We start from the raw sequence: 57,671 nt of genomic DNA on the forward strand, positions 1-57,671 counted from the left end.
ATGACCGTATTGATGCATCAAGGTACAGGAGTCGATAGCATCGGTGATGCCATCTTGCTGTGCTTGCAGATGTACCTTAGTAATATCCTGCAAACAAAAACTTTGTGGTGCCTTTGCTAAACGGGAATGTTTGCGCAAAGGCACATCCTGCACCACCATCTCATCATTCACAACAACAAAGGTTTCAATAGTTGGCGATGTCGTTATCGCATTGCCACTCACAGCAACTTGTTGAATGTTCGCGGTAATAATTTGGTGGTTTATCAGAGGACGAACACCATCATGTATAAGTACCGTAGACTCCTTTGGAAAGTTCTGCTCCACGCATTGCAAACCATGAAAGATAGAAAGTTGCCCAGTGGCTCCGCCTGGAACAACATCCACCACCTTGGTCAGCTGGTAGCGCTCAATCAACTGCTTGGTATAGGCTATCCAGTCCGCGACCATCGCGATCACAATGCCATCAATCTCAGGGTGGCTTTGAAAAATTTCAAGGGTGTAAACAATGATGGGCTTGCCATGTAGTTCAAGAAACTGTTTCGGCTTGGCTTTTGAGCTCATACGAGTACCAACCCCACCCGAAAAAATGACGGCGATATTTTTCTTAGCTCCGTTCATAAATCCCCCGCAATAAACTGGCTGGTGATCTTTCCAATATGTTGTTTAACAGAACCTTTGTACTCAGACCATGAACTTTGAACATAACCTTTATCGCGAGCATCCATTGCCATAGCCACAACCTGTTTTGCCGTGATCTGCTCGGGTTGCACAAACCTGTCAGGATACCCAATATCTTGACCAAACATTTTTAGTTTGTCGTTCCATACCAGCCCAACCGAAGGAACATTGAGTGCATAAGCGATGATATTTGCATGCAATCTGGCAGCAATCACCACAGAAAATTTAGCAATCATCTCGACCAGCTGCCTATCGGTTTGAGGCACCACAACATCCAATTGCTTGCGGCCTAGCCTGGCCTCAATGCCAGCAATAAGCTCAATGTCAGCGGCCAGTCCATTGGTGAAAAGCTGGTACGGCAAGGCTAATTGCTCTATCTCAATAATCAACTGGCAATAAAACTCAGTCAGCTCATCCGCTGAAATATCTTTATTGTTATCACGGAATATACCTCCGCGGATCAAGCCAATCCCAATGGTTTTTGAAGTGTGCTTAGCCACCCGATAAACTTCATCGGCATACACTGCCGGATCAGAGGTTTTCGCAGTTCGAGCTCGGTTCTCTGAAAGCATGTAAGCATTCTGCAATAACTCGATATCATCACGTGTGGTGATACTTTTTACGATTGGTTTATTCAAAGCCTTTTTTAACATTTGGCAACGAAAATCATGACTGTCATAGCCTTCCACACCCACCGAGTTAAATACAATGGGGATACTTAGAGCTTCCGCCACCTCAATCAATGCCACTAAATAGATAAAAAACCGCTGATACTTATATTTGATTAAGCCACCACCAACCACAACGATTAAATCAATATCATTGAGATGTTTGCGATACTCCAGCTTTGAGTCATTGATCAACTTGTTTATTTTTGTACTCCGGGTGTTCAGCCGGAAAAAGTCCATGATAGCAATCTTGAGGTTATAAAAAGCTCCAGCTCTCCTGCTCTGAGCTTTAATATCCAATCTTGAAAAATCAACATCGGCCCCCTCTGACAAAGCTTTTTTGTAAAGGGATTCTGCTGTTTTTAAAATGACCACATCACCAAGATTGGTTTCCGACACCAGTCCGGCAAAGCATATTTTTCTTGTCATCTTCGGCTACCCATAACGAAAGCGTCGTATTGAACAGCTGGACCAATGGGCCTTTGTAGGTTTCCATTGATATTGATAGTGGGAAACTTCACTCCACCACTTAATTTGTACTGCAGCACTTCAGGGTTCATGAGCAACCTCAAACCGGAGTACTCTGGTGTTTATTCATTAAATAACTCACTGAGACACCGTCCATTTGCAGTGGCTCACTCTGATATGAATCGGCAGCCTCTTGCAAGTAAGCCTTCCAGATAGCGAGTACTTCAGCAAAAGCTTTACCATATTCTGCCGGATCCGCGTCAATACTGACCGCCAGCTTGGTGAGCACTGCCGAAATGTAGTTGGTGCTGCCAAGCATCATTAGGTACAGCAGATTGTTGGGCTCTTTTCCGCATTCACGTAAAAATAGCCACTGAGCATCAATCATGCCCAAAGCCTCTGTGGTACTGGTAATCTCAGGCTCCAACAACTCCAGCCAAGCGTTAACTTTCGTGACAAAAGCAGCTGCATCAAAGCTCTGTTGGACGGTATCGGCTAACCCGGTTAAGGTTGGGTAGCAGGCCTCGGCAAAGAAGCTCTCGATACTGGTGGTTTTATCAGCCAAATTTGCAGGCAATAAAATATTTTCTGGCTGAAGTGGCACTGCACCATCAATACGGGCACCGTCACTGCAATTGTAAACCTCAACCCGGCCTTTTTGTGCCTTGATGGCCTGCTCCAGCAATTTGCGCGATACATCGAACTCGGTTTTGGTGAACACCTGAGCTCGGAAATTCCCTCGGGTAGCAAGACCTCCGCCATGAACTCGCTGATAGTCATAGATTTGAGCGCCGTCATGCTTATAGTAAGCCGAAGACTTGGAATGGTGGTAATTCACATCCACATAGCCCAAGTCCACACCAAATAAATACAGCAGACGAGCACCTAGTTTCAGCAACGTATTCACCACCAAATTAGTCACTGTTGGGTACGCATAGCTTAAAGATTCAATCCGGATCCCTTCGTTCGTAAGCGCCCGTTCAAATACGATGGTGGAGGTTTCCCCTTCTTTTAAGCAGAGATAAGTATCGGCAAACAGTGCTGCCGTATCCGGGTGAATGCCATTAATGCTGAGTAAGCGAATGCCTTTGAGGTATTCCGGGTCCTTGACTTGACTGACCCAGTCAAAGGTTGCGCGATTTTGTTCAATCTCAGCATGAAAATCCGGCTGTATGCCATGGCTGTGCAGCGCTTTTAACGCCGTGCCACAACTGATAATAATGGCCTGGTCCTGATAGGCTTTCAGGTGCTCAAAGGTGCTGTCAAGGCTAGGGCCATTGCCCACCACAAACACGGGCAACGTCAAAAAATCGTGTTGTGTCAGCTGCTTTCTGTCTTTCTTAAAAAAACGGTGACCATTTTTCAGGCTAAAGTAGGTATGCGCCAAGCCATAGCGAGCATGATCAAAGTACTCCCCTATTGCCAGCACCACTTTGAGCTCGGCACGCAAATCATAAATCGCTTTTTGCATGCCCTCATTGTAATACGAACTCAGCATGTAGGTGTTGGCGATGGAATAGGCTCCCACCTGATAAAATTGCATCATCAAGTCGTAGAAATAGCGACTGCCATCGCCGCCTAAATTCAGATAAATCCGTCGCTTTTCTTCATCTGCCCGCTCAAAAATGCCGGCCCAGTCGGTGACATGCAAGCTGGCGGCAAAGAAATCCAGGTTAGGCTCGCAAATGTACAAGTGTTTGATACGATGCTGCTCGGTCAGTTGTTCCAGATGCTTACCAAGAGCCACACCAAATACAATCAAAGAGTCGATATGCTCTGCCAGTTGACTGTTTTTTTGCAAGGTTTTCGATAAGATCGGTTGCACCTGCTGCATGTATCGAAAATGCAGGTAATGCTTAAGTTTTCGGGTAATGCGCTGGCCCAGAATCACATCATCCTTGTAGGGATGATGAACAAAATAATCAACCAGTGACTCAGAATCTTGCTCGAGATCACGATAAAACAACGCTTTACGCTTTGTGTGATATAGGTTTGGTTGCCCGTGCTCGGCCACTAGTTGCCAATGCTCAGCCTGATGTTTTTGAATGGCCTGATGCACCTTTGGGTAGAACTTTTTGAGTGCTCCCATATTCCGTTGGTAACGCTCGTCATTGGAAAACGACTGAGGCTGACATGTACCTAACACGCCCGGATTGCGTTCACTGACAAAATCATACAAATGTTCATAACGCCCTATATGAGCACTCTCCGCCAGCAATTTACTGGACTCGCCCTGATGTGTCATGGCGTAATCAATGACTTTATCCATCACTGGATGAAAGTAATGACGATACAGGTACACTCTATCTTGCTCCGTTGCCTGACAAAGTTCTGCTAAATCCGTGGTAAGCGAGCTGCCATCATTTCCTAGCTGAAGAAAAATTTGGGTATTTAATGCAGCAGCTGTTTCGAATAAAGCCAGCCAGTCATTCGCTTGCAGTGAACAAAACAGCATATCGACTGAAGGCTCATAAACAATAAGGTAACGTAGCCGAACCTGCTGCAGTAGCTCATTGAGTTGGTAACCAAACCCCATACCAAACACAACCAGGGTATTAATTTGTGCTGGCAACGGCTCTGCTGGCCAGTCAGCTGCTCCAGCATCAGAATGGTATAAATCGACATAAGGCGCATTCGTTACAAAGTTAGCGACCTCTTCTGCCACCTCTTGGATTGGATCAGAGCCATAAACAACTCGTCCTGTAGCAAAGTCGACAATATTGAGCATGGCATCTTTGGTGCTGAATACCGAGTATTGCTGAATGCTGTGTTGCTGCACGATGTCGACAACTGACGGGATAAATTGTTGGAAAGCAGCCATATTTGCAGTAAAGATTGAGTTAATCTTTGCAGCGGCTTGCTGCTCGACCTGAGCCTGGCGCTCAGCATCCTCGTGCAACTGGTAATTAATGTATTTGAGCATAGATGTTCCGGCAGTTCAGAACGGACAGCCGGTGTGGATCTGTCAGTTCAGGTATTCTGATCGTAGCCTGACTTCGCTTTTTTTCGGCGTTCGAGTTGCAACAACTCCGCTGCTGCCGTCACTTTTTCAGCTTCAAACAGGACAATTTGTTGTTGCAACCAGTCTAGCTGCTCGCGAAGGAAAAGACCATAAGACTCAGAGTCTTCAGCAAATTTCACGCCAGAATGAAGCAACTGCTGATACTGCTGAAATTGCAGCTGGGCTTTGGAGAGATCGGTTGTATCCTGCATCAACTGGCTCAGCTGTTGCTGAGCCGAGGTCACCTGATTTTTCCAGTCGTTAAAAGATGGCATTAAAAACCTGAGGCGCTTTGGCTTTGACGGGCAACTTGCATTTGGTAACCTTTTTCCCGCTCACTGACAGGAATTTGATCCCAAGCACCTTTAATGGATAGCATTAATTCCATCACTTCATCTACTTTGCTTGGGCTGTTGCTGCGGCTGGCCAGCATCAAATGATTGACCATAAAATCGTACAAAGCCCAGAGATTATCAGAAATCTCACCACCGGCTTCCATATCCAATGAGCCTTGCAAAGCGGAAATAATTGTCATGGCTTTGGAAACCGCCGCCGATTTACCGGCATAATCTTTCCGCTCCATACTACCTTTTGCTTTGGCCATATTCTCCAGGGCACCTTGCATCAATAACTGAATCACACGGTGTGGATCAGCCACGGCCAAATCATCTTTTACCCCAACGGATTTGTACGCTTTAATGCCATAACTCATAGGAACCTCGATTATTAGGATTTATTCACACCAAACCCTGGCAGGTTGGCTAATTGGGCTGTTACAAAGTTGGCGGTATTTTGCATCGAGCCAAGCAGGCTATCGAGCGCACCATAACGTTTGCGCAAGGTATCTTCAAAACTTGCCAGGTACCGTTCAGCCGCTTCACTTGCCTTGGTATTCTGAGAGAGTTGATCACGTAATACCGATTCTTTGGTCGCAATAATGCCACCAGCTTGACTGAATTCAGTAATGTACTTGTCTAATTTATCAACCAAGCCATCGTCTGCACCAAAAAAACGGGCCATATCATCGTAATTTTGGTCAAGCGTGCGCTCAAAGCGCTGACGGCCAGACTCACCACCAAATTCACGATTGCTGCTGATAGATAACTTTCCATCATTGGTAAAGCCTATCCCCATCTGATACAGAGTGGAAACGTTGCTGTCTTCAACATCAAGCTTTAAGCTAACTAAGTTTCTAAGTTGCGACATCAGCGTACGCGGTAAGGGATCACCAGACAAGGATCCGCCCTCAGCCTCTACTGTTTTGCCATCGGTCGATAGTTTTCGGGCTTTGGTTAACTCACCAATCAAAGTCACCACCGCATTGTAGCGTTCAATAAAGGTATTGATTTTTTCTTCCGCCGCCTCTTTGTCGGTGGCAATTTCCAAACGAATAGGATTGCCCGGCTCAGTCAGCTCCTCGGCAAAAATAGTGGTGTCCTGAATAACGTTTTTAAAGGTGTTGGTTTTGCTGGTTGCGGTAATACCATCGACTTCAATAATGGCGTTGCGGGCATTGCGACTGTATTCAAGACCCGCAGGATCAGGGCCAGTGGCTACGGTCGATAATTTATCAAGCTCTGCGTTATTATTGCTAATAACCAGGTCATTCCCATCCCCGGTAACCTTTGAAGTAAATACCATTTTGGTACCGAGGCCATCACCAGCATTGATTAAATTGACATCGACACCAAAGTTGTTTTTGTTCTGGTTGATACGTAAGCGTAACTGGTCGAGTGTCATGCCAGCGGTCACGTTGATGGTAAAATTTTTACCATCAGCACTAAAAGTTAGCTGACCAGCAGTGGTGGATACAACATCGTTTGCAGAATTAAAGTCACCATCAGCAGACTCGAGCCGACTGCCACCAGCCAACTGATTGACGTTCACCTCAAACCGACCTGGCGCTGCACTGAAATTGGTTTCAGCACGAAAATAAGTTTTGTCTTCAGGCTGATTAATCAAAGCCTGGCGTTGATTCAGCTTAGTCCCGCCAATGTCACGACTGGCTTGACGTAGGCCGGATAAGGCCGACTTAAGCCGACCAAATCCGGATAAAGAAGCATCCAGTTGTTTTCTGGTGTCCTCGATGCGGCCCATTTTTGTCTGACGCTCAACGTTGACAAAGGACATCACCAAGTCATTAAGTGGTAAGCCAGAGGCTGACCCTAAAAAGTTTACACCAGACATTGTTGAATACTCCTACACTCTTTTATCGATTAACAGGCCAATCGATTGCCCCATCTCCTCCTGGAGTCGTTTAATATCCTGCGCTACTTTCAGAATTTCTTCTGACGGTATTTGCCGTATTAACTCATCCGTTGCCAGATCCCTGACTTTGATGATGGAGCGACCAGAAAGATCATCAATGGTAAAGCTCAATCCACGTTGATCCAGTTCGACCGCCTGGTTGATAACATCCACTGCATTTTGCAGCTGTTGCTTATCAACCGGCTCGGCAGCCGCAGCCTGCATGGGCTCTGACGCCGCCTTGCTGTTATTGGGCAAGGTAGCGGAAGAGCTGCTTGGTGCGGCTTCCGAACCTTGCGGTAACGGAGTGACCATAACAGCCGCACTTGTTGCATTCACACTACTCATTGCTTAACTCCTTATCGACCCGAACGGCGAAAACTTTAAAGCGAGTTTTCGCCGACCGTATCAATTAAGTTTAGCCCAACAATGACAGAGCCGCCTGCGGCCGCTGATTTGCCTGTGCCAACACAGTAGTACTGGTTTGCTGCAAAATCTGTGCCCGAGTCAACTCAGCAGTTTCTCTCGCAAAATCTGTGTCACGGATCCGGCTACGAGCACCAGAAACGTTCTCAGAAATGTTGGTCAAGTTACGAATCGTAGCTTGGAAACGGTTTTGCAAGGCACCCAAGTCAGCACGTACACCATCAATCCGTGTCAATGCACTGTCAATCGATGCCAATGCTGCTGAAGCACCACCGACTGAAGAGATGCTAAGTTTTGCCAGACCAAGGCCTGAAGTACCAAAGCTTTTGCCATCATTACTGACACCTGACAGGTTAATACTGATGGTTTGGCCTGCATTAGCGCCCACCAGGAACACTGCAGAGTACTTACCATTCAGAATATTTTGCTTACCGAACTGAGTATTGGCCGCAATACGACTCATTTCCAGCTTCAACTGCGTGACTTCTTTTTGCAGTGCTGCCCGGTCAGATGAGTTGTTGATGCCGTTCTGAGCCTGAATCGCCAGCACCCGGATCCGCTGCAATGAGTTGGTAATTTCTTCCAGGGCACCTTCAGCAACCTGAGCAACAGAAATACCGTCATTGGCATTACGTACCGCCTGATCCAAACCATTAATTTGGCTGGTTAAACGGTTAGATATTTGCAAACCGGCTGCATCGTCGGCTGCACTGTTGATCCGGAAGCCCGAAGACAAACGCTTAAAAGCGACGTCCAGAGCATTACCAGAATTAAATAATTGACGCTGAGCATTCAGCGACGAGGTATTGGTATTGACAAATAAAGACATGAGTCACTCCTTAGTATCCAGCACGGGTTCTGCAAAACCGTTATGCCTTCTACTTTGTTTTTGCACTACGGGTATCGGTATTTACCGACGGACCGTCAACGGAGCCAAGCTGCAACTCGGCTTAACCAGTGTTTCGGCTTGGCTCATGAGAACTTTAGGGAAAATTTCTCTTTTTTTTATGAATTCGACGAAAAAAAATTAAGTTACTGTTTTTGCGAAAAAATTTAAAATAAAAAAAGCCACCTAAACGGTGGCTGATGAGCAGAGTAAGGCAATTTAAGAGTCACTCCGGAGTATATTTCCTGCCTTTCGGCCTTTGTTCTATCCGGCAAAACTGCAATTTAACCGGGGCTAAAAGTGGCCTCTCTTGTCTTGCTCGTTAAAACGGGTTTATCCTGAGTCAAGCACCAGCAACGCAGCTTGAGGTCGTTGATTCGCCTGTGCCAGCACACTGATACTACTCTGCTGGATAATTTGAGTCCGAGTCAGCTCTGTGGTTTCTTTCGCATAATCGGTATCTTTGATACGACCGCGTGATGCAGAGACATTCTCACTAACATTACTCAGGTTTTTTATGGTCGATTGCAGAGCATTCTGGATGGCACCATAGTCGGTCCGAGCACTATCGATTTGTAACAAAGCATCATCTATAGAAGTCAAAATGCTTTCAGTATCATCCTCTCGCAAGTCCACTTCACCTAAATCCAGGCCAGCCGGGCTCACCCGATAATCCTGATCAAGGACGATTACCTTTTTTTGCCCGGCTTCAGCGCCTATCAAAAATGTCAGCTCCCCTGCCGTCCCATCCAGCAAAGGGATCCCAGCAAACTCGGAGTTGGTTGCAATTGAATCGATACTCTGACGCATTTGATCAAACTCTTGCTGCAATGCATTCAAATCGACCTCAGTGTTCAAACCATTCTCAGCTTGAATAGCTAAAACCCGCATACGCTGGAGATTGGTTGCGATTTCATCCATCGCACTATCAGTCACCTGCACCAACGAAATAGCATCATTTGCATTGCGCACAGCTTGATTCAAAGCAAGAACCTGGTTAGTCAAGGTACCACTGATCACCAGGCCAGCCGCATCATCTGCTGCCCTGTTAATCCGATACCCCGAACTCAGTTTCTCAAAGGTTGAACTCAAACCTGCTGTCGCATTGCTCAGCAAACGTTGAGATGCCAATGACGACTGGTTGGTATTTACCATTAAAGCCATACTGACTTCCTTCTGACAAGCTACCAAACAGGCCACGGCATGGCGTCAAACAGACGCCGCCGCTTCAATGCCTGCACGGTCAATAGGTTGTATGCTCACATGGCGCTCTGCATGAACCAGATAGAATTATCTGATCATGCAGAGACCAAGGCGAACAACCCTATTGTCTGGCAAAGTCCTCACCAAAGCGTGAGTACTCCGCTGTCACTGAGGCTGAATTACTGCAGCAAACTCAGGGCAGCCTGTGGCCGCTGGTTGGCCTGCGCCAACACAGTGGTACTGGTCTGTTGCAAGATCTGCGTGCGTGTCAGCTCTGCAGTTTCCTTAGCAAAATCGGTATCACGGATCCGGCTACGCGCACCGGAAACATTTTCAGAGATATTGCTCAGGTTCCGAATGGTTGCCTGGAAACGGTTTTGCAACGCACCCAAATCGGCCCGGGTGCCATCAATAATGGCAATCGCACTGTCGATTGAAGCTAAAGCTGCGGATGCTAACCCAACCGTAGATACACTCAGATTTGATAAGCCAAGGCCTGAAGTTCCAAAACCACCACCAGCACGCGATAAATTGACACTGATGTTTTGGCCTGCATTGGCACCTACCAGAAAGACTGCCGAATAGGTTCCTTGCAACAGGTTTTGTTTACCAAACTGAGTGGTCTCAGCAATCCGGCTCATTTCCAACTTCAGTTGGGTTACTTCTTTTTGTAGCGCAGCACGATCAGCCGAGTTGTTGATACCATTCTGTGCCTGGATAGCAAGCACGCGAATGCGCTGCAGCGAGTTGGTGATTTCATCCATAGCCCCTTCAGCGACCTGAGCCAGTGAAATACCGTCGTTGGCATTACGGACCGCCTGATCCAGACCATTAACCTGACTGGTTAACCGGTTGGAAATCTGCAGGCCAGCCGCATCATCGGCGGCGCTGTTAATCCGGAAGCCGGATGACAAACGCTTAAAGGCAACATCCAGCGAGTTGCCCGAGTTAAACAATTGTCGCTGAGCATTCAGCGACGAGGTATTGGTATTGACATATAATGACATGGTTGTTCTCCTGTCTGGGTTTATCGCATGGAAAAATTAAATCCATACAGTCTATATATCGGATAAATATAGATAAACTTTAGAAAGCAACCAAAAATAAAGGCTTGATACCTACAATTAACTAGAAACGCAAAAAGCCGCGATTGCGGCTTTTTTGGTTTGAAGCAGGAGTATTCGTTTACTGCAGCAGACTTAAAGCTGCCTGTGGTCGCTGATTTGCCTGAGCCAATACAGTAGTGCTGGTCTGCTGCAGAATCTGAGTGCGTGTTAGTTCAGCAGTTTCTTTGGCAAAGTCGGTGTCACGGATCCGACTACGAGCACCAGCTACGTTCTCTGAGATATTAGTCAGGTTACGAATCGTCGCTTGGAAACGGTTTTGGATGGCACCAAGGTCAGCGCGAGTCCCATCAATAACGGCAATGGCACTATCCAGGGCCGCCAGTGCAGCGGAAGCGCCACCAACTGATGAAACGCTCAGGTTTGATAAACCAAGCCCTGAAGTTCCATAACCACCACCAGCACGAGACAAGTTGATATTGATGTTCTGGCCAGCATTAGCACCCACCAGGAAGACTGCAGAATAGGTTCCGGTCAGCAAGTTCTGCTTACCAAACTGCGTAGTCTGGGCGATCCGGCTAATTTCCAGCTTTAATTGCGTAACCTCTTTTTGCAAAGCTGCACGGTCTGCTGAGTTGTTGATACCATTCTGAGCCTGAATAGCCAACACCCGGATACGTTGCAACGAATTGGTAATTTCATCCATCGCACCTTCCGCCACCTGAGCCAGAGAAATACCGTCGTTGGCATTCCGGGCGGCCTGGTCAAGGCCATTCACCTGACTGGTTAGACGGTTAGAGATTTGCAAGCCTGCCGCATCATCAGCTGCACTGTTGATGCGAAAACCAGAAGAAAGACGCTTGAAAGCTACATCCAGTGCATTACCAGAGTTAAACAGCTGACGTTGCGCGTTCAGTGATGAGGTATTGGTATTGACGTAAAGTGACATAATAAGTCTCCTGCCTGCTTCGCTGTATCGTTGTGTTGTGAGGCTGTCACAACATCATCTCAGATACTTATTTATCGGAAGCTAAGGCAGGAAGTTTAGAGAAATTTCGAATTTTTTTGATTTCAGCTAAAAAAAAATAGCTAGCCTACATTTATGCAGTTTATCTCGAAAAAATCATTTAGCGAAGAAAATCGAATAGTGACACACCAGATACCTTGGTAAAGGTTGCCGAGATCGCCTGCAAAGCAATTTCTTGCTTGGTGATTTCTGTTAATGCAGCAGCATAATCCACTTCAGATAAATCAGCCCGGTACGACTTGTTGTTGATTTTAAGATCTTCATTGGTTTCAAACACACTATCAATCACATTGATACGACCACCAACATTGGCCATGAAGTTATCTACTTTATCGGCAGAGTTGGAAATTTGGGATATAGCATCCAAGATACCTTCATTGAGCTGAAAAGCCGATAAGTCAGGATTCTCAAGCCGAGCAATGAATTCTTCCAATGTGTCCAGAATGTTCTTTTTCTCTGGCGGCTGCAAACTAAAGTCGACCTGACCTGGCACCGCAGGACCATCAATCGTGATGCGGGTACCTCGAAAATTAATGGGTTCGCCTGCAGAGTAAGTTCCGGTGACCGGCGGCACCAAAGAGGTCCCATTTTGCTGAATTTCATACTGGTCCGGTGCGGTAAATACTACATTGAACGTATTGTTCGCCGGAGTCAGGTTGTCGTAGTTTAAGCGGTAAAATCTATCAAATTGATCCTGATTGGTAACAGTGATCGATGCAGTGGTTGCTCCACCAGCAACGATACTGGCAGCACTGGTTTTGAACCTCGCTGGTACATCATCAAATACAAATTTGCCGCTATCGTTACCCGGTAAAGCTATAGTCGGAGAAATCTGCAGTGATTTCTGGCCATCATCCCCTTCAAATTCATAGCGTCCGGAGACAGGATTAAAAACATAGGGTACATTCTTATCCTGGTAGCCAGCGAAGATATAGCCACCCTCAGAATTCTTGGTATTCATCAAGTCTTGCAGCTCAATCTGAATATTACGAAGCTCCGCGGCTACAGCTCTTAAATCTTCCTCTGCATAGGCACCATTACCAGACGCGATCGCCAATACCCGGGCGCGATCCATGGAAGTGCGCATATTGGATAAAACTGTTTCCTGCAATGCAAGATTGTTCTTAAGTAAAATAGAATTGTTTTGATACTGCTCTGTCTGCGCCAGGCTTTGATCCAGGCCGAGTACCTTTGCTGAAGATGCCGGATCATCGGCAGGGGTCAAGATACGGGTCTGCTTGGTCAGTTGTTCCTGCGCACGGGACATCTTGGCGTTGGTGTTCAGCACTCCATTCAGACCCAGATTGAACTTCATATTAAAGGACATACGCATAAGAATTACCTCACAGCCGCCAGCAGCGTGTCAAAAATGGTTTGTGATGTAGAAATAATGCGGGTCGCCGCCTGGTAGGTTTGTTGGAACCGAACCAAATTGGCAGCCTCTTCATCCAGACTAACACCCGATAAGGACTCAAACCACAGCTTGCTTTGTTGCAACAAAGCATCATTGGCTGCTTCGCTATTACGCGCCTGGTTGGTACGCTCACCGATTAAACTCACCATCGATGCATACGTCTGGTTAAAGCTGGCACTGTTGACACCACCAGGGGTGGATAACGCATTGAGCCGAGTAGTAGTGGTATCGGTTTGTAAACCGGCCAGCTTCAACCCATTCCGGTTATCGTTAAAACCGCCACTATTGAACTCAATGGTAAAAGTATCACCGGCACTTGGAATACCGCTAATCGAAAAGTCAAAGCCTACATCTAGCCCAGCCTCTGCAAACAGATTTTGATAGTTGGCCGAAGCAAAATTGGGGTTTGCGATTACGTTACCCGCATTATCTTCAATCTGAAAACTGTTGCTGCCAAGGTAAGTCACGGTCCATGGACCATCCACAAGACCAGCTGGCGCCGTAAAACCATAATCGGGCGCAGTTGCAGGAGTGGTATCCGTAACCTCCAAATTAGCGACTTTACCATTACCCAGATTACCAAGCGTTTGATCTATTCGAATGGGTGAGGCCAGAGCTATATCTTCTGGCCTTGTCGTCGCAAGGCCTACCTGACGAGCCGCGGTAGCTAATGGTTTAAATTCAAACTGATCACCAACGGCACCATTAATTTCAAAACTAAAACCATAGAGATCACCGCCTGCATCATCAGCTGTAATAGTGGCAGGAAAACCGGCAACGTTGACCACGATCTCAGAGCCAGCAATCACATTGCCTTTTAAATCGACCGCCTGTACCTGCACTTCAGTGGCAGATAATATCGTTACACGCAAATCATTTGGCGGAATTTTACTGCCCTGCCCGGCTTCAACCGTGCCAGTTAAACTAGAGGTTGCACTGTTGCCCTGATAAGGAAAACCATTGAAGGTTGGTAAGGTGAACAGCGGACCGCCCAACTCACCATTCAAGTTCATACCCAGCTTGTTTTGCTCGTTCAGCGCATCGGCCAAGGATAACGCCACCTGACCAAGCTTATTTTGGGTTGGGTCTAAAATTTCTTCCCGAAACGCAATCAGTGCTCCCAGCTTGCCACCCAGCTGTTTTACATTGATATCGCGAATGACGTTGGTATTGCCTGAGAGTTGTAAACGTAACTCTTTGCGGGAAGGATCTGGATTGCCACGCGCAGCTAGCAAAGAAAAATCACCGTTTTCTACCACCAAGGATTGGCCTGTTGCCATAAACACCAGCTTCTCACCGTTTCTGGCATCCAAAGTACGAATTTCGACCATTTCGGACAATTTCCGTATGGCTTCGTCACGCTTATCCAGCAAGTTAAGAGGAATTGGACGACTGGAGCCAGTCCCATAGCTGGCAATTTCTTTGTTCAGTTGAGCAATCTGCTTGATGTAGCCATTGGACTCATCCACATAAATATCCAGCTGCTGATTGATAAATAAATCTTGATCCAGCACCAGGGTGGACATGGTGTTGAAACGATCCAGCAACGCCTCTGAGCTGCCTATAATCAGCTGGCGGTTCGCAAGCGTTGTTGGGTCGTTATTGGCAATTTGGAATTGATCAAACAACTGGTTCATGCCAGTCGCAATACTGTTGGCCGGATTGGAGAACAGTGCATCTACCCGGTTAGCTTCATCCAGGTACTGTCTGGAAAATGCATAGGAAGATGTATCACGACGCAGCTGCTTTAAGGTAAATTCATTGACCAGCCGCTCAGTGGTGCCTTTGCCAACGCCTAGCCCCAGGATTTGCGCTTCGAATTCAGTACGTTGGCGTACATACCCTTCGGTATTGATATTGGCAATGTTGTTACTGGTGGTATTCAGCAAGGTGCTGCTTGCCATGACGGCTGAAGACCCTATTCTGAGTAAGTTATCCGACATCTTGCGACTCCACCAAAGTGTTTGTTACCACCAACCATAGCTGTTATCGGCCAGTATCCGTTAATCTTGAGCTGCACTGCGAAAGGCCCGAATCGTCGGACTGCTTAATACCGACTTAATTTTCTCTGCATAATTTGGATCCGTGGCATAACCTGCTGCCTGTAACTGGTGAAAATATGCCACGCTGTCCGAGGCAACTTTCACCGCATCTTGATAGCGGGCACTGCCACGAATGAACTGAACATAGTCTTGCAAGCTTTGTTCCGGCGAGGCATAGGCTCGAAACTTCGCTTTTTCTTTTTGCGCTACACCCTGGCGGTATTCCAAGGTATCCACGACCGCCGTATCACCCTGCCAACCGCGGCTGGCTTTGATCCCAAAGAGGTTGTAACTGTTTTCACCATTCGCAGTGCGGATCATATGCTGGCCCCAACCGGTTTCCAGCGCAGCTTGAGCAACCAAGGCCAAAGGATCCAGCCCAAGCGCAGAAGCAGCTTCCCTTGCAGCTGGCAACAAACGTTCTACAAACTCTGCCGGTGAAGCAACCTGCCAACTGCTTGGTTTTTTCACTGCTTTCGCAGACAGAGCTTCTTGCTCTTGCGCAGCAGTGACCTCAATACGAGGCCTCTGCTGTTGGCTTTGGCGCTGTATCGGCTGCGGCATCAGTAAGTCACCTGGTATAGGCGGACGTGCACTGCTTACGGCAGCTGTGGGATCAAGCTGCTGCACAATCAAATCCGCCAATCCCAAACTACCACTTTGCGACAGATCTGAGGCCAACTGGTTGTCGTGCATATCGCGGTAAAAACGCGTGGTTTCGCTGTGCATCATGCCTTCAGCTTCAAAGTGTGCATTGGCTTCACGCATACTTTTAAGCAACATATTCATAAATATGGCTTCAAACTGCTCTGCTGCCTGACGCAGGCCTTGCTTTTCATCCTGCCCCGCCGACTGGCGTATTTGCTGCAGGCTGTTGATATCATGGTACGACAGCGGTTGGCGAATTGAGTCCATGCTTCTACTCCTAGATCACCACCAGTTCGCCATGAATGGCACCGGCTTCTTTGAGCGCTTCTAAAATCGCCATCAGATCGCCTGGCGCTGCCCCCACCGCATTGACGGTACGAACCAGATCATCCAGGGTCACGCCGGGGTCGAACTTAAACATCCGCGAACGCTCAGGATTCACATCGATGATGGTGCTTTCTTCTATCATGGTTTCACCAGCAGCAAAGGGGTTAGGCTGAATCACCCTCGGATTTTCAGCAATGGTCACGGTTAAGCCGCCATGAGTCACTGCAGCCGGGAAAAGCCGTACTTCTTTTCCAATTACGATGGTGCCGGTTCTGGAGTTGATAATAATGCGTGCGGAGTTGCTAGCTGGCTCGAAAGTCAGGTTCTCTAAAGTCGACAAATACGCTACCCGCTGACTCATATCTCGTGGCGCTCGCACTCGAATAGAGGAGCCATCCAGAGAGTAAGCAGTATCCGGACCGATAAAGGCATTGATGGTCTCGGTCAATCGGCGTGAAGTGGTAAAATCCGGCCGGTGCAGATTAAAAGTAATGTAATCGCCATCAGCAAAAGGTGACGGTACTTCCTGCTCAACAGTCGCACCATTGGGGATACGCCCTACCGTTGGCGTATTTACCAGAATACGTGATCCATCCATGCCTTCCGCACCCAGGCCACTGACAATCAGGCTACCTTGAGCCACCGCATAGACTTCGCCATCCAGCCCCACCAAAAAGGTTTGCAGCAAGGTTCCGCCACGCAAACTGCTGGCACTGCCAACCGAAGAAACCGTGACATCAATGCTCTGACCTGGCTTGGCAAAAGGAGGTAGTTCGGCATGCACCGCCACAGCGGCCACGTTTTTTATCTGTGTTCGACTGCCAGGCGGCAAATTAATGCCGAAGTTGGACAACATGGCCCGAAAGCTTTGCTCGGTAAAGGGGCTCTGCTCACCGGTCCCCGGCAAACCCACCACCAGGCCATAGCCTACCAGTTGGTTACTGCGAACGCCTTCTACGTCCGCGACATCTTTCACCCGGGCAGCCTGTACTGTGCTGGTCACCAGTAAAAAGCCAAGCAGTATTAGTCGTTGCCAGAAGTTCATACACTACCCTCAAAATGGCCAGGCTGGCCCTGAGAAGAACCGGGTAAGCCAACCTGGAGATTGACCACCATGAAATGCACCGGTACCACTGTATTCAATACGGGCATTGGCAATTTTATTGGATTCTATGGTGTTATCGCGCTCTACATCTTCTTGCCGGATGATGCCCGTTAACCGGATAAACTCTCTGCCAGTATTGAGCTGTAGCCATTTCTCACCGCGAATTAGCAAGTTGCCATTAGGTTGCACTTCAATCACATTGACCGTGATATCCCCGGTCAGGCTATTGCTCTGATTCGATTTGGCATCGCCTTTAAAATCATTGCTGCTGTTGGTACCTAGCTGAATAGTATTCAACTGGCGCCCCCCTAAGCCAACGATGGGATCAATTTGGTTGCTACTGTCACGTTGGGTTTCAGTGCGGGCATTTTTTGACGCCTGAGTTCGCTCTCTGAGCACAACCGTAATAATATCGCCCTCGCGACGGGCGCGACTATCCGAGTACATGCTGTTGGCATAGCGTGCCTGGAACAAGGAACCATTACGCTCAATGGCTCTGGGCGCAGGTGCCGGCGGCATCGGCGCATAAAAAGGATCGTCCTGCTTGGGCGGCTGCATACTGGAGCAACCAGCCAGCAAGAGTCCACAGGTAACCGAAGTTAAAACTCGCATCACCGCCTCCTTCAATTAAAGTTGTTGAATGGCAAAGCCAAGCATCTGATCCACCGATGAAATGACTTTGGAGTTCATCTCATACACCCGTTGGCTTTCAATCAAGCTAACCAGCTCTTCAGTGACATTGACATTGGAGGTTTCCAACGCTCCTTGCACAATCAAGCCTAACCCCTCTAAACCTGGAATGCCCTGCACCGGATCGCCACTGGCCGCCGTTTCGCGAAACAGGTTTTGCCCAATAGGCTCCAGACCAGCCGGATTGATAAAGTTGGTCACCGTGATCTGCCCTAGCACCGCATTATCGGCCTGGCCGGGGATCCGTGCTGAAACCTCACCATCTTGCGATACGGTAATACCTGTGGCTTCAGGTGGTACCACAATGTTTGGCTCAAGCTGAAAACCTGCGCCAGAGGTCACCATATTGCCATCCTGATCGACGGTAAACTGGCCATTACGGGTATAGGAAATGGTGCCATCAGGCATCAGGATCTCAAAAAAACCATGCCCCTGAATCATCAGGTCAAGGCTATTTTCGGTGGTAATCATGTTGCCCTGAGTAAAATTTTTCTGAGTTGCCACCACCTTAGTACCAGCGCCTATCATCAGGCCATTGGGCAGCTCGGAGTTTTGCGATGAGCGACCACCAGGCTGGTTGACATTCTGATACAGCAAATCTTCAAACACCGCCCGGCTCTTTTTAAAACCAATGGTGCTGGCATTCGCCAGGTTATTTGAGATAACAGAGATATCCCGTTGCTTGGCATCTAAGCCCGTTTTACTTATCCACAATGCTGGATGCATGATTGCCTCCTTCGCTTAACCCATGATGTACAGAAGCGAATCTTGCTTCTGATCGATTTGTTGCGCGTTCTTCATCATTTTCACCTGCATTTCAAACTGTCGTTGCAGGCTAATCATATGTGTCATTTCTGCCACCGCATTGACATTGCTGCGCTCCAGCGCGCGGTTAATCAAAACCACCTCCGGACTTTCCAGTTCAACCACACCATCTTTGCGCCGGAACAAGCCATCCAGGCCTTTTTCAATGTCTGCAAGCTCTGGGTTCACCAACTTTATGCGGCCGACCTCAAACAACGCTTCAGCCGGTGCGCCTTGGGGCAACACACTAATAGTCCCATCCTGGCCAATTTCGACTTTGGCCAAAGGCAAAGGAAGTTGGATCGGTCCATCTTCCCCAATCACCGGCAGGCCACTGGCGGTTTCCAGCATGCCAAAGGCATTAATTTGCAAACTGCCTGCCCGACTGTAGGCTTCAGTGCCATCAACCGATTGCACGGCAAACCAACCATCACCTTTAATGGCAATGTCCAGGTCACGTTCGGTCATCACCAGGGGCCCAGCGTCAAAATTATGACCAGGACGCTCTGTCATCGAAAACACCCGAGTCGGTAAACCGGCACCAAATGCCTGCATAGCTCTGGCTTGTTCAAAATCCGCTTTAAAGCCCGTAGTACCGACATTGGCCAGGTTATTGGCCCGCACACTGATGGCATGCTGATTTTCTTTGGCTCCGCTCATGGCGATATAAAGCAAATTATCCATCACGGCCTCCTGCTAATTGGCGTGGTTGTGGCTGCTAGCTTTAATCAATGCAAAACAAGTGCCATAACATGCTATGTGGTGTAAAAACAACAAAGCCACCCGCAGGTGGCTTTGAAAAGCGAAATTGAATGGATTAACGGATCTGCAGGATGGTCTGCTGCAAGGTACTGTTTACCTCTAGCGCCCGCGAGTTGGCCTGGAAGTTCCGCTGAGCACTAATCAAATCCACCAGTTCGGTTGTCAGGTTCACGTTGGATTGTTCGAGTGCCGAAGAGTTGATCGCACCAAAGGTACCCACATTGGCCTGTCCGGCAATCGGCTCACCCGAAGTAATGGTCTGCTGCCAGGAAGTATTACCTACCTGCTTTAACCCCTGCACATTGGCAAACTGTACCAGAGTCACCTGAGCCAGATACTCTTCATCACCATTGCTGTAGGTGGCCAGCACCCGGCCAAAAGCATCGATATCCACCCCGGTAAGATTACCAACAGTAGTACCATCCTGGCTCAGGTTGGTGACATCAAAAGGTGCAGCATACTGTGTTGGTGTACGGATACCTGCTGGATCGCGGAAGTTAATTACCACGTCCGTCAAAAACTCAGCACCATTGGTTAAGTAGCCATTTACCGGATCATTCAGAGTAGCTGCATCCAGCGCCAATACTGGGGGTGTTGGTGGCGGCCCTGGAGGAATGATCAATTCACCACTGGAGTCAAATTGAAGGTTAGTCGGTCCAAAAGGGGCAGCCGTCACATCATCCCACACGGCAAATACTTCCCACTCACCAACAGCTGCCTTACGGAAGTACATAGACAGAATGTGCGGCTCGCCTAAACTATCGTACACCGTTACCGAGGTTGAGTGGCTGTACGTCGCTGGATCCGTAGGTTCAAAAGTGGTGGTATTAATCAGCTCGGATGAATTCAGGTTTGCCGTAATAAACACATTATTGGTCGCACGCGGTGCACCAGCCGTAGTTGGAATTGAAATCGGTTGTGTCGTACTCAAACTCACCGATTGATTCTGACCAGTGGACGGATCTACGCTAAAACCCTGCAAATAATTGCCGCGGTTATCGACAATAAAGTTGTCTTTATCCAGTTTAAAGTTACCGGCCCGGGTGTAGGTAAAGTCGCGTGACAAACGGTCCGGCGTAGTGGCAAAGAAACCTTCACCAGTAATCGCCAGATCGAGCGAGTTATTGGTAAACTGCAACGAGCCTTGGTTAAACTGCTGTGCCACCACCGAGGTTGTCACACCATCCCCTACTTTGGTTCGGCCGGAGGCAAAAATCGAGGTTGCATACACATCAGCAAACTCAGCCCGAGACTCTTTAAAACCGGTGGTATTGACGTTGGCTATGTTATTTGCGGTAACGTCCAGATCTTTTTGTGCTGCGGCCAGGCCGCTTAACGCGATATTAAAACTCATAACTCACCTCTCATCCAAGGCTATGGCAGCGGCCATTAACCGTAAGAAATCTCACGTACATCTGCTAATTTAAAGGCACCCAAGCCAACCAGGTTCAGGGTTATCCCTTTGCCAGATTGACCTAAACTGACACTGGAGACCGGTGCATACACCATCACCGGTACCGACTGATTCTCACCACCCATATTGGCATCTACTTTGATCTTGTAGACCCCAGGTGGCATGTCCTGATCCTTTGAGTTGGTACCGTCCCAAACAAAGTCAAACTTACCAGCCGCTACTTCAGGAATAGTGATGGTTTGCACCAATTCCCCATTGGGCTTTTCGATACGTACCCGCACATTGGTCGCACGCTGTTCAAAATCAATGATGCCACGCGATAAATCCTGGCCGGTAAAGACCATCTCGGAAGATGGCACCAATACACTACGGCCAACCAATGATGAAGCTTGCAACGCCTGATTCGAGCTCATGCTCTCAGCAAAGCTTTTGAAGTTGGTATTCAGTGAGCTGATGCCATCCGCCATGGTAAAATTGGTCATCTGTGCAATCATCTGATCATTCTCGACCGGCTTCGTCGGATCCTGAAACGCCAGTTGTTGCGTCAGCAAGGCAAAAAAGTCAGCCTGGGTCAAAGCACCATTATTACGCTCTGGTACTTTATTGTCGTCCTGCCAGTAGAGGTCCCGGCTCAAGCCATTGGTTGCATTGATGGTCATCACTCAGCCCTCATTACTGTTGCTGACCAAGACGCAGCGTCCGGATCAACATTTTCTTGGCCGCATCCGCGGTATTCACATTGGTCTCATACGAGCGGGTAGCTGATATCATATTGGCCATTTCTTCCATCACATTGATGTTTGGCTTGTAGATAAAACCATTCTCATCAGCCAATGGATGATTTGGGTTGTATTCCATATTCAGCGGTGCATCCGACTCCACAATGCCCAGTACCTGCACCCCGGAAACCTCACCTTGCATCCGCTTAGCCTCGGCCAGCTCTGCGGCAAACACCGGATGCCGACCGCGGTAGGTTTGCTCGATGCTGCTACTAACACTGTTGGCATTGGCAATATTACTGGCGGTAGTATTGAGCCGGACTGACTGGGCAGTCATGCCACTGCCGGCGATATCAAATACTTTGAAAGAGCTCATGGTTATTGTCCTTTCACTGCTTTTTTCAAACTGGTGATCCGGCCATCCAGAAACTGCAAGCTGGTGCGATAAGCCAAATCATTTTGCATAAACAAATTACGCTCACGATGAATATCGACGCTGTTGCCATCACCAGTATCCGGTTGGTCCGGGTTGCGGTATTGCATCTCTTTACGCACCGAACTATCGATCGCAAAATGCTTTTCATGGGTACGGGCAGCTGCCCGGCTCTGCCTGTGCTGTGTATTGGCAAGCACCTGCTGAAAATCAATGTCGCGCGCTTTAAAACCCGGCGTATCAGCATTGGCAATATTCTCGGCCAGCACCTGGGTGCGCTTTTCACGAATCACCATCGCGTCAGGGTGCATGCCAAAGGCATTTTTAAAACTGATTGACATGATATTTGCCTCACCTCCATCCTTCTGATGAAAACAAAGCAAAAGGCGGGCCAAATATTTTTTCAGATGCTATTTAGGTGGGTATAAAAGGTGTTAAGCCTTTTTACGATAGATGATGCCAGGGTTACAACGAATCATCTCGAAGTCGGAGTTGACGCTGGATAGCGACTCGGAAGCGCCTAAAATCAGGTAGCCGCGCGGTGCTAAAGCACCGGCAAACTGCCGAATAATCTTGGCTTTCACCTCTGGAGAAAAGTAAATCAATACATTACGGCAAAAGATAATATCGAACTTACCCAGCAGTGCGTAACTATCCAGTAAGTTCAGATGGCGGAAACTGACATTCTTCCGCACGGCAGCTTTTAGCCGCATCATGCCGTTGCCACTGTCTTCAAAAAACTTAGCCCGCCGCTCAGGCGATAATCCACGCGATAATGCCAGGCCATCGTATTCAGCACGCTGGCAATGTTCCAGCATGGTATTGGAGATATCGGTTCCAAGCACATGCAGCCCCAAGCTAAAAGCACCCGGTCGGCTTTGCTGGTATTCAAGACCGGTCATGGCAATGGAGTATGGCTCCTGACCTGAAGAACTGGCTGCCGACCAGATTTTTAAAGTACGGCTGGTTTTTTCCAACTCAGGCAGAATTTGTTTCTTTAACAATTCGAATGGATAGGTATCACGAAACCACAAAGTCTCATTGGTCGTCATCGCATCTATTACAGCAGAACGCAACTGGCGCTCAAAGGGACTAAGGGTTTTTGCTACCAGCTCAGACAAAGATGATACATTGAAACGAGCCATCAAAGGACCAAGCCGGCTTTTCACCAGATACTGCTTGTTCTCGCCCAAAACAATACCGCATTGCTGCTCCAGGAAGTCACGGAACACCTTGTACTCGCTGTCTTGCAGCTCACGATTTGGCATCGATTGGTTCCTTAACTGCCATTAATCCACATGCAGCCACTTCTGAACAGATTCGGCCAGCTCATCGGGGTTAAACTTGGCGATGAAATCATCTGCCCCTACCTTTTTTACCATCTGCTGATTAAAGACACCACTTAAAGAGGTATGAAGTATCACATGCAGCTTTTGTAGTTTTGGTTCAGCTTTCAGGGCAGCGGTCAGGGTATAACCATCCATTTCCGGCATTTCAATATCCGAAATTAACAAGCCCACTTTTTCAGTAATCGATGACTCACAATCGGCTGCTGTTTGCTGCAAAAACTCAAAGGCTTCACGACCATTTTTCACCAGGTGCATTTTTACACCCAGATTTTCCAGAGCTTTTTTCACCTGATTTCGAGCGACTGCCGAATCATCAGCAATCAGAATGAAGCGCTCCCCCAAATCATGCTGGACACTATCAATTGAAATATCTTTGCTTAAACTGGTTGGTGAAGGGCTAATTTCTTCCAGAATTTTTTCCACATCCAGGATTTCAATCAACTCGCCATCCACCTCAGTCACTGCGGTCAGATAGCTCTGCTTACCGGCTGTTCCTTCCGGTGGGGCCATAATGGAATCCCAGTTGATATTAATAATGCGCTCAACACCTTGCACTAAAAAGCCCTGGACGGAGCGGTTGTACTCAGCAATCACAACGAAACTCGTTGCTAAATCGGTAACCGGCTTACCGCCAATCGCCAAGCTTAAATCAATCACTGAAATGGTTTGACCGCGAACATGAGCAATGCCACGCACCCATTTATTACGTTTTGGTAGCGCCGTTAAATTAGGGCACAGCAATACTTCGCGTACTTTAAAGACATTGATCCCATAGCGCTGCTTGCCAGGAAGGCGAAACAGCAGCAACTCCAACCGGTTTTGTCCCACCAGCTGCGTGCGTTGATTTACGGAATCTAAAATACTTGCCATCTGCGGCTCCTGTCATCGGGCAAAGAGGATCGATTCTTGCTATTCCACTACCACGAGGCGCTTTCGATTCAAACCGCCTGAATTTTGACACTGGTTTTATTACAGAAACTCGTCACTAAGCATAGCCGAAACCTTATGAAAATGTACGATAAAATCTGCTGCATTGCCAAAATTATCCTGCCAATCGTGGTTATTTTCACCACTATAGCAGTAAAAGCCGATGCACCGCTCCATCAGTATTCGACAGAGGAACTGACTGAACTGGCATTGCAATGGTTAAATGAAACGCAACAGCAAGATGAACAAGCAGAGCGTGAGTGGCAACTGCAAGGCTTAGATCCCCGTATCGGGGTAAAAAGCTGTGCTGCACCATTAGAGCTAAGCCTGCCTGGTGCCCTGCGCAATCGCCAGGCCACGGTACAAATTCGTTGCGAAGCCCCTCAACCCTGGCAACTCTTTATACCGGCCCGCTTCACTGACCTGGTCACAGCGGTGGTTGCCCGGCAAAACTTATCGCCTGGTACTCGGTTAACTGCCGACATGCTGCAACTGGAACAACGCGAACGGCGCTTGCAGCGCGGTACACCCGTTGATAACCCTGATTTTATTTTAGGTGCCCGTAATCGCAGAGCTATTAGCCTGGGCCAAATTGTCAGTCTGCAGGATCTTTGTCTTGTATGTCGTGGCGATGTTGTTACAATTCATGTAGATCATGCAAGCTTAAGTGTCAGCGCCACAGGCATTGCCGAGCAGGATGGTAGCCTGGGTGATTTGATTCGGATACGAAACCGTCAATCAAATCAGCTGATTGAAGCCAGAGTCACGGCAGTGAATGAAGTAAAGGTACACTTTTAATCATTCAGAGAAAAAAATTCTAAAGTTTTCTGTATCCCTGCCGTTAGTATGAGCATAGGGAGTTTGATCAGTAGGTAGAGGTTTCAGATGGTCAGTCAAATTAACAACACCCCGCCAGCCAACGCTGGCAATCAGGTAAAAAAAGAAACGGTTGAACAAACCAACCAAAGGCAGCAGGTTACGCAGCAAAAACAAGCTGGCGCTACCCCACAGCCGACGGCTCCGCAAGCCAAGCAGGACTCTGTGTCAATCACGCCACAGGCCAAGCAAATGGCGCGCTTGCAGGAAAAAGCCAACAACAGTACTGGCATAGACCAGGAAAAAGTTGAAAAAATTAAACGGGCTATTGCTGATGGCAAGTACCAGATTAATGTCGAGCAGTTGGCCAAACGCATTATGCAATTTGAGAGCGAAATTTTTCGTAAAAACTGATGACAGCCACTGATCTGAACACCCTACTGTTACAGCAAAAGGAGCACCTGAATGTGCTCCTTTCGTTATTGCGGCAAGAAATTGCCGCTATCGCTAGTCGTCAGCCAGATGAATTGGAAAGCCTGGGACAGCAGAAAGTCGCTTGTCTGGAGGCCTTGCAGCAACTTGATCAGCGCATTGCTGAGCATTCACAGCTGCAAGACGCAAGACAAACAGAAGATTTCCAGCAAGCCGTGTCGGAAATGGATCAGCTGCTGGCCAGCTGCAAACAGCAAAATGAAGTGAACCGCCTTGCACTGGAACAAAGCCAGCTCAACTTGCAGCACTTTAAAAATGAACTGCTGCAGCTGCATGGTAAATCAGGACTAACTTACGATCGTAAAGGCAAACCTGCGGTCGATCACAAAGGCAAAGGCTTTAAAGCCTAAGCATCTTTTTGCAATACCTACTTAGTAATAGCGTACATGCCGAATACGACGTTGTGGCTGCTGCGCCTGATACAGCTCATAGACATCCCTAAAGTCCAGCTCCAGCTCTGTTGCATAGGCATCCCCGACCGGATAACTTTTCACCACCCGGGCTCCCCGAATCACCCCCTGAACTGAGGCTCTTAACTGCTCATTACGAACCAGCAGTTGCTGCATGCTGGTATTGGCATCAATGCGCTGACCATAGACTTGCTCTGCCAACTCACGGTAAGCATCCAGCTTGGATGCCTGTAATGCCATCAGCATTTTATGCTGCTCGTTTTCTCCTGGTTGCAATGATAAAGGTGCATAGCCTACAGCCCGAAGCACCGGGAACTGCTCTGGTGGGACAGTTTCCCACTCCACATGGCGATCTGCTACCAGACTGCAAGCCGACAACAGCAGTGAGCTGCAAATAATCAGGATTTTGTTCATCATCAATCTCCACAGGTGATACATTTTTAAAAGCAAAACACGCGCCAACTTGCCTTAACGAGCCTGGTTTTGAGAACAGTGGTACACAACTTGCTTTTTCAATCGTCAGAGACCAAATAACGTCAAAAGTCTGGCATAGTTCAGTGCTGAGGAAAATCATCATGCGAATGCTGTTTATTGGGCTAGGGTTGCTGCTTATCAGCTTGAGTGCTGCAGCCGACTGGGTTGAAGCCAGTGGTCAGGCGGTGATCCGCGGTGGTGACGAAGCCGAAGCCCGCGCCAGAGCAACCGAGGATGCCGTCCGGCGAGCCTTGCTTTATGCAGGTGCCTCCATCAGCAGTGTGCAGCAGGTTACTAATGGCTTGCTGACTGAAAGCTCTATGCAATGGCAAAGCCATGCGGAAGTTAGGCAAATTGAAGTGGTACGTGAGCAACGTATTGGCCGTACACTGGAAGTAACCATTCGGGCCGATATCTTTCCGCAGCATGCTCAGTGCCAAGGTGCAGGTTACAAAAAACCGCTGCTGGTTAGTCCCTTTGCCCTGCGCCACCCCCAGCAAAGTGTCATTGGCGATCTACAAAGCATTGGTGAAGTCAGTGCCAGAAAGGTGCACCAACAGCTGCAGGGATTATCCCATAGCACTTTGCCAGCCTGGCTGGACTATCCGGATCTGAACCGCCACTTGTCCACGCGCGAACGCAGCAGTTTATTGCAGCAAACTAACGCGGATTATCTGGTCACTGCCAGTATCGAAGATGTCTCTTTGGGTGAGCGGACAGATATGAACCTGCGGTTCTGGTCAGATGCCAGGCGCGAACGCTTTTTTCATATGCAGCTCCAACTTCGGCAGTTAAGCACTGGCAAGGTGCTGTTTCAACAGGAATACCGTACTCAGGCGCGCTGGGATTACCGTAAACGCACCAGCATCTCCCCGCTTGATCATCGTTTTTGGCTAACCAGCTATGGCGAAGCCATCACTCGGGTGCTGGATGCAGCTGTGATTGATATTGAAGATGCTATGCGCTGCGAGCCCTTCATCGCTGCCATCACCGAAGTGGGCAACAATCGGATCCAGTTACAAAGTGGGCAAAATGTCGGACTTAGCCGTGGTGATGAACTGACCATCTTGTATCGTCAGCACGGTATTCAAGGAGACAACACCCGCTTTCGCGTCAGCCCACTGACTGTCCGCATTACCGATCTTGGCTACGACTGGGCCATTGCCGAAAGCGTGGGTGAGCGCTTACTCAGCAATGTACAAGTGGGTGATGCCGTGACCAAACTAACTCCCTAGCTAATCAAAAATATGGGCGAGCCCTGCACCTTTCATTCAAATTTATGGAAACATCCTTTACAGGCCTGACCATTATCTGTACAATTCGCGCCTCCACTTGGCAAGTCAGCTGAAAAGCTGCACACGCAAAGTCATGGGCCTAACGGAACTCTGTTTCTATGGTAGCCAGACCGCACATTATCAAGCGTCTACTTGCCTCGATGGAATAACACTGTGTTGCTGGCCTTGGGGCCAACACATCGATTTCCCACCAATGATCGGGGTACAGATCCACATGGTATCAAAAATCAAACAACTTAGTCTGGGTGTATTGCTGGCAATGAGCGTCACTGCAGCGCAGGCGGAAATTCGCTTCAACGGTTTTGCATCCATTCAGGCAGGTAACACCCTTTCCAGCTCTGATCGCCTCTATGGCTACGATAACGAAGTCGACTTTAAAAACGAATCTCTGTTTGCCTTACAGGCCCAGGCTGACCTTGGCGATCGTTTGTCCGTGACCGCTCAGCTGATGGGCCGTGGTGCCAATGATTTTAATGCCGAATTTGAATGGGCTTACCTGACTTATGAGCTGAATAGCCAGACCCGCATCAATGCAGGTCGCCTGCGCACGCCTTTCTACCGTTATTCCGACTTTATGGATGTGGGCTACGCCTACGACTGGGCCCGGGTGCCAAGCTCAGTCTACAACCTTGATTTTAATAATCTGGAAGGGATTTCTCTGGTCCGCTTTGGTCAGTTAGGTGAGGTAGATTCTACACTGCAATTGATTCTGGGAAGCTACAGCGGCACCACCGCCATTACCCCGGCCCCAGCTGATGCAAATATTGAACGGATTGCCGGTGCTACCTGGGAGCTGGTACAGGGTAATTTTAGTGCTCGCGTAGCTTATTTAACTGGCAAGCTGACGCTGGTTGATCAAGATGGCGAACTGTCCGGCTTGCTGAGTTTGCTGGAACAATCCGGTTTCGCTGCTACGGCTAACCAAATCCGTATCGATGATGCCAGCAGTGCTTTTATGGGCCTGGCATTAGGTTATGATAACGGCAGCCTGGTGCTTAGTGGTGAAGTGGTCCGTGCCCGGGTGAAAAATACCGTGATCCCAAGTCAGAATGGCTATTACCTGTCGGCTGGTTACCGCATCGACAGTTTCACGCCTTTTGTCAGCTTCGAACAGCGTGATAACGATGGCAAGGCAGAAATTTATCAAGCCTTGGCCGCCGAAAATCCATTCCGCCCAGCTGTCACAACAGTAGTAGAATCCTTCACCACCAAACGTGACACCTGGAATATTGGCAGCCGCTATGATTTCCATCCGTCCGCCGCACTGAAAGTGCAGTTTAGTTCACAAAAAGACAAAGTAGCCGATCGTCGTGATCAGCTGCTGACTGTCGGCATCGATTTGGTCTTTTAAGGAGCTATCTATGAAAAAGTTTTTGCTTGCCAGCCTGGCGCTTGCTTCATCCGTCTGTGCTGCTGATATTGCGATTATCGCTCACCCGGCAACGGCTGAAGTCAGTATGGAAGAAGTATCCCGTATTTATATGGGCCGTGCCGGCAGCCTGATGCCGGTTAATTTGCCGGAGAACAACCCACTGCGCGATCAATTCGAGCAAGAAGCTTTAGGCCGAAGCCCGGCCCAAATGAAAGCCTACTGGTCCCGGCTGGTTTTTACCGGTAAAGGCCGGCCACCGGTTGAAGTCGACTCAGTCGCGGCTAAAATCGAATTTGTTGCCGCCAACCCGAACAGCCTGGGCTATATCCCAGCCAGTGAAGTGACCGATCAGGTACGGGTCATTGCCACCCTTGCCAACTAAGATCCGAGACACAGAAAAACGAATGCCGGCTTGATGCCGGCATTTCTTATGGAGCAAACAGAACAATCACAGCAAAGCAAAACCACTGGCGCGCTGCACCCGCTGCGTTATGGTGCTGGCCAGCACAGCCTCGTTATCGTAAATCAGGCTAAAGGTCGTTTTGGCCCGGGTGATGCCGGTATAAAGCAACTCGCGGGTAAGCACCGGGCTGCTGCTTGCAGGCAGCAGCAAGGCCGTATGCAGGAACTCCGAGCCCTGTGATTTATGCACCGTCATGGCAAAGACAGTTTCGGCGCTGTGCAAACGGCTGGGCAGCACCCAGCGAATGCCGCCTTCCCCATCCAAAAAAGCCACCCGCAGTACTGTCTCACCTTGTTCCTGCACGGGTAAACAGACGCCAATATCGCCGTTCATCAGTTGCACCTGATAATCGTTGCGGGTCATCAGCACCGGCCGCCCCGGATACCAGGCCTGCCCCTCTGGCCTGATCAGGCTATGCCGGGCCAGTAAGCGCTCGATGCGGGCATTCAGGCCCTGTACGCCCCAGTCGCCTTCGCGCACAGCGCCCAGCAGCTGAAAATTACGCTGCAGTGCCAAAATCTGCAGCGCCGCCTGATTCCGCTGCACGGTTTCAGCCTCCGGTGCAAAGGCTGCTACGGCGGTTAAATACGGCCGGTAGCCCGTTAGCAACAACGTCTTAAATGCCTCACTAAAAGGCATGGCAGTTGAAGCAGATGCGCCAGTCGGCACGGCGGACATGCCTTGCTGCAGCAATTGCACCGGGCTATTCGGTTCCGCCGCGATGGCTTTGATGGTCGTTACTGCAGAGCTGCCATCCCCCTCAACGTTATTGCCGTCAACCCCAGCGCCGTCAACAACAGTTCCGCCATGATTCACTAAAGTTGCCAACCGATGAATAGCGCCACCTTCGGTAAAGCGATAGCTGTGACGTAGCATGGCAGTGACCTGCGCCAGCGCCGGTGCGTCTTCTGCTGCAACATAGCGCTCTGGCACCTTAGCCGCGCACAGTTGCTGCAAATAAGCCACCGTGCCTGGCCGGTAGCTGCCTGTCTCGGCAAAGCGGCACAGGTCCCCCAATACCGAACCGGCTTCCACCGATGCCAGCTGATCTTTATCGCCCAGTAAATACAAACGGCAATCGGCCGGCAGGGCCTGCACCAGCGCCGCCATCAACTCCACATCCACCATCGAAGCTTCATCCACCACCACCACATCGGCCGCCAAGGGGTTCTGGCGCTGATGTTTAAAGTGCCGGCTGTCCGGCCGGGCGCCGAGCAAACGATGCACCGTCTGCACCTGGGTCGGTAACCAGGCTTTTAATTGCGCGGGATCTGGTAATGGCAAGGCACTGACATCCAGCTGCTGCAAACTCTGAGCAATGGATTCATTCAGGCGGGCTGCGGCTTTGCCGGTGGGCGCGGCCAGCAGGATCTGCAATGGTTTTTGCTGTCCGGTCAGCTGAAGTCCCTGCAGCAGTGCCAATAGCTTGAGCACAGTCGTGGTTTTACCGGTTCCTGGCCCACCGGTTATAATGGCAAAGCGGCTTCGCACCGCTAAAGCGCAGGCCGCCATCTGCCAGTCAAACGGCGCTGCGCGTTTATCTGCCGGAAAAAACCCCTGCAGCAACAGCGCCACACGATCAACGGCAAGCGGCGCTTCCGGTTGCAAACGCCTGGTAATTTCAGCAGCAATCAACTGCTCGTACTGCCAGTAGCGACGCATATAAAGCAGCGGCTTTTGCGCACTCCCGGCCAGCACAAAGGGGGCATTCGCCCTCGTATGCGCCTGTTGGTCTGGCAGTTGACTGGCCACCAGAGCCGAGCCTTGCAATGCCTGCACCCAATCCTGCACACGGTAAGCACTCAGATACTGCTTTAACTCAGCATCGGCCTGCTGCCAAAGCTCACTGCGCCCGGCCGAAGCTTTGATCTTACTCTGCAAAAGCACAGCACCAATATCCAGGCAAACATGCCCGCGACCATTGGCTTCACTGCACAGCAGCACCGCTAATAGCTCGAGCTCAGTCAACTCTGGCACTTGCCTGCTGAAAAACTGCGCCAGCATCCAATCCAGGCTGCGGATCAGCCCGGCCTGGCACCAGGCTTCGGCCTGCTGCAATAAAGTGGGCAGGGTCGGCGTTCGGCTCTGAGCATTCATGATGTCACCTCACCAGCTGCATGAGCATTTTGCGGCGGTTCACCATGCGTTGGCTCACCCGGCACGAGTTCTCCCCGGAACAAAGCATCCAGCTGCTCTATCAATGCCCGCTCTGGCCGGTACTGCCAAAGCCCGTGCTGGCCTGGCTCGGCAAAGCCACGCACAAACCAGTACCAGGCACCGCCAATATGGCGATCGTAGTCGTAATCGGCTAAACGGCTTTGCAATAAGCGATGCAGCGCCAGCAGATAAAGCACACACTGCATGTCGTAGCGATGGCTCAGCATCGCCTGCTGCATCGCTTGCTGACTGTAGCTGGCGTCTTCATCACCCAGGCTGTTGGTTTTCCAGTCCAGTACATAGTAACGCCCCTGATGCTCAACTACCCCATCAATAAAGCCTTTGATCATGCCGTTTAGCTGCTCGGGTTCGGCGTTAGGACGCACTTCGCCTGGCAACACAAAGCGCTGGATCAGCCGATCGAGCTGAACACTGCTGACCTGCTCACTCGGTAATAAAAACTCCAGCTCCACCGCAATCTGCTCAGGTGCGACGGCCATCAGCTGCAATGGCTGCGCTTCACCATTAAGCGGCACCGATTGCTGTAAAAACTGACACAGCCAGTCACTGAGTGCGCCGGCAGACTCCTCCAGCCCCACGGCCTGACAACGGCTTTGCAGCTGTACCGCCCGGCCCTGCTCATCCTGCACCGCAGCCGCAAAGCCAGACCAATGCTGGCCGGCAGCATCCTGATAGCGATGGGCTGCAGCCCATTCCAGCAAGGCGTGGATAAAGGTACCAAAGGCCGCTCCTTTGGGCAGTTGATGCATCCATTGGCTTGCTGAAGCAGGAAGAGTTAGCCGGGCAGCGTTCTTAGCTGCAAAGGGAGCTCCGGCAGTGGCTGCGGCATACAACTCGGCCTGTAGTGCGGCTTTGGCATCTTCGGGCTCGCTCAAAGGCTCAGCACTGCTCGCGGGGCTACTGGCAAAGTGTTCGGCGGTCTGAGCCTGAAAACGGATGGCTGAGTAACTGGCAATCCACCAGCGCCGATAAGGCGGCAGCTGCGGGCAAGCGGCTGGTTCCAGCTCTGGCAGCGCCTCTGCCGGCTGATAAGGCTCGGCTTCATCAGTTGATTGCAGCTGCAGCACAGCACCTTGACCGGTTAAGGCCTGCAACTGCTGTTGCAACTCGACAGGCTGCTGATACGCTGCCTCCCCGTTGAACAAATAACCAAAAGCGCCCTGATGGTTTTGCATTTTTTTGCCCTGCACACAGACGGCGGCCGTCCCCAGCCAAAGACCATGCCGGGCTCTGGTCAGGGCGACATACAACAGCCGCATGTCCTCGCTAAGCCGCTCATCATCAGCCTGCTGCCAGGCAGCTGGAAAAGCGTCCTTACCGGCTACTTCGGTGCCAGTATGGCTGGCATCCCGGTAAGGCACCTGCCGTACCTTGCCATCGATGGTGCGCCACCCCACCACAAAGGGCAAAAACACCAGCGGGTATTCCAGGCCTTTGGATTTATGAATGGTGATGATTTTGACCAGGGCAGCATCGCTTTCCAACCGGATCACCTGCTCTTCGCCGGGCTCGTCCAGATGCTCGGCCAGTTGGCGGATCAGTGCCTGCTCGCCTTCCAACTGCACCGCCTGTTGCTGCAACCAGTCGGCCAGATGCAACAGGTTGGTCAGTTGACGTTCACCATCTTGCTGGCGCAATAAACGGGCCGGCAGCTGGTAGTGATCAAGCAACTGCCGCAACATGGCCAGCACACCCTGGCTGCGCCAGCAGGCCTGCAAGCGCAAAAAACACTGTACCTGAGCTTCCAGTGCCAGTTCATCCTGCTGCCAGGCCATCAGTTGCTGCAAGGAGAGGCCGAGGCTCGGCGTGGCCAGCGCAGCTTTCACCAGACTTAAGTCCATCGGGCTGGCGCAGGCCCTTAGCCAGAGCAGCACATCCGCCGCTTCGGCCGTGGCGAACACCGAGCCCCGATCGGATAAGTACACCGCCGGTACCTGCAGTTTGGAAAGCTCCGCCTTGATCAACTGCGCTTCCTGCTGGCTGCGTACCAGCACAGCGATGTCTTGCGCTGCCAGCGGCCGGCTCTGTTCGCCCTCAAAGCGGCAACGCCCGGCACTGGCGGCATTGAGCAAAAAAGCAATACGGCTGGCACACTGATAAGCACTGTGTTCACGGTAAGCACTGATGCGCCAGGGCTCCTCGCCGGGGAGATGCTGAATATGCAGTGCCGGCACGGCTTTGCCATCCAGCAACAATCGCTCGTTGCGACCGCTGGCACTGACAGCAGTAAAGGGCAGCGGATTGTCGGTACTGCCTTCGGATTTAAAGCGAAAGGCAGCGCGTGGATGCGCTTCGGCCTGCAAAAACAGTTGATTGCAGGCATCAACCACCGCTTGGGTAGAACGAAAGTTACGGCTTAAACTGTAATGGCGACCCGCTGTATCCTGCCGCGCCTGCAAATAAGTATGAATATCGGCACCACGAAAGCTGTAAATGGCCTGCTTAGGATCGCCAATCAGCACCACAGCTGTGTTGGTGTCGTTGTCGGCAATACGGTAAATGCGGTTGAAAATGCCGTACTGCACCGGATCGGTATCCTGGAACTCATCAATCAACGCCACCGGGAAAGCCGCCCGAATACCAGCGGCCAGCTGACTGGCATGCTCGCCAGCTTGGGTAGGATCCAGGGCACTGTTCAGCTCAGTCAGTAAATCGTTAAAGCCAAGCTGTGCCTGGCGGTTGAGCCGTCGCTTCAGCTCCTGCCGACACCAGTAGAGCGCATGGCTCAATATGCCTTCTTTTAAGCGGATGCCATCACCACCATCAGCACCATCGTCAGCGTCGGCCTGCTGTTGCCACAGCTCAGCCAGCTGGGCCATGCCAACAAAGGCCGGATGATCCGGCTCCGCTTCTGGTGCCTGGCCTTTTTTCCAGACAAAACGCCCGCTGGCAAAATGCGTCATTTTTTTGTCGAAGGCGCCCTGCCCCCGGCTCCACTGTGCCAGCTCGGCCAGCATCTGACGGAATTTTTCATCGGTATTGGAGTAATGCTTCGTGGCATTAAAGCGACTTTGCAATGCCAGCAACTGCTGCTCAAGCTCTGGCCAGTGTTTGGCCCACAGCTGCCGTACCGATGGCTCCACACTGGCAAAGGCAGCCTGCCTGGCTTGCTGTTGTTGCCTGGCTGCGATGGCCTCCGCCAGCAATGACTGCAAGTCGGAGTCCTGTTCCAGTTGAAGCGGCGAGCCGGCGAACAGCAGCACAGGATCGGCCTGGCGCAACAAGGGCAACAGAGCTTTGCGCAACCGATCCGGGTTCAGATAACACTGCTGCACCACAGCGGCCCCTTCGGCCGACAGGGGGTAAAAATGCTGGCGCCAGTAATCTTTGACGATGCCATCCAGCAGCTCGGTTTGATCGGTCAGCAGCTCACGCTGAAACAACCCTCGGCTGTCAAAGGCATGCTCTGCCAGCATCTTATGGCACCAGCCATGAATGGTGGCGATCATGGCTTCATCCATGGCTTCGGCCGCGCGTTTTAACCGCAAGGCACAGCCAGGCCAGGCCTCATCCGGATAACTCAGCACCAGTTGCCACAGCGGATCCGCCTTGGTCGTTTTTTGGCGCAGCTCAGCCGGGGACTGGCGAAACAGGCGGGCCGCTTCAACCAGGCGCTGCCTGATCCGGCTGCGCAATTCCTCCGTTGCCGCCTCGGTAAAGGTCAGTACCAGAATATCCCGTGGCGTTAAAGCCCGGCTAAAGGCAGTGTGCTCATGACCTGAAGTCGTGCCATGGCCCAGCACCAGCCGCACATACAGCAAAGCCAGCGAGAACGTTTTACCGGTGCCGGCACTGGCTTCAATCAGGCGGCTGCCATTGAGGGGAAAATGCAGTAAATCCAAATCCTGTGCTTTCATCGGCGATCTCCTGCAACCGCATACTGCACCACATGCTGCAACAGGGGCACATACAAGGCCTCGCAAAGGGCATCAAAGTCGGCATCGGTGCTGAGTTGATTAAAATCAGGCCAGTAACGCTGCAACATTGGATAGTCCTGCACTTCAGCGGTGATGCTGTAATCGCCCTGAAAGTCGCTGCCTTCGTAGCTTTGGATCGCTGCTTTTTCATCACCACCCAGCAAGGCCAATACAGTTTTACAAGCCAGCGGCAAAGGGCGTTGCAACGCCTGCAGATAAACATCCAGTAATTGATTAAAAAGCTGCGTCGCCAGCGCTTTATCCAGCGGTGCTAAGCGAAAGATCGTATCCGGCCCTATCAGCAGGGTTTCGACAGCACCGGCCTGCTGCGCCAGCAGATGCGCTGGCCAAAAGCGACAGAGGTGATAACTTTTCAGTTGTTTTTTTGCATCAAACAACCGGCTGGGCTGCACCATCAGACGCAGCAAATGGCCATCCTGATGCTTACGAATATCGCTCAGGCTGTCTTCAAACACCACCGGCAGGGTTTCATCCAGCAGTTGCTGCCAGTACAGGGTTTCAGCAACCGGCTCAGATTGCAGCCGCAGCTGTTGCCACTGTGCCAGCAAAGCGGCCAGTTCCTGATTTTTTTGCTGCATCAGTAAATCGCCAAAGCCGCCCATCGGCAAAGCGCCGGCGCGCTGCAGCCGGGCCGTTTCCTGCTGCAGCAGCTGCTCGACGCTCAGTGGCTGACCATCGGTCATCGCATCCGTACTCAGGCCCTGCTCCAACCGGGCGATCAGCGCCTGATCCAGCACCCAACCATCCAGGCCACCGGCAGCAAAAAGCTCGTCGTCGCGCTCACTGTCCGACTCTGTGCCACTGTAGATCCCTAACCGCTTTTGATAGAGCACACGGCCCGGATGCCGTAACAAGCTGGCCAAATCGCTCAGGCGTATATGGGCGGCTTCTAAAGAGAAGCGTGGAGGCAGGGTTTCATCATTTGCCAAAGAAGAGGTCGCATCCAAAGCCGCGCGCCAATCCGCAGCATAGCTGAATAAACGTGGGTCGCGCTTTGGTTCGAAGTAACGCCGGCTAAAAGGCTGCAACGGATGATCCAGGGTCAGTTGCGCCAGCAAGGGCTGAGCCGGATAAGCGGTTTCCAGATAGTCGCGCAACTGGCCAACCAGCACCGAAGGCGGTTTTTCGCTGTTATCCCGGATGCTAAAGCCGACCCAGCTCAGCACCAGTTTGTGACGGGCGGCCAGCAACGCTTCCAGAAACAGGTAATGATCATCGTCCCGGCGCGAGCGATCACCGGGCCGGTAGCCCGCTTGCATCAGATCAAAGTCATTGCGCCTGACCGGACGCGGATAGTCGCCATCGTTCATGCCCAATAACCAAATTTGAGCAAAGGGAATGGCCCGCATCGGCATCAGGGTGGCAAAATTCACCGCCCCGGCTAAAAAGCGCTGCTGCAAACCAGGCTGATCCAGCTCGCTGAGCAGCGCATCGCGCACCACGTCCAGCGCTAATGGCTGCTCGCCCAGATCGCTGTCGGCCAGGTGCTGCTGCCAGCGGCTCAGTTGCTGACGAATACGCTCCTCAGCCTGCTGATCGGCCGGGCTTTGTGGTAAAAAGAATTGCTCCAGCAAGCGCAGCAGCAGCTGTTGCCAGTCACTGGCATGATGAGGATGCTGCAGCTGCTGCCAGCTGTGTTCCAGCGCACTTACCAGCTCGGCCAAAGGCCCAACCAGAGCAGCATCCAACCCGGCCACTTCATCATAAGGCTCAATGTCCTGCCAGGCTTCGCCCTCTCCTGCCACATACCCCAACAGCATCCGCTTTAAACCAAACCACCAGCTGTTTTGCTCCAGTTGCTCGGGCAGACCAAAGGCAGCACGTTGCCGGCCACTGAGTCCCCAGCGAATATTGGCCCCTTCAATCCAGGGTTTTAAACGGGCAACCCCGGCTTCATCGAGGCCAAAGCGCTGTTGCAGCGCTGGCGTATCCAGCAAATCCAGCATGGTACTGACGGTAAAGCGGTTATCCGGCAAACTGAGCAAGGCTTCAAAAGCCAGCAGCAAGGTGTTGCGATGGCGCAGCCCCTGGTCGGCGACAAAAAAGGGCAAATAACGCGGGTCTTCCGGCCGAAAACGCCCAAAGGTAGCAGCGATGTAGGGCGCGTACTGGTTAATATCCGGCACCATCACCAGAATATCGCGCGGCTGCAGCGGCTGGCCCTGCTGCCTGGCCTGACTGAGCTCATGCAACAGCTGATCGTGCAAAACCTCCAGCTCCCGCAACGGACTGTGGCAACGCATAAATTGCAGGCTGTGATCGCTGGCTGGCACTTGCGTCTTCATAGCAGCACGCTCTTCGGCCGAGTGCAGTTCAAGAATATCCTGCTGCAGCTGCTGCAACAACGTCGCTTCACCGGGCGATTCAAACAAATCAATGCGACCGGCAAAATACTGCTGATAACTGCCGCTGTCATCCAGCTCATCCAGCAGGTGCAGATAATCCCGCCCTTGTTTGCCAAGAGCCGCCAGCAAGGGGTTGCCGGCCAGGTGCAGCTGCTCTGCAGATAACTGCGCCAGTGGGTGCTGCGCGGGCCTCCTTGCCCGGCGGTACTCCTGACGCAAGAGATCACGGCCATCAATCAGATCACCCCAATACTGCCGGCAAGGATTACTGACAAAAAGCAGCACCTGACAAAATGGCGACAGTGCATGCAGTGCATCCAGCGTTTGACGGGGCAATGACGAAATGCCAAAGACCACCACCCGTCGGGGCAAGCCGGCCGGTCGTGCTTGCAATTGCTGACAGGCGGATAAAAATTGCTGGTGCACATCGGCGCGGTTTAAGGCTCCGGGCTGCTGGCTTTGGATCTCCTGCTGCAGGTGACGCCACAACCAGGGCTGCCAGAGCTGGTGAGCCGGCAGCGGATGGCCATCGATGCTGTTGTTGCCTTGCTGCCAATGCTGCAACCAGTCGGCCCGGTAGACCTGGTACTGATCGAATAAATCTGCCAGCTGAAACGCCAGCTGATAACAGCGCCTTGGATCGGTTGGGTCTTTGGCCAAAAACCCATACAAGGGTGCCAGCTCGGCCTGCTCCGGCAACTGCTGCAGCAGCCGGTACAAACGCCAGCCAAGCGCATCCTTGTTGTAGGGCGATTCGGCCGGCAAAGCCGGCAGCACAGCACGGTAGGCCTGCCATAAAAACCGACCAGGCAGTTCAGTACAAATCCCGGCAGCAATGCCAAGGCCGCCCTGGGTTTTCGGCGCTGCCAGTGCCAGTTTCAACCACTGGGCAATGCCGTTGCTTTGCACCAAAAAGGTTTCAGTTTCCAGCGGCGACAACGGATAGCGCTGACACCACTGCAACATGATGTCACGCAATTGCTCCAGCCGGTTGCCCTGTAACACCATAAAACCTGTTGGCCAGTCCTGTGCTGTCATCGGATCCCTGTTTTTTCATTGTCATTTTGCGTTTGCCACAGTATGCCATAGCTTCTTGCATTCAATGAATCCCTCCGTGGCAGATTGCAACAAGTGCAAACCGCTAAAAAATTGATTTATGACAGGAAATAACTAAAAGCTGATTGATCCATACACCGAATACTGACCTACTAGGCTCTAAGCTTTGGGAATAAGGGTGGTTCGGATGGCAAACAAGCCTTGGAGCAACACATACTGGCTGCTGGCAGCGTTGTTTATTGTGATCATTGGCTGGTTTGCCAGCGGTGACTTTCGCAGCGCGCAGCAAAGTATGGATCCCTTTCAGCAACAGGAAACGCTGGCCCTGCCCAGGGTTGAAACCCGAATCAGCCGGGCTGAGCTGATGCAGCCTGAACTGGTGTTGCAGGGGCACGTTCAGCCTTTTCAACGCGTACTTATTCAGGCGCAATTGGAAGGCACCGTGCAGCAACTGCTGGTTGAGCAAGGGCAGACGGTAACCGCCGCCGCGCCATTGCTGCAACTGTCCGACGAGGGCCGGAGCCAACGACTGCTTCAGGCAGAAGCTTTGGTACGGCTGCGTGAAGCCGAATACCTAAGTGCTCAAAAACTGGGAGCCGAGCAATTTTTATCCCAAACCGAGCTTATCCGCCTGGCCAGTGAGCTGGAAAGCGCCAGAACAGAGCGCAGTCATGCTGAGCGACAACTGGGGTATACCAAGCCGACAGCTCCATTTTCCGGCCACATCAACCGCCGCATGGTGGAGGTCGGTGATTTTGTACAAACCGGCAATCAGCTGCTGGAGCTGGTCCAGATTGAACGGCTAAAAGTCAGTGCCCAGATCCCGCAACAGCAAGTGCAGCGGGTGCAGGCTGGCCAGCAAGTGCGGCTTACACTGCTGGACGGCAGCGCTTTGGATGCCACAGTGCATTTTGTCAGCCTGCAGGCCGATGAAGCTACCCGAAGCTTTTATCTGGAGGTTTGGGCCGATAACCCTGATTTATTAAGGATTGCCGGTGCCAGTGCCACCTTGCATATTCAATTAGCGCCAGAGACAGCACACCGACTGTCACCAGCTCTGTTGCAACTGACCCCGGATGGTCAATTGGCAGTCAGTGTAGTGGAAGCACAGCAGGTAGTTCGTTACCCGGTGCAGCTGCTGCAAGCCGACCCTCAGGGGATTTGGGTGACTGGCCTGCCCGAACAGATAGAGCTGATCCAGACCGGGGCAGGTTTTGTCCGGCCCGGCGATCAGGTGCTGGTTACAAGGACAACGGAAGACACAAGGACGACTGAATGAGAACCATTATTGCCAGTGCGATGGATCGCAGCCGTGCCAGCCTGATGTTGCTGCTGTTTTTGTTTATAGCCGGTTTCTACGCCTATCAAAGCATTCCCAAAGAATCAAACCCCGATGTCGCCATACCACTGATTTATGTCTCCATGTCGCTGGATGGTATCAGCCCGGAAGATGGCGAGCGGTTGCTGGTCCGGCCGATGGAGCATGAACTGCGCTCTTTGGAAGGCATTAAGAAAATGACCTCCACAGCCAGTGAAGGCCATGCTTCGGTGATGCTGGAATTTGACGCCGGTTTCAATCCGGATCGTGCGCTGCAGGATGTCCGGGTGCGGGTGGATGCAGCCCGGGCCAAACTGCCATCCGAAGCCAAGGAGCCTACCGTCAACGAAATCAATGTCGGCCTGTTCCCGGTACTGACAGTCGGTTTATCCGGTCCGGTCTCCGAAATGCAGCTGGTTAGCATGGCCCGCCAGCTCAAAGAGCAGCTTGAAGGGATCCCTGAGGTGCTGGAAGTGGATATTGGCGGTGATCGGGAAGATCTGCTGGAAATTATTGTCAATCCTCAAGTGCTGGAAGCCTATGAGCTGGATTACCTGCAGTTGTTTAATCTGGTGGCCAATAACAACCGCTTAGTGGCGGCTGGTAGCCTGGATACCGGCGCTGGTCGTATGGCCATCAAGGTACCAGGGGTCATTGAAAACCTGGACGATGTGCTGAACATGCCGATCAAAGCCGTTGGCCAGCAAGTAGTCACCTTTGGCGATGTCGCCAGCATCCAGCACAGTTTTAAAGATCCACTGGGCTTTGCCCGGATTAATGGCCAACCTGCCGTGGTGCTGGAGATTAAAAAGCGCAGTGGTGCCAATATCATCAGCACGATTGAGCAAACCAAAGCCGTGATCGATGAACTAAGCGCAGCCTTCCCACCGGACATGCAGATCAATTACATCATGGACCAATCCAAACAAGTCACATTGATGCTAAGTGATTTGCTAAATAATGTGCTGACCGCCGTCATTCTGGTGTTACTACTGCTGATGGCGGCCATGGGTGTCCGCTCCGCCTTGCTGGTTGGCATCACCATTCCCGGTGCTTTCTTTGTCGGTATTTTATGGATTTGGAGCCTTGGCTTCACCATGAACATCATCGTGCTGTTTGCACTGATTTTGGTGGCAGGCATGCTGGTTGACGGCGCGGTTGTCGTCAGCGAACTGGCCGATCGCAATCAACAGCAAGGCCAGAGTGCCAGGAAAGCCTGGCTCAATGCCGCGCACCGAATGTCCTGGCCCATTATTGCCTCTACAGCCACCACGCTGGCGGTCTTTGTGCCCTTGCTGTTCTGGCCTGGCATGGTTGGTCAATTTATGAAATATCTGCCAGCCACTGTGATCCTGTGTTTACTGGCTTCCCTGGCCATGGCTTTGGTTTTCTTACCTGTAATGGGCGCTATTTCTGGCAAAAGCCAGCATCAGCACCCAACTCAGGTAAGCAAAGGTGGGCGCTTGTACCGCCAACTTCTGGCTAAACTACTGCACTACCCTGGCAGCACCTTCTGCGGCATGCTGGGCTTTATCCTGCTGATTTATGCAGCTTACTCCCAATGGAATCATGGTGTTGAATTTTTTCCGGCGGTAGAGCCTGAATCCGCCCAAGTCTGGCTGCGGGCACGTGGCGATTTATCGGTGCAGGAAAAAGATGCGCTGCTACGCCGGGTGGAAAACAAGCTGCAGGGCCTGACCGAAGTCGAAGCCCTCTATGCCCGCTCCATGGCATCGGCAGGCGGTGAACTGGGTGCGGATGTGATTGGCACCTTGCAATTTCAGTTTATCGATTGGCATCAACGCCGGCCAGCAGCGGCTATTTTGCAGGATATGCGGCAACTGACTGAGCATATACCAGGCATCGTACTGGAATTCAGACAGCAGCAGGCGGGCCCTGCGGCCGGTAAACCGATAGAACTGCAGGTCAGTGCTCAGGATCCGGCCCAGCTCGATGCTGCCATCGACAGCCTGGTACGGCGCATGCAGCAACTGGGTGGTTTTATCGACATTGAAGACGACCGCAGCCTGCCCGGCATTGAGTGGCGGGTCGAGGTAGACAGGGCCAATGCCGCCCGCTTTGGCACCGATGTGCAGGCGGTGGGCAACGCCGTCCAGATGATCAGCAATGGCTTGCTGTTGGCCAAATACCGGCCTGAATTTGCCAGCGATGAAGTGGATATTCGGGTTCGCTTTCCGGAATCCTGGCGCTCGCTGACCCAACTGACTCGTCTGACACTGCAAACGTCCTATGGGCAGGTGCCGCTAAGCCACTTTGTCCAACTGGTACCGGCGCCAAAAACCAGCGTCATTAAACGCATCGACGGCAACCGGGCAGTGACCATCAAAGCCGATTTAGCAAGCGGCTATCAGGTCAGTGAGCGCTTAAAAGCACTGCAAGAGTCTCAGTTGGAACTGCCTGATGGCGTTTTTATCCGCACAGCAGGCGAAGATGCCGATCAACAGGAAGCCGCCGCCTTCCTGATCAAAGCCTTTATCAGCGCTATCTTTTTAATGATGATGATTTTGCTGCTGCAATTTAATAGCTGGTATCAGACACTGCTGGTGTTATCCGCTATTTTGTTTTCTACCGCCGGCGTATTACTGGGCCTGCTGGTAAATGGCCAAAGCTTTGGCATTGTGATGGTGGGTATGGGCATCATCGGACTGGCCGGCATTGTGGTCAATAACAACATCGTGTTGATTGATACCTACAATGGCATGAAAGCACAAGGCATGTCCGCCTTAGAGGCAGCGCTGGAAACCGGCTGTCTGCGACTGCGGCCAGTGCTTCTGACCTCTTTAACCACGGTATTGGGTTTAATGCCGATGGTGCTGGCAGTGAATGTGAATCTGCTGGAGCCCAGCCTTGGTTTTGGCGCACCATCTACCCAGTGGTGGACTCAATTATCCAGCGCCATTGCCGGTGGCTTAACCTTTGCTACCTTGCTGACGTTATTTTTAACCCCTTGCATGCTGGTGCTGGGCGAAAAACTACGACCTGGTAAAGCAAAGGCTGATTCACCTTGAGCAGAGCAGCATCAAGATGATTCCTTTTGCTGTGCCTGTTGCTGCCACATGCGGGCGTACTCGCCTTGTTGCGCCAGCAGCTGCTGGTGAGTGCCTTGCTCAATCACCCTACCGTGCTGCAGCACGACAATACGATCAGCATCGGTAATGGTTGATAGCCGATGCGCAATTACCAGGCTGGTGTGCTGGCTGGCGACATCACGCATGGCCTTAAGAATGGCTTGCTCAGCCAGCGAGTCCAGCGATGAAGTGGCCTCATCGAATACCAGGATAGGTGCACCTTTCAAAATGGCGCGGGCAATCGCGATGCGCTGTTTTTCACCGCCGGACACTTTCAGGCCCCTTTCACCCACCAAGGTCTGATCGCCCTCTGGCAAGCGGCTGACAAAATCACGTAAATGCGCCATATCGATGGCTTTATCGACCTCGGCTGCGCTGGCGGCAGGTTTGGCATAAAGAATATTGTCGCGAATACTGCTGTTAAACAACACCGTATCCTGCGGCACTATGGCAATGGCCCGGCGCAGCGATGACAATGTCAGCTGGCTAATATCCTGCCCATCAATCAAAATCTGTCCTGCATTCAATTCATAGAAGCGATACAGCAAACGGGCAATGCTACTTTTACCAGCACCGGATGCTCCGACAATGGCTACCTTCTGGCCAGCGCTCACCTCAAAGCTAAGGTCATTCAGCACAGGTCTCCCCTGCTGATAAGCAAAACTCACGCGCTGAAAGCAAATAGCCCCACCAGCTATCGTCAACTCCGCAGCATCGGCTTTATCGGCGATACTGGGTTTGCGGGTGAGTAATCCCAACATATTTTCCAGATCGGTTACCGCCCGGCGGATTTCCCGGTAGACGAAACCAAGGAAGTTCAATGGCATAAACAGCTGCAGCAAATAAGCATTTAACATCACCAGCCCACCGATGCTTAAGGTGCCGGCCACTACTTCTGTCACCGCCAACCACATCAAAGCGGTCATAGCCAACGCAATCAGTAGCGCCTGCCCCGAATTAAGCACCAGCAGACTCAGTCGGTTCTTCAAACGGGCTTGCTCCCAGGTGGCCAAAAATCCATCGTAAATCCTGGCTTCATGCTGCTCGTTGTTAAAATATTTCACCGTCTCATAATTGAGTAAACTGTCGACTGCCCGGCTATTGGTGGTGTTATCGGCCTGATTAGCGGCGCGGATAAAGGCATTGCGCCATTCGGTGATAAATACCGTAAAAAAGATGTATAAACCAACGGCCAGCAGCATGATCAACGCATAGACTGGCGAAAACAGCAGGCTGAAGATCACGGCAACTGCCAGAATCTCCAGTAAGGTCGGCACGATGTTAAACATCAAAAAGCGCATCAGAAAACTCAAGCCATTGGTGCCACGCTCGATATCACGGCTGATCCCTCCGGTTTGCCGGTCCAAATGAAATGACAGCTCCAGGCTATGCAAGTGCTCAAATACTTTTAAACCAAGCTGACGCATCGCATGCTCAGTCACCCGGCCAAATAAAGCATCCCGCACTTCCCCTAAGAACACCATGGCAAAGCGCAGCAAACCATACAACACTACCAGGCCAACCGGGATCATCAACAACTGCTGACGCTGCCCATCTACCGCGTCGACAATTTCTTTTAGCGCCCACGGCATCAGCAACGTCGCCACTTTGGCTGCGACCAGGCAGAGCAAAGCCAGCAATACCCTCCCCTTAAACGCCATTAAATAGGGCCAGAGCGTCAGCACACTTTGTCGCAACGACATGGCATAACTGCGTTTGGATGGTTCCGTCTGTTTGGCGGCAGAGCGCATTCCACGCATCAAATTCTCACTTCAATCAAGAGACAGCTGGCAGCCAAGGTAAGAGGTATCGGTGCGGATCTCAACTGAAAAGTACAACAAGTTGCCCGGCAGACGTTACCAACCAGCCTGACGCAGCCGGCTGGTAACAGCATAGGTTGAGGTGCCGGCTACAACCAGGGCAGCTGCTGGCTTCGGTTTTGCTCGTACAAATCAATCTGCGGTGTCAGCTGTTCGCTGCAACCGATAAAATCCAGACCGAGCAACAGCCGTTGTTTGGCATCGGCATCGATGTCGAATGAAAAACGCACACCATCCTCACAGCATAACAGCTGCTGCTCCAGGTCAATGCTCCAAACCAGCTCGGGTTTACGGCTGTGCTGAAACAGTGTTTCGATCGCATCGGCGTCTAAACGAATCAATAAGATGCCATTATTCAGGCTGTTGCTGGCAAAGATATCGGCAAAGCTTTCGGCAATGATCACGCCAAAACCATACTGTTTTATCGCCCAGGGCGCATGCTCACGGCTGGAACCGCAGCCAAAATTGCGCCGACTTAACAGCATGGAGCACCCCTGATGCCGTGGCTGATTCAGCACAAAATCCGGGTTTGGCCTGCCATCGGCCAGATAGCGCCAGTCAAAAAACAGCGCATCGGCAAAACCATGGCGCTCAATCGAGGTTAAGAACTGCTTGGGAATGATCTGATCAGTATCGACATTGTTTTTATCAAGCGGACAGATACGCCCACTGGCAAAAATAGTGCTCATCAGCAGTCTCCCCGGCTAATATCTACAAAGTGCCCTGCAATGGCAGCAGCGGCAGCCATCGCCGGGCTCACCAGATGAGTACGGCCCCCCCGCCCCTGGCGACCTTCAAAGTTTCGGTTGCTGGTCGCGGCGCAGCGTTGACCTGCCAGCAAACGATCGTCATTCATGCCAAGGCACATGGAGCAGCCGGGCTCACGCCATTCAAAACCGGCGGCAATAAACTGTTGGGCTAAGCCTTCTGCTTCGGCCTGACGTTTCACCCGGCCTGAGCCTGGCACCACCAGGGCGCGCACTCCGGCTGCGACTTTTCGTCCTTTAATCATGGCCGCAGCGGCCCGCAAGTCTTCCAACCGGCTGTTGGTGCAGGAGCCAATGAACACCACATCGACCGCGGTGCCGCCAAGCTGTTGGCCAGGCTGCAGCCCCATGTAGTTCTGGGCACGCTGCGCTGCCTCTTGTTTGGCACTGTCGGCAAAGCTGTCCGGTGCCGGTACCGGCTGATCAATGGCGATCACCTGCTCCGGCGTGGTGCCCCAGCTGATCTGCGGTTTGATGCTGTCGGTGTTTATCTGGATCTCTCGGTCAAACACAGCATCCTGATCGGAGTGCAACGTCCGCCAGTAAGCAACCGCCTGCTGCCATTGTTCGCCTTTGGGGGCATTGGGTTTATCCTGCAAATAGGCAAAGGTGGTGTCATCCGGTGCAATCAGCCCGGCTTTGGCGCCCAGTTCAATGCTCATATTACACAGAGTCATTCGCCCTTCCATGCTCATCGCTTCAATGGCACTGCCACAAAATTCTGCCACGTATCCAGTGCCACCAGCCGTGCCCAGCTGGCCGATCACCGCCAGCGCTATGTCTTTGGCACTTACCCACGGAGCAAGCGGGCCATCCAGCTGGATCTTCAGTGTTTTGGCCGGCTGCTGTGGCAAAGTTTGGGTTGCCAGTACATGCTCCACTTCCGAGGTGCCGATGCCAAAGGCCAAAGCACCAAAGGCGCCATGGGTAGAGGTATGGGAATCGCCACACACAATGGTCATGCCCGGCAAGGTGTAGCCAAGCTCAGGGCCAACCACATGCACAATACCTTGATCCGGATGGGTTAAATCAAGCAGCGTAATGCCTTGCTCATCGCAATTGTGTGCCAGAGCTTCCAGCTGAATTCGTGAGGTCTCACCTGCGGCATCCAGGGTTCGCCTTTGGGTGGATACATTGTGATCCATCACGGCCAGCGTCAGCTCAGGCTTTCGCACCGCCCGTTTGGCTTGCCTGAGGCCGGCAAAGGCCTGGGGCGAAGTCACTTCATGGATAAAGTGACGATCAATGTACAACAGATCGGTGCCCGCATTCAGCGGCGCTACCAGATGGCTCTGATAAATTTTTTGGTATAAGGTCAGTCCCATTCAGAGCGTCTCCTCACGGTAATGGCTGATATCGGCCAGGATGCTATCTGCCGATAAGACGGCATTGATGCCATGCAAATCGGTCATGCTATCGGCCAGGCTTTTTGTTTCGCCCTGCTCGGCCAGGTGTTTCAGCAACTGCTGAGCCTGCGGAATAAAGCGGTTTAATAAGGATGCCGGAAATAATGCGATCTGGTAGCCAAGCGCTGCCAGCTGCTGGCGGCTGTGTACCGGGCTATTGCCCCCTTCCACCAGGTTGTGTACCAGCGGGATCCTGCCGGCAAATTGCGCACTGATGCGCTGCATCTGCTCGATGCTGTGCGGCGCCTCGATAAAAAGCGCGTCCACGCCAGTGGCCAGGTAATGTTCAGCCCGCTCCAGCGCATCGTCAAAGCCGGTTACCCCAAGCGCATCAGTGCGCGCCACAATCAGCGTATCATGCTGCTGACGCGCATCCAGCGCGGCTTTGAGCTTGCCAACCATTTCCTGACAGGAAATGACCTGCTTACCACGCATATGGCCGCAACGCTTGGGCATCTGCTGATCTTCAATTTGCAGCGCCGAAGCGCCCGAGCGCTCCAGCAGGCGCACGGCACGCTGCGTGTTCAGTGCATTGCCAAACCCGGTATCCATATCCACCAGCAAGGGTAAATCGACAGCTTCGCGGATTTGCGCTACACACTGGGCCAGTTCACTCAGGCTTACCAGGCCCAGATCCGGTTTACCAAGCCGGCTGAAAGCAACACAGGCACCGGAAACAAAAGCAGCAGAAAAACCAGCCTGGGCTACCAGTTGCGCCGACAAGCCATCGTAGACACCGGGCAGGCTCAGCGTATTGCCGGCTCTGAGCTGCTGTTTTAGCGATACAGTCGTCATGCTGCCCTACTCCGGCAAGGCACTATGTTCTGCCAGCAAAGAGCCAAAGCCCTGAATACGATCAGCAATGCCATTGCTTCGCAAGGCATGCCAGAAGGTCAGGGCGTTGATAGCCAGCACCGGTTTCCCCAGCTCTTTTTCCAGTTGCGCTGCCAGTTCGACAAAGTACAGATTGGTGCCGGCCTGCAGGATCAGATCGACATCATCGCCATCCACCTGCCGCACCAGCTGACGGGTTTTACCAAAGGATTCATGCGCAATTTCAACCGGGCCCGCTGAACAATGGCCAGCAATGCGCACTACCTCATAACCTATATCTGCTAAAAAGGTGACCACCTGGTTGTCACCCACCGGCATGTAAGGCGTCACCACGGCAATCTTCTTCACCCAGGGGTAGCATTTAAGCGCATCCATAATGGCCTGAGCGCCAAAGGTGACATTGCAGCCGCCCACTTCCTGAGCAATGGCGTTGTAACGGGCAAACTCCCGATCCGAGCGTTGTTTGCCGTCCCAGAAGGTTTCGGCCGAATAGCCAAAAATGACGTGATCGGGCCGGCAGGTCAGCGCATCGCGTAAGCCCTGCTCGGTAGCAGCCCCTATCGCCTGGACCATGGCAACAAATTCGTCTTCATTGGTCACCTTAAACGGTGGGATCACGCAACCACGGGTTGCCAGCACCACGCCTTCTGGCCGCATTTTATTGTATTCCAGCTCCACCGCCGTATTGGTGGAGGGCACCAACACAGCAAACTTTTTTCGATAGCCGTAGTAATCAACACTCATGGTAAAGGTTCCTGTTCGGTAAGGGGCAGACGGTCTACCGGCTGCTGGCTATGGATAAAGGCCAGGCTGTGCGCGACCAACTGCTCGATCTGCTTATTGCGACTTTGCAAACCGCTTTCGGTATTCAGCGCATCGGCAAAGTAGCCGTACTGCCAATGATTGGCGGCCGGCAATTCCATAAAAAGGGTATTGCCCGGAAAGCGCTGGCGGTAGGCCTGTATTTTTTCCGGCGTGGTTTGACTATCCAGCGCCGCACTCAGCGACAGGGTTGGCACGGTCAGTGCACTCAGATCAGACGCCGGGTAAGATGCCCAAAACAGCAAACTACTCAGTTGCTCTGGCTGTCGGTTGGCATAGGCCGCCGCCGCAACCCCACCCAGTGAATGGCCAATCAGATGCCAGCGTTCTATCGCTGGATAAGACGCCATCACCGCATCGGCCTTGTTCACGCCCAAAAACGCAGTATTAAGTGGCATCGGCACGATCACTGCCAACATGCCCTGCTCGGCAAAATGGCGCATCACAGGGGCAAAAGTCTCGGGCGCAGTTTTACCGCCCGGATAAAAAATCACCCCGTCGGTCGGCTGCTGCGCTTTTGGCACAAACTGGTACCAGGGCGTCTGACTGACCAGCACCGCATCATCCGACAGCAAAGCCTGCTGGGTGCGGTCCTGCTGATAGGCAAAGGGGATACTCATCCAGACAGCAACCACCAGCGTTGCCAACAGTAGAAGAGCCAGTAATCCCCAGAGCAATTTTTTCAGCATAACGCCTCCGGTTACCTTAATACTGCCGGGTCTCGGCAATTTGTTGCTGGCCCATGCGAAGCTCTATCATGCGCTCTACTTCCTCAGCACCAAATACCTTCACCGCCAGTTTATTCATTGGATCGCGTCGGTAACTCATTTCACGGATAATATGATCCTGTTGCTGCAAGCTCGCCCGCTCACCTACCGGCACCGGGCTGGCCGCATCCAGCCAGCCAAGCCAGCGATCCACTTTCTCGTGCAAGTAGTTTTCAAATACCGAGATGTTCTCATGGCTCAACTCACCCATCAGGCTCTGGGTCGCCGGGTTGTTTAAAGCGCGCATATAAGGACCATGACTGACCGACCAATGGAAATTGGGGTTACTGCGCAGCTTCAGGTACCAGTCATTCACCTCGTCATTGAAGTATTTGTCCAGGTAGTCGACATTCGTCAGCAGGTTGCGCCGCGGTGTGTAATCACAGTAACAAAACAGATGAGGCACAGTGCCAAAGACAATCACCAGATGCGGCACATCGGTTTGTTGATCAAGAAAAGCCGTGGTGTTCATATCCAGAATGCTGGCCTTGCGATTGCCTATCCAGGAGTTCACCAGCCAGTCCACTCCCGGGCCGGACCAGGCCTGATAACTGCCTTCCCACTCACCATTTGGCGAGGTGTAATAATCGCGGTCAAAGGTTGAAGGATGCTGCTGCAGCTCTGGAAAACGTCGGGCTATTTTGTCTTTTAATGCGGTCAGGATCCCCCAGCAGCGGCGCCAGTACTCAGTGACATCCACATTGGGGTTCTCTGCCAGAAACTCATCCAGGGTTTTGGTTTCTTTATGATTTGACATTGTTTTCTCCGGATTCAAAGGCCATAGGGGCTGAATTTATCAGCAGGCTTGCGAATACTGCCTTTCAGCAAACGCAGTAAGATTTTGGTACGCGACAGCCAGGCTATCTTTTGACCGCTTTTACGGCAACGCAACATGGCATCCACCAAGAATGGTGCCACGGTTTCGGGTTCATCGCAGACCAGGTTGGCAAGCGGCGGCGGCGCTCAAAGTTAGCCAGATCCGCTTTGGACTCCCGGATCACGCCTTCGGTGATGATCATGCCTGGCCGGATCTTGCCAACCAGCACACCGCTGCCAGCAAGCTCCTTGGCCAGCGCATCGGTAAAGTAATCCAGTGCCCGCTTGGTACTGCCATAAATCCCCATGCCGGCAAAGTACTCGCCATCGGAGCCGCCCCCCAGCATGGTAAAAATCTTGCCCTGCCCTTGCTGCTGCATCCACTTTGCGGCTACCCGGCTGCATTGCATGGTGCCCAGCACATTAGTAGTTACCATGCTTTGCAGAGCAGTCTGCGTGGTATCCAGAATGGACTTAGTAGTATTAGCAAGGCCGGCATTGTTCAGCCAGATATCCACCCCACCCATGCAATCCAGCGCTTTTGCCAGCAAAGCTTCTACCTGCTCAAGCTGCTGGATGTTGCAGACCGTGGTATAAAAGCGTTGATGATCATAAGCTGCCGCCAACGCAGCCAACTCGTCTTTATTCTGCCCGCACACCAACACCTGATGACCACGTCGCCAGAATTCATCGGCGATGGCGCGGCCAATGCCCTTGCTTCCACCTGTAATAACGATACGCATCAGTTACTCCACCCAGCGGGCATTCGGATCCGGCTGCTGCACCCGAAAACCAGTGGCATACAACTTGTCCGCTGATATTTTGCGGTTTGGTGCCAGGATCTGCCCTGAATAGGTTAATTCCGGCCAACCGTGGTGCCGGCAAATTGCATCAAACACCTGTTGATTGCTGTAAGGCACCCGCTCGTTATCGCAGACGTTGTAGATGCCGCTCAGTTGCTGTTCAATCGCATGCAACACCGAGCGCACCACATCATCAAAGTGAATGGCATACAAAGGCGCATCGGCCGAAAACACCGTCTTGCCGCCAAAATAATCCAGTGCCATCCGCACCCGGGCCGGAAAATCCAGATCGCCCGGGGCACCATACATATCGGGGTAACGCAGCACGCAACCGCTACGATGCTGCAGCACCGCCTGCTCGGCGGCCTGATAATACTTTGATGAAGGTTCATCGTGATTGGCGGTCGGCGTATTTTCACTGATGGGATCCGTGCCGTTCCCCCCATCGCCGTACACTGAAAAAGACGATAAAAAAATCACCCGCTGGCAGGCGGCAGCTGCATGCCGACAACTCAGCTCCAGCACCTGATGATAATGGGTTTCACGCTCTTCACGGGTACGGGTCTGCCGGACATTAGGAGCCACAGTGACAATGATCAGATCACAGCCTGCGGCGGCTTGCCTCAGCTTGTCGCTTTCTTCCCCTTTCAGCACATGCACCGCATCCACCAGCTCTGAGAGGGCCGCAACTTTTTCCGGGCTGGTAGTACTACCGGATACACGATGTCCCTGTTGTTTCAGAGCTTTGGCCAACGCTTTGCCAATGTGACCCAAACCTAAAATAAAACAATGCATGGCACCCCCTCAAGTTATATTGTAATATCATTATATCATATAGCAGTTTGACCGAGATACAAGACCTGATGAACGCCTTGATGACAAAAAAATTGCAACATTACCTGCTGGGCCTGCAACACGTCGGCTTTGTGGTTGCCGATCTGGAGCAAGCCTTGCTGGACTGGCAGCGTATTTATGGCCTTAGCCCGCAGCAAATCCGCCGGCCTGAGGGGCTGCCCATGAATGCACCGGTGCAATTTGCCTTTATTGACCTCGCCGGCCAGGAGTTTGAACTGATGCAGCCGCTGGCTGAGCCCTTCCTGAGCCTGCTGCTTGGCTTAAAAAGTGGCCAGGCCGGCATCAATCATCTGGCCTGGCGGGTACGGGACTTGTCATCCGCGCTGGCTACTTTAGAACAACAAGGGATCCATGCCGGCTATGTCACAGCAGATGGCCCGGTGCAGTATGGCACTAAGCGCATGCTGTATTTGGATCCGGCCACCACCGCCGGTCAACTAATAGAACTGATTGAACTCATCGATACCAGGGAGCCAGGCCATGTCTGATGCGATGACACTGTTGCAGCATGCCTTTTCAGCGCTGTCGCCAGCGATAGAATGGCAGCAACAAGGGGCCTATCAGTATCAACTGAATGGCCAGCCCACCGATATTCAGGAGCCCTGGCGGCAAGGCATCAATGCCAAAGGAGAGCGCATTATTCAAAGCCTGCGCTCCAGTGCACAGCACCAGATGCTGCTGAAAGTGCACTGGCAGCAACAGCCGCACGGCCAAAGCGCGCAGCTGTTTTGGCAAGATGGCACAGCCGAGCCGATTTCCGCCTGCTACCAGATCGAAGCCGAACGCTGGCATTGCCAGTTAGGCAACCGTCAGCTGAGCGGCAGCCAGGCTGCACCCTGGCACTTTTTTCCACTGCTACGGGTATTTAGTGGTGCTATGGTGCTGGCTTTGCAGCAGCCTCAGCCGCTGCTGCTACCGGATATCGAGCAGATTACAGCACCAGAAGATAAGCTGAGGCCTATATGGGATCATCGCCAGAGCCGCTGCATCAACCCATCCGCAGCACAACGGGAGTTTGTGCTAAGCGGTGGCCATTACCGGGAAGACAATGCTCGCTTTTTCCTGAACCAGGCAGGCCTGCTGCAGCAGTATAGCTGGCAGCAAAGCCCTGACGTTTGTTGGGAGATAACCCTTGCCCAAAGCGCTGACTGAGCCATCACCACCCTGGCTATTGCTCTGAAGAAGGCTCAGCAAACAGCTCCCGCTTACGAAAGCTGGCCATCCAGAAGCGACAAAGTGCTTTGCCGGTGGTCAGCCAGGCCACCTTGCTGCCAGAACGGTTGGTTTTTAAAATCTGCTCTACCAACCAGGGGGTCACGGTTTCCACTGTGTCACCCAGAATATTGAAAATTTTACGCGCTTTATGCCACTGTTCCGACGCTTGATCGTAGTCATTTACCAGCAAGTCCGTCACTACTATGCCAGGGCTGAGCGCATTGACCTGCACAGCGGTATCTTTGACTTCTTTTTGCAAGGCTTTGATCAGATAAGTCACAGCACGCTTGGTCGCGCCATAGGCAGCCATGCCAGGCTGAGTCGCACCGTTGCTGCCAAAACCTTCCATATTCCAAATTTGACCGCCGCCCTGCGCCTGCATTTCACGGATACACAGCTGATTGGCCAGCAAGATAGCCGTCAGATTGGTCTGCACAATACGTTCAAGATCGGCCGGGCTCTGCTCAGCCAACGGCTTACGCGTTATGCTGATGCCGGCATTGTTGATCCAGATATCCACCCGGCCAAACTGAGCGACCGCAAAGTCCCACAAGCTCTGCAGCTGGGTGGCATCCACCACATTGCAGGCCTGACCAATCACCTCGGCACCATCGAATGCCTGGCTCAACTCCGCCACGGTCTGATCGACCTGCTGTGGATCACGCCCGCAAATCACCACCTTGCAGCCCTGGCGCAGGAATTCAGCGGCCAGGCCACGGCCTATGCCACGGGTACTGCCGGTTATCACCACATTTTTCATGACATCCCCCTTAAATATTGTTATAACATTAATACAAATATAGCGATGCTTTGCAAGTACAATTTTTCAGCGATAAGGAGTGATATTGCATGCAATTCCCGGAAGGCAGCGTCGGCCATACTCTGATGCAAATGCGTGGGATCTGGCACGATAGCGTGGAGCTTTTTGAACTGGATGGCCGGCCACTGTCCGATGACACCGAAGCCGGCAGCGGCACACCTGGCTCATCCCCTTTTGACAATCTGGTCTATCTGGATTTCGACGGGGAGCAGTTGTGGCTAACCAATGTGCACTTTCGTGGCCGGCCGGCTGTAGCCAAAACCTTTAAAGGCCAGCTGCGTGATGGCTTGCTGGTGTTTGATCCGCTGGGTCCTGGAGCCTATGAGAATGTTGGTGTCTCGGGAGGTGCAGGCATTCTGACCTTCAATGCCCGCCAACTGGGGCCTGGCACCGATGTCTACATGGAGCCGGATTTCATTCTGCTGACCGCACCGGGGCAGCGGATCCGTCACACCGTGTTGTATCGCGATGGCCAGGCAGTTCGCACCCTGACCGCCAAAGGCACCCGGCTGTCGCCCTGTTGCAAACAGCGGCATGCATTGGATCCGCGCGGCCCGAATGGCCCTGTGCATGAAACACCCTTTCAATCGTCGATTTGGCAACACCTGAGCCGATAAAAAAACAGGCTGCACCAGTTAAGGTGACTGGGCAGCCTGCTTCAAACCGTATCAAAGCTAGTCCACAATCGACTCGGTGGCATTGGCAGAATCGGTAGTCAGTTCGGAGACTTCTTTTTCAAAAGCTTTCAGCGCCTGCGGCTGTCTCACTGGAGCCACAGTAGGCATGGCCTCAAACACCCACTTCTGCCCATTTTCCCGAGCCTCGCGCCTGGCTGGTGAAGGGATGGTAAGCACAGTGCGGCCTTTGAAACTGTCCCGCTTATCCAAATCGATGTGCCAGCCCTTCTCTTCTATCAGCTTACGCCGTGCCATGCGAAAGGTACTCATAAACTTATCCGATTTCACCGAAACTTCATTGGCCAGTGTTTCCGGCAAGTAATACGGATTGGATGCCTCAACGATGCGGGCATCTTCTTCCAAAATGGTCACCAACCGTCTGTGTGAGCTTTTATCAAAGATTTTAAACTTCATAAAGGAGCGGAACTGCCAGGCAAAGGTGCGGGTGGTGTGCTCATCGACCGGGGTATTGGCATCAAACATCACAATTTGCCAGCCTTCGCGCAAATCGATTTGGATCCGAACTACCATGCCCGGCAATTGCCATTCCGGATGCACCCTGGTTTCCTGCTTGTCTTTGCGGATCAGTTTACGCCAGCCCAGAAAGCCGCCCTTTAACTGCGGCGGAAACATCACATTGGTAGAGCGACCCCACCATTCGTGTTTTTCCACATTGTCGATGTAGTTATCCGGCGCTGTGCTGGGATAGCCAAATACCGGGTGCACAAAAGAGGCATGGGCAATATCAATGCCATTTTCCACCACCCGGGACGCTTCAGCCTTCCAGGTAAACTCGGCTGGCAAACCGCGCCAACCCGGATCGCCGTATTGCGGCAAGTCTGGAATGGGATAGCGTTCCTCTTCCGGCAAGTCGCCCATAAAGACCCAAATCATGCCGTAACGTTCTTCGACCGGATAAGCATCCACCCTAAACCGCGGTGGTACCTGGAAATCCGTGCCCTCGGATGGGATTTTCTCACACTTGCCTTTGCCGTTGTATTCCCAGCCATGGTAGGGGCAGACCACACAATCACGCTTTTCATTCAACCAGCCACCCGCCAGCGCCCCGCCCCGGTGTAAACAGACATTGGCCAGGCATTGAACTTTGCCGGTTAAATCGCGGAACAACACCAGATCCTGCCCCAGCACTTTGGTTTTAACTGGCTTGTCCTGCACGGTTTTGGACCATTCGGCCACATACCACAGATTGATAATCATGTACCTTTCCCCTTCTTGACGGATGACTAAACACTATTGATATATGTTTAGCTCAAACTTATGGTTCACTTATACCAGTGATTTTTGCTCAAGGGAATGCCTAATTGGCATTTGCTATTGCTATTTTGATATATTAATATAACAATATAACTTCTGATAGCAAGACAACCGGAAATCATTATGGCAGAAAAAGTACTTAAATCCGTGATCGAGCTGGTCGAGGAAAACCCATCCGTCAACAACAGAGCCGTATTTGAGCGCTTATGGGGCATTACTGAAAAAATGATTGCCCGTATTCATGCCCGCTTTGATACTCAGCCGGATCCCTGTTGCAAACAGTTTCAGGACTACCGCAACCTGTCCGAGCATGCCGGCGAAGGTAGTTTACAAGCCTACAGTGGCAAAGAGATTGACTGGCTGATCCATTCTTACATTGGCTCACCAGAGTCCAGCTTTACCAATATGCACATTACCATCAGCCTGGGGCCGCAGTATTTGGTGCCCAACTTTGGCTTTGCGCTTGGCACCATTCCGGACTTGTTCCTGTACATGGATTACATTCCCCGTACCGATTTACTGCTGGACATCGACTATGCCGATAAATACTACGAAGCCGTGAACGAGGAGTTTTTGCAATTGCAGGCAGACTCACGCTTTCGCCCCTTTATCAGCCGCGATCTGTACACCCGGATAGCGATGACGCCTACGGCGGTCGGCTACTGTGCCGATCCGGATCCAGCGGTGATTGATCTGGTAGAACGCATCGCCAATCAGCGGCTGGATCGCTGGCTGGACTGGGTCGATCAGGCCGAGCAAACGCCGCTGGAAATCCGCCAGCAATTGATGGCACGCGATGAGCAAATCCGTCGTAATATCTGCGAACGGGATCCGGCCAATAATCTGGCAGCAAAGCTGTTTGGTGAAGAAACCGCCAAGCAAATGGTTGCGACCCTGTGGGGTGGCAACCGCACTCTGCCACGGCCGGATGGCAGCGGTTAAGCCGAAGGAGACCCGATCATGTCTGTTTATCAGGTCTGGGAATGTCAGGTTTGTGGCTGGGTGTACGATGAAGCCAAAGGGGCACCGGCAGAAGGCATAGCGCCCGGTACCCGCTGGCAAGACATACCGGACGACTGGCTCTGCCCGGAGTGCGGTGTAGGTAAAGAAGATTTTGAGATGGTCGCCAGAACCCTGGCGCCTGCCGCAGGCCCTATAGCCGAGCAGGCACAGACTGCGAGGCAGACACAGCAGACACCGCCACTGGTGATCCTGGGTACCGGCCTTGCTGGCTACAATCTGCTGA

General features: G+C 51.8%; 52 protein-coding genes and 1 riboswitch (1 of these 53 running past the window's edge). Of the genes, 13 read left to right on the forward strand and 39 right to left on the reverse strand.

Translation table 11 applies throughout. The features are described from left to right. From JJU14_RS02280 to JJU14_RS02395, 24 genes are all read right to left on the reverse strand, one after another. Positions 1–618, reverse strand: a 618-nt coding sequence (locus JJU14_RS02280; protein ID WP_228610982.1) for an IspD/TarI family cytidylyltransferase, incomplete at its 3' end; no start/stop codon positions are given. Then, a complete protein-coding gene (locus tag JJU14_RS02285) occupies positions 615–1,775 on the reverse strand; it encodes a polysaccharide pyruvyl transferase family protein (RefSeq protein ID WP_228610983.1) in 1,161 nt (386 codons plus the stop codon). The genes JJU14_RS02280 and JJU14_RS02285, both read right to left, overlap by 4 nt. 139 nt (positions 1,776–1,914) lie before the next feature. After that, the gene (locus JJU14_RS02290; protein ID WP_228610984.1) at positions 1,915–4,737 is read right to left on the reverse strand and encodes a 6-hydroxymethylpterin diphosphokinase MptE-like protein; all 2,823 of its coding nucleotides are present in this window, start codon (positions 4,735–4,737) and stop codon (positions 1,915–1,917) included. A gap of 47 nt (positions 4,738–4,784) precedes the next feature. Further along, a complete protein-coding gene (locus tag JJU14_RS02295; protein WP_228610985.1) occupies positions 4,785–5,090 on the reverse strand; it encodes a hypothetical protein in 306 nt (101 codons plus the stop codon). Then, complete coding sequence (fliS, locus tag JJU14_RS02300; protein ID WP_228610986.1) at positions 5,090–5,527, reverse strand: flagellar export chaperone FliS; 438 nt, start codon at positions 5,525–5,527, stop codon at positions 5,090–5,092. Before fliS ends, JJU14_RS02295 begins: the two co-directional genes overlap by 1 nt. Positions 5,528–5,541: 14 nt before the next feature. Continuing rightward, positions 5,542–7,002 carry a flagellar filament capping protein FliD gene (gene fliD, locus JJU14_RS02305; protein ID WP_228610987.1) on the reverse strand — a complete coding sequence of 487 codons (1,461 nt, stop codon included), beginning with the start codon at positions 7,000–7,002 and terminating at the stop codon, positions 5,542–5,544. 12 nt (positions 7,003–7,014) lie between these two features. Further along, positions 7,015–7,410, reverse strand: coding sequence for a flagellar protein FlaG (locus JJU14_RS02310; RefSeq protein WP_228610988.1), 396 nt, complete (start codon positions 7,408–7,410; stop codon positions 7,015–7,017). Positions 7,411–7,480: 70 nt separating this feature from the next. Next, positions 7,481–8,317, reverse strand: a complete 837-nt coding sequence (locus JJU14_RS02315) for a flagellin (RefSeq protein WP_228610989.1) — start codon at positions 8,315–8,317, stop codon at positions 7,481–7,483. A 390-nt stretch (positions 8,318–8,707) separates the two neighbouring features. Then, positions 8,708–9,538 carry a flagellin gene (locus JJU14_RS02320; protein WP_228610990.1) on the reverse strand — a complete coding sequence of 277 codons (831 nt, stop codon included), beginning with the start codon at positions 9,536–9,538 and terminating at the stop codon, positions 8,708–8,710. Between the two features lie 218 nt (positions 9,539–9,756). After that, the gene (locus JJU14_RS02325; RefSeq protein ID WP_228610991.1) at positions 9,757–10,584 is read right to left on the reverse strand and encodes a flagellin; all 828 of its coding nucleotides are present in this window, start codon (positions 10,582–10,584) and stop codon (positions 9,757–9,759) included. A 178-nt stretch (positions 10,585–10,762) separates the two neighbouring features. After that, on the reverse strand, positions 10,763–11,590 hold the full coding sequence (locus JJU14_RS02330; protein ID WP_228610992.1) for a flagellin: 828 nt from the start codon (positions 11,588–11,590) through the stop codon (positions 10,763–10,765). Positions 11,591–11,768: 178 nt separating this feature from the next. Further along, positions 11,769–13,001, reverse strand: coding sequence for a flagellar hook-associated protein FlgL (flgL, locus tag JJU14_RS02335; RefSeq protein WP_228610993.1), 1,233 nt, complete (start codon positions 12,999–13,001; stop codon positions 11,769–11,771). Between the two features lie 5 nt (positions 13,002–13,006). Continuing rightward, positions 13,007–15,025 (reverse strand): flagellar hook-associated protein FlgK, encoded by a 2,019-nt coding sequence (flgK, locus tag JJU14_RS02340; RefSeq protein ID WP_228610994.1) that lies wholly within the window; start codon positions 15,023–15,025, stop codon positions 13,007–13,009. Between the two features lie 60 nt (positions 15,026–15,085). Continuing rightward, positions 15,086–16,039, reverse strand: a complete 954-nt coding sequence (gene flgJ, locus JJU14_RS02345) for a flagellar assembly peptidoglycan hydrolase FlgJ (RefSeq protein WP_228610995.1) — start codon at positions 16,037–16,039, stop codon at positions 15,086–15,088. 10 nt (positions 16,040–16,049) lie between these two features. Next, a complete protein-coding gene (locus tag JJU14_RS02350) occupies positions 16,050–17,144 on the reverse strand; it encodes a flagellar basal body P-ring protein FlgI (protein WP_228610996.1) in 1,095 nt (364 codons plus the stop codon). Positions 17,145–17,153: 9 nt separating this feature from the next. Then, the gene (gene flgH, locus JJU14_RS02355) at positions 17,154–17,816 is read right to left on the reverse strand and encodes a flagellar basal body L-ring protein FlgH (RefSeq protein ID WP_228610997.1); all 663 of its coding nucleotides are present in this window, start codon (positions 17,814–17,816) and stop codon (positions 17,154–17,156) included. Positions 17,817–17,831: 15 nt separating this feature from the next. Next, positions 17,832–18,620 (reverse strand): flagellar basal-body rod protein FlgG, encoded by a 789-nt coding sequence (gene flgG / locus JJU14_RS02360; protein WP_091341513.1) that lies wholly within the window; start codon positions 18,618–18,620, stop codon positions 17,832–17,834. Positions 18,621–18,635: 15 nt separating this feature from the next. Then, positions 18,636–19,382, reverse strand: coding sequence for a flagellar basal body rod protein FlgF (locus JJU14_RS02365; RefSeq protein ID WP_228610998.1), 747 nt, complete (start codon positions 19,380–19,382; stop codon positions 18,636–18,638). A 133-nt stretch (positions 19,383–19,515) separates the two neighbouring features. Beyond that, entirely contained in the window at positions 19,516–20,814 is a 1,299-nt protein-coding gene (gene flgE, locus JJU14_RS02370) for a flagellar hook protein FlgE (RefSeq protein WP_228610999.1), read from the reverse strand. A 35-nt stretch (positions 20,815–20,849) separates the two neighbouring features. Then, positions 20,850–21,533, reverse strand: a complete 684-nt coding sequence (locus JJU14_RS02375; protein WP_228611000.1) for a flagellar hook assembly protein FlgD — start codon at positions 21,531–21,533, stop codon at positions 20,850–20,852. A gap of 13 nt (positions 21,534–21,546) precedes the next feature. Next, positions 21,547–21,969 carry a flagellar basal body rod protein FlgC gene (gene flgC, locus JJU14_RS02380; RefSeq protein ID WP_228611001.1) on the reverse strand — a complete coding sequence of 141 codons (423 nt, stop codon included), beginning with the start codon at positions 21,967–21,969 and terminating at the stop codon, positions 21,547–21,549. Positions 21,970–21,971: 2 nt separating this feature from the next. Further along, the gene (gene flgB, locus JJU14_RS02385) at positions 21,972–22,367 is read right to left on the reverse strand and encodes a flagellar basal body rod protein FlgB (RefSeq protein ID WP_228611002.1); all 396 of its coding nucleotides are present in this window, start codon (positions 22,365–22,367) and stop codon (positions 21,972–21,974) included. 93 nt (positions 22,368–22,460) lie between these two features. After that, the gene (locus JJU14_RS02390) at positions 22,461–23,294 is read right to left on the reverse strand and encodes a protein-glutamate O-methyltransferase CheR (protein WP_228611003.1); all 834 of its coding nucleotides are present in this window, start codon (positions 23,292–23,294) and stop codon (positions 22,461–22,463) included. 21 nt (positions 23,295–23,315) lie between these two features. Then, the gene (locus JJU14_RS02395; protein WP_228611004.1) at positions 23,316–24,245 is read right to left on the reverse strand and encodes a chemotaxis protein; all 930 of its coding nucleotides are present in this window, start codon (positions 24,243–24,245) and stop codon (positions 23,316–23,318) included. Between the two features lie 135 nt (positions 24,246–24,380). Here JJU14_RS02395 and flgA point away from each other — a divergent pair, with 135 nt between their 5' ends. The 3 genes from flgA to JJU14_RS02410 all read left to right on the forward strand — a co-directional run bounded on the left by flgA (position 24,381) and on the right by JJU14_RS02410 (position 25,960). After that, on the forward strand, positions 24,381–25,100 hold the full coding sequence (flgA, locus tag JJU14_RS02400; protein WP_228611005.1) for a flagellar basal body P-ring formation chaperone FlgA: 720 nt from the start codon (positions 24,381–24,383) through the stop codon (positions 25,098–25,100). Between the two features lie 87 nt (positions 25,101–25,187). Next, on the forward strand, positions 25,188–25,532 hold the full coding sequence (flgM, locus tag JJU14_RS02405; protein WP_228611006.1) for a flagellar biosynthesis anti-sigma factor FlgM: 345 nt from the start codon (positions 25,188–25,190) through the stop codon (positions 25,530–25,532). Continuing rightward, positions 25,532–25,960 carry a flagella synthesis protein FlgN gene (locus JJU14_RS02410; RefSeq protein WP_228611007.1) on the forward strand — a complete coding sequence of 143 codons (429 nt, stop codon included), beginning with the start codon at positions 25,532–25,534 and terminating at the stop codon, positions 25,958–25,960. Before flgM ends, JJU14_RS02410 begins: the two co-directional genes overlap by 1 nt. A 21-nt stretch (positions 25,961–25,981) precedes the next feature. Here JJU14_RS02410 and JJU14_RS02415 read toward each other — a convergent pair whose 3' ends face one another. Then, positions 25,982–26,437, reverse strand: a complete 456-nt coding sequence (locus JJU14_RS02415; RefSeq protein WP_228611008.1) for an LPP20 family lipoprotein — start codon at positions 26,435–26,437, stop codon at positions 25,982–25,984. A gap of 158 nt (positions 26,438–26,595) precedes the next feature. Between JJU14_RS02415 and JJU14_RS02420 the strand changes: the two genes are divergently transcribed. The 3 genes from JJU14_RS02420 (at position 26,596) to JJU14_RS02430 (ending at position 29,543) form a co-directional block, all read left to right on the forward strand. Then, positions 26,596–27,729, forward strand: a complete 1,134-nt coding sequence (locus JJU14_RS02420) for a flagellar assembly protein T N-terminal domain-containing protein (RefSeq protein ID WP_228611009.1) — start codon at positions 26,596–26,598, stop codon at positions 27,727–27,729. A gap of 89 nt (positions 27,730–27,818) precedes the next feature. Next, positions 27,819–27,907, forward strand: a riboswitch (cyclic di-GMP riboswitch). 96 nt (positions 27,908–28,003) lie between these two features. After that, positions 28,004–29,140 carry a porin gene (locus JJU14_RS02425; protein WP_228611010.1) on the forward strand — a complete coding sequence of 379 codons (1,137 nt, stop codon included), beginning with the start codon at positions 28,004–28,006 and terminating at the stop codon, positions 29,138–29,140. A 10-nt stretch (positions 29,141–29,150) separates the two neighbouring features. Further along, complete coding sequence (locus JJU14_RS02430) at positions 29,151–29,543, forward strand: phosphate ABC transporter substrate-binding protein (protein WP_228611011.1); 393 nt, start codon at positions 29,151–29,153, stop codon at positions 29,541–29,543. Between the two features lie 66 nt (positions 29,544–29,609). Here JJU14_RS02430 and recD read toward each other — a convergent pair whose 3' ends face one another. Genes recD through recC form a run of 3 tightly spaced genes read right to left on the reverse strand, consistent with a single transcriptional unit; the run spans position 29,610 to position 39,123 of the window. Beyond that, positions 29,610–31,721 (reverse strand): exodeoxyribonuclease V subunit alpha, encoded by a 2,112-nt coding sequence (gene recD, locus JJU14_RS02435; protein ID WP_228611012.1) that lies wholly within the window; start codon positions 31,719–31,721, stop codon positions 29,610–29,612. Next, positions 31,718–35,659 (reverse strand): exodeoxyribonuclease V subunit beta, encoded by a 3,942-nt coding sequence (gene recB / locus JJU14_RS02440; RefSeq protein WP_228611013.1) that lies wholly within the window; start codon positions 35,657–35,659, stop codon positions 31,718–31,720. The genes recD and recB overlap by 4 nt, the downstream gene beginning before the upstream one ends. Next, positions 35,656–39,123 carry an exodeoxyribonuclease V subunit gamma gene (gene recC / locus JJU14_RS02445; RefSeq protein ID WP_228611014.1) on the reverse strand — a complete coding sequence of 1,156 codons (3,468 nt, stop codon included), beginning with the start codon at positions 39,121–39,123 and terminating at the stop codon, positions 35,656–35,658. Before recC ends, recB begins: the two co-directional genes overlap by 4 nt. A gap of 205 nt (positions 39,124–39,328) precedes the next feature. Between recC and JJU14_RS02450 the strand changes: the two genes are divergently transcribed. Together JJU14_RS02450 and JJU14_RS02455 are read left to right on the forward strand one after the other, a co-directional pair. Next, on the forward strand, positions 39,329–40,420 hold the full coding sequence (locus tag JJU14_RS02450) for an efflux RND transporter periplasmic adaptor subunit (RefSeq protein WP_228611015.1): 1,092 nt from the start codon (positions 39,329–39,331) through the stop codon (positions 40,418–40,420). Further along, positions 40,417–43,488 (forward strand): efflux RND transporter permease subunit, encoded by a 3,072-nt coding sequence (locus JJU14_RS02455; protein WP_228611016.1) that lies wholly within the window; start codon positions 40,417–40,419, stop codon positions 43,486–43,488. Before JJU14_RS02450 ends, JJU14_RS02455 begins: the two co-directional genes overlap by 4 nt. An 11-nt stretch (positions 43,489–43,499) precedes the next feature. On the opposite strand, the gene JJU14_RS02460 is transcribed toward JJU14_RS02455, so the two are convergent. The 9 genes from JJU14_RS02460 to JJU14_RS02500 all read right to left on the reverse strand — a co-directional run bounded on the left by JJU14_RS02460 (position 43,500) and on the right by JJU14_RS02500 (position 52,378). Further along, on the reverse strand, positions 43,500–45,308 hold the full coding sequence (locus JJU14_RS02460) for an ABC transporter ATP-binding protein/permease (RefSeq protein ID WP_228611017.1): 1,809 nt from the start codon (positions 45,306–45,308) through the stop codon (positions 43,500–43,502). A gap of 149 nt (positions 45,309–45,457) precedes the next feature. Next, a complete protein-coding gene (gene leuD, locus JJU14_RS02465) occupies positions 45,458–46,057 on the reverse strand; it encodes a 3-isopropylmalate dehydratase small subunit (protein WP_228611018.1) in 600 nt (199 codons plus the stop codon). Beyond that, positions 46,057–47,460: a 3-isopropylmalate dehydratase large subunit gene (gene leuC, locus JJU14_RS02470; protein WP_228611019.1), complete on the reverse strand. Its 1,404-nt coding sequence runs from the start codon at positions 47,458–47,460 to the stop codon at positions 46,057–46,059. Before leuC ends, leuD begins: the two co-directional genes overlap by 1 nt. Next, positions 47,461–48,336, reverse strand: a complete 876-nt coding sequence (locus tag JJU14_RS02475) for an isocitrate lyase/PEP mutase family protein (RefSeq protein ID WP_228611020.1) — start codon at positions 48,334–48,336, stop codon at positions 47,461–47,463. 6 nt (positions 48,337–48,342) lie between these two features. Then, entirely contained in the window at positions 48,343–49,119 is a 777-nt protein-coding gene (locus tag JJU14_RS02480; protein WP_228611021.1) for an arylmalonate decarboxylase, read from the reverse strand. Continuing rightward, the gene (locus tag JJU14_RS02485) at positions 49,116–49,886 is read right to left on the reverse strand and encodes an alpha/beta hydrolase (RefSeq protein ID WP_228611022.1); all 771 of its coding nucleotides are present in this window, start codon (positions 49,884–49,886) and stop codon (positions 49,116–49,118) included. The genes JJU14_RS02480 and JJU14_RS02485 overlap by 4 nt, the downstream gene beginning before the upstream one ends. A 16-nt stretch (positions 49,887–49,902) precedes the next feature. Beyond that, entirely contained in the window at positions 49,903–50,721 is an 819-nt protein-coding gene (locus tag JJU14_RS02490) for a hypothetical protein (protein WP_228611023.1), read from the reverse strand. A gap of 103 nt (positions 50,722–50,824) precedes the next feature. Next, a complete protein-coding gene (locus JJU14_RS02495) occupies positions 50,825–51,523 on the reverse strand; it encodes an SDR family oxidoreductase (protein ID WP_228611024.1) in 699 nt (232 codons plus the stop codon). A 3-nt stretch (positions 51,524–51,526) separates the two neighbouring features. After that, positions 51,527–52,378, reverse strand: coding sequence for an NAD-dependent epimerase/dehydratase family protein (locus JJU14_RS02500; RefSeq protein ID WP_228611025.1), 852 nt, complete (start codon positions 52,376–52,378; stop codon positions 51,527–51,529). Between the two features lie 80 nt (positions 52,379–52,458). Here JJU14_RS02500 and JJU14_RS02505 point away from each other — a divergent pair, with 80 nt between their 5' ends. Together JJU14_RS02505 and JJU14_RS02510 are read left to right on the forward strand one after the other, a co-directional pair. Beyond that, positions 52,459–52,926 (forward strand): VOC family protein, encoded by a 468-nt coding sequence (locus JJU14_RS02505; RefSeq protein ID WP_228611026.1) that lies wholly within the window; start codon positions 52,459–52,461, stop codon positions 52,924–52,926. Continuing rightward, positions 52,919–53,590 (forward strand): hypothetical protein, encoded by a 672-nt coding sequence (locus JJU14_RS02510; RefSeq protein WP_228611027.1) that lies wholly within the window; start codon positions 52,919–52,921, stop codon positions 53,588–53,590. Before JJU14_RS02505 ends, JJU14_RS02510 begins: the two co-directional genes overlap by 8 nt. A 16-nt stretch (positions 53,591–53,606) precedes the next feature. On the opposite strand, the gene JJU14_RS02515 is transcribed toward JJU14_RS02510, so the two are convergent. Continuing rightward, entirely contained in the window at positions 53,607–54,413 is an 807-nt protein-coding gene (locus tag JJU14_RS02515) for an SDR family oxidoreductase (RefSeq protein ID WP_228611028.1), read from the reverse strand. An 89-nt stretch (positions 54,414–54,502) separates the two neighbouring features. Between JJU14_RS02515 and JJU14_RS02520 the strand changes: the two genes are divergently transcribed. Next, positions 54,503–55,090: a hypothetical protein gene (locus JJU14_RS02520; protein ID WP_228611029.1), complete on the forward strand. Its 588-nt coding sequence runs from the start codon at positions 54,503–54,505 to the stop codon at positions 55,088–55,090. A 57-nt stretch (positions 55,091–55,147) separates the two neighbouring features. On the opposite strand, the gene JJU14_RS02525 is transcribed toward JJU14_RS02520, so the two are convergent. Further along, on the reverse strand, positions 55,148–56,368 hold the full coding sequence (locus JJU14_RS02525; RefSeq protein WP_228611030.1) for an aromatic ring-hydroxylating dioxygenase subunit alpha: 1,221 nt from the start codon (positions 56,366–56,368) through the stop codon (positions 55,148–55,150). Between the two features lie 180 nt (positions 56,369–56,548). Here JJU14_RS02525 and JJU14_RS02530 point away from each other — a divergent pair, with 180 nt between their 5' ends. After that, positions 56,549–57,367, forward strand: a complete 819-nt coding sequence (locus JJU14_RS02530; RefSeq protein WP_228611031.1) for a red chlorophyll catabolite reductase — start codon at positions 56,549–56,551, stop codon at positions 57,365–57,367. An 18-nt stretch (positions 57,368–57,385) separates the two neighbouring features. Beyond that, a protein-coding gene (locus JJU14_RS02540) for an FAD-dependent oxidoreductase (RefSeq protein WP_300976133.1) crosses the window boundary here: on the forward strand, positions 57,386–57,671 show its start. It continues 1,109 nt past the right edge of the window; only the first 286 of its 1,395 coding nucleotides appear in the window; it begins with the start codon at positions 57,386–57,388; the stop codon falls past the right edge of the window.

This window comes from Alkalimonas sp. (assembly GCF_020831925.1).
GTDB lineage: Bacteria > Pseudomonadota > Gammaproteobacteria > Enterobacterales > Alteromonadaceae > Alkalimonas.

Bases quoted from the DNA above. Each gene is read 5' to 3' on its own strand.
- JJU14_RS02285 (WP_228610983.1), bottom strand. From the start codon at position 1,775: ATGACAAGAAAAATATGCTTTGCCGGACTGGTGTCGGAAACCAATCTT.
- JJU14_RS02290 (WP_228610984.1), bottom strand. From the start codon at position 4,737: ATGCTCAAATACATTAATTACCAGTTGCACGAGGATGCTGAGCGCCAG.
- JJU14_RS02295 (WP_228610985.1), bottom strand. From the start codon at position 5,090: ATGCCATCTTTTAACGACTGGAAAAATCAGGTGACCTCGGCTCAGCAA.
- fliS (WP_228610986.1), bottom strand. From the start codon at position 5,527: ATGAGTTATGGCATTAAAGCGTACAAATCCGTTGGGGTAAAAGATGAT.
- fliD (WP_228610987.1), bottom strand. From the start codon at position 7,002: ATGTCTGGTGTAAACTTTTTAGGGTCAGCCTCTGGCTTACCACTTAAT.
- JJU14_RS02310 (WP_228610988.1), bottom strand. From the start codon at position 7,410: ATGAGTAGTGTGAATGCAACAAGTGCGGCTGTTATGGTCACTCCGTTA.
- JJU14_RS02315 (WP_228610989.1), bottom strand. From the start codon at position 8,317: ATGTCTTTATTTGTCAATACCAATACCTCGTCGCTGAATGCTCAGCGT.
- JJU14_RS02320 (WP_228610990.1), bottom strand. From the start codon at position 9,538: ATGGCTTTAATGGTAAATACCAACCAGTCGTCATTGGCATCTCAACGT.
- JJU14_RS02325 (WP_228610991.1), bottom strand. From the start codon at position 10,584: ATGTCATTATATGTCAATACCAATACCTCGTCGCTGAATGCTCAGCGA.
- JJU14_RS02330 (WP_228610992.1), bottom strand. From the start codon at position 11,590: ATGTCACTTTACGTCAATACCAATACCTCATCACTGAACGCGCAACGT.
- flgL (WP_228610993.1), bottom strand. From the start codon at position 13,001: ATGCGTATGTCCTTTAATATGAAGTTCAATCTGGGTCTGAATGGAGTG.
- flgK (WP_228610994.1), bottom strand. From the start codon at position 15,025: ATGTCGGATAACTTACTCAGAATAGGGTCTTCAGCCGTCATGGCAAGC.
- flgJ (WP_228610995.1), bottom strand. From the start codon at position 16,039: ATGGACTCAATTCGCCAACCGCTGTCGTACCATGATATCAACAGCCTG.
- JJU14_RS02350 (WP_228610996.1), bottom strand. From the start codon at position 17,144: ATGAACTTCTGGCAACGACTAATACTGCTTGGCTTTTTACTGGTGACC.
- flgH (WP_228610997.1), bottom strand. From the start codon at position 17,816: ATGCGAGTTTTAACTTCGGTTACCTGTGGACTCTTGCTGGCTGGTTGC.
- flgG (WP_091341513.1), bottom strand. From the start codon at position 18,620: ATGCATCCAGCATTGTGGATAAGTAAAACGGGCTTAGATGCCAAGCAA.
- JJU14_RS02365 (WP_228610998.1), bottom strand. From the start codon at position 19,382: ATGGATAATTTGCTTTATATCGCCATGAGCGGAGCCAAAGAAAATCAG.
- flgE (WP_228610999.1), bottom strand. From the start codon at position 20,814: ATGAGTTTTAATATCGCGTTAAGCGGCCTGGCCGCAGCACAAAAAGAT.
- JJU14_RS02375 (WP_228611000.1), bottom strand. From the start codon at position 21,533: ATGACCATCAATGCAACCAATGGCTTGAGCCGGGACCTCTACTGGCAG.
- flgC (WP_228611001.1), bottom strand. From the start codon at position 21,969: ATGAGCTCTTTCAAAGTATTTGATATCGCCGGCAGTGGCATGACTGCC.
- flgB (WP_228611002.1), bottom strand. From the start codon at position 22,367: ATGTCAATCAGTTTTAAAAATGCCTTTGGCATGCACCCTGACGCGATG.
- JJU14_RS02390 (WP_228611003.1), bottom strand. From the start codon at position 23,294: ATGCCAAATCGTGAGCTGCAAGACAGCGAGTACAAGGTGTTCCGTGAC.
- JJU14_RS02395 (WP_228611004.1), bottom strand. From the start codon at position 24,245: ATGGCAAGTATTTTAGATTCCGTAAATCAACGCACGCAGCTGGTGGGA.
- flgA (WP_228611005.1), top strand. From the start codon at position 24,381: ATGAAAATGTACGATAAAATCTGCTGCATTGCCAAAATTATCCTGCCA.
- flgM (WP_228611006.1), top strand. From the start codon at position 25,188: ATGGTCAGTCAAATTAACAACACCCCGCCAGCCAACGCTGGCAATCAG.
- JJU14_RS02410 (WP_228611007.1), top strand. From the start codon at position 25,532: ATGACAGCCACTGATCTGAACACCCTACTGTTACAGCAAAAGGAGCAC.
- JJU14_RS02415 (WP_228611008.1), bottom strand. From the start codon at position 26,437: ATGATGAACAAAATCCTGATTATTTGCAGCTCACTGCTGTTGTCGGCT.
- JJU14_RS02420 (WP_228611009.1), top strand. From the start codon at position 26,596: ATGCGAATGCTGTTTATTGGGCTAGGGTTGCTGCTTATCAGCTTGAGT.
- JJU14_RS02425 (WP_228611010.1), top strand. From the start codon at position 28,004: ATGGTATCAAAAATCAAACAACTTAGTCTGGGTGTATTGCTGGCAATG.
- JJU14_RS02430 (WP_228611011.1), top strand. From the start codon at position 29,151: ATGAAAAAGTTTTTGCTTGCCAGCCTGGCGCTTGCTTCATCCGTCTGT.
- recD (WP_228611012.1), bottom strand. From the start codon at position 31,721: ATGAATGCTCAGAGCCGAACGCCGACCCTGCCCACTTTATTGCAGCAG.
- recB (WP_228611013.1), bottom strand. From the start codon at position 35,659: ATGAAAGCACAGGATTTGGATTTACTGCATTTTCCCCTCAATGGCAGC.
- recC (WP_228611014.1), bottom strand. From the start codon at position 39,123: ATGACAGCACAGGACTGGCCAACAGGTTTTATGGTGTTACAGGGCAAC.
- JJU14_RS02450 (WP_228611015.1), top strand. From the start codon at position 39,329: ATGGCAAACAAGCCTTGGAGCAACACATACTGGCTGCTGGCAGCGTTG.
- JJU14_RS02455 (WP_228611016.1), top strand. From the start codon at position 40,417: ATGAGAACCATTATTGCCAGTGCGATGGATCGCAGCCGTGCCAGCCTG.
- JJU14_RS02460 (WP_228611017.1), bottom strand. From the start codon at position 45,308: ATGCGTGGAATGCGCTCTGCCGCCAAACAGACGGAACCATCCAAACGC.
- leuD (WP_228611018.1), bottom strand. From the start codon at position 46,057: ATGAGCACTATTTTTGCCAGTGGGCGTATCTGTCCGCTTGATAAAAAC.
- leuC (WP_228611019.1), bottom strand. From the start codon at position 47,460: ATGGGACTGACCTTATACCAAAAAATTTATCAGAGCCATCTGGTAGCG.
- JJU14_RS02475 (WP_228611020.1), bottom strand. From the start codon at position 48,336: ATGACGACTGTATCGCTAAAACAGCAGCTCAGAGCCGGCAATACGCTG.
- JJU14_RS02480 (WP_228611021.1), bottom strand. From the start codon at position 49,119: ATGAGTGTTGATTACTACGGCTATCGAAAAAAGTTTGCTGTGTTGGTG.
- JJU14_RS02485 (WP_228611022.1), bottom strand. From the start codon at position 49,886: ATGCTGAAAAAATTGCTCTGGGGATTACTGGCTCTTCTACTGTTGGCA.
- JJU14_RS02490 (WP_228611023.1), bottom strand. From the start codon at position 50,721: ATGTCAAATCATAAAGAAACCAAAACCCTGGATGAGTTTCTGGCAGAG.
- JJU14_RS02495 (WP_228611024.1), bottom strand. From the start codon at position 51,523: ATGCGTATCGTTATTACAGGTGGAAGCAAGGGCATTGGCCGCGCCATC.
- JJU14_RS02500 (WP_228611025.1), bottom strand. From the start codon at position 52,378: ATGCATTGTTTTATTTTAGGTTTGGGTCACATTGGCAAAGCGTTGGCC.
- JJU14_RS02505 (WP_228611026.1), top strand. From the start codon at position 52,459: ATGACAAAAAAATTGCAACATTACCTGCTGGGCCTGCAACACGTCGGC.
- JJU14_RS02510 (WP_228611027.1), top strand. From the start codon at position 52,919: ATGTCTGATGCGATGACACTGTTGCAGCATGCCTTTTCAGCGCTGTCG.
- JJU14_RS02515 (WP_228611028.1), bottom strand. From the start codon at position 54,413: ATGAAAAATGTGGTGATAACCGGCAGTACCCGTGGCATAGGCCGTGGC.
- JJU14_RS02520 (WP_228611029.1), top strand. From the start codon at position 54,503: ATGCAATTCCCGGAAGGCAGCGTCGGCCATACTCTGATGCAAATGCGT.
- JJU14_RS02525 (WP_228611030.1), bottom strand. From the start codon at position 56,368: ATGATTATCAATCTGTGGTATGTGGCCGAATGGTCCAAAACCGTGCAG.
- JJU14_RS02530 (WP_228611031.1), top strand. From the start codon at position 56,549: ATGGCAGAAAAAGTACTTAAATCCGTGATCGAGCTGGTCGAGGAAAAC.